Origin of the sequence: Rhodococcus sp. MH15, assembly GCF_019266045.1 — a bacterium.
Classification (GTDB): domain Bacteria; phylum Actinomycetota; class Actinomycetes; order Mycobacteriales; family Mycobacteriaceae; genus Rhodococcus_F; species Rhodococcus_F qingshengii.
Window position 1 is genome coordinate 574,059 of the sequence record NZ_LPNP01000061.1, and the last position, 57,671, is coordinate 631,729.

Annotated in this window: 48 protein-coding genes and 1 tRNA gene (2 of these 49 cut by a window edge); 24 read left to right on the forward strand and 25 right to left on the reverse strand. The window is 62.7% G+C overall.

What is annotated here, in order from left to right:
• The 12 genes from nuoI to ATN37_RS10690 all read left to right on the forward strand — a co-directional run.
• Positions 1–92 carry the 3' portion of an NADH-quinone oxidoreductase subunit NuoI gene (gene nuoI / locus ATN37_RS10635; protein WP_003942192.1) on the forward strand. 466 nt of this gene lie to the left of the window's left edge, so 92 of the gene's 558 nt are visible here — the last part of the coding sequence; the start codon falls outside the window, past its left edge; it ends in the stop codon at positions 90–92.
• The gene (locus ATN37_RS10640) at positions 89–886 is read left to right on the forward strand and encodes an NADH-quinone oxidoreductase subunit J (protein ID WP_218695093.1); all 798 of its coding nucleotides are present in this window, start codon (positions 89–91) and stop codon (positions 884–886) included. The genes nuoI and ATN37_RS10640 overlap by 4 nt, the downstream gene beginning before the upstream one ends.
• Complete coding sequence (nuoK, locus tag ATN37_RS10645) at positions 883–1,182, forward strand: NADH-quinone oxidoreductase subunit NuoK (protein ID WP_003942238.1); 300 nt, start codon at positions 883–885, stop codon at positions 1,180–1,182. The genes ATN37_RS10640 and nuoK overlap by 4 nt, the downstream gene beginning before the upstream one ends.
• Before the next feature lies 1 nt (position 1,183).
• The gene (gene nuoL, locus ATN37_RS10650; protein ID WP_218695094.1) at positions 1,184–3,076 is read left to right on the forward strand and encodes an NADH-quinone oxidoreductase subunit L; all 1,893 of its coding nucleotides are present in this window, start codon (positions 1,184–1,186) and stop codon (positions 3,074–3,076) included.
• Positions 3,070–4,674, forward strand: coding sequence for an NADH-quinone oxidoreductase subunit M (locus ATN37_RS10655; protein ID WP_064688790.1), 1,605 nt, complete (start codon positions 3,070–3,072; stop codon positions 4,672–4,674). The genes nuoL and ATN37_RS10655 overlap by 7 nt, the downstream gene beginning before the upstream one ends.
• Entirely contained in the window at positions 4,671–6,266 is a 1,596-nt protein-coding gene (gene nuoN / locus ATN37_RS10660; RefSeq protein WP_064688789.1) for an NADH-quinone oxidoreductase subunit NuoN, read from the forward strand. The genes ATN37_RS10655 and nuoN overlap by 4 nt, the downstream gene beginning before the upstream one ends.
• A 4-nt stretch (positions 6,267–6,270) precedes the next feature.
• Complete coding sequence (locus ATN37_RS10665; RefSeq protein ID WP_054781270.1) at positions 6,271–6,954, forward strand: lysoplasmalogenase; 684 nt, start codon at positions 6,271–6,273, stop codon at positions 6,952–6,954.
• A gap of 30 nt (positions 6,955–6,984) precedes the next feature.
• Complete coding sequence (locus ATN37_RS10670) at positions 6,985–7,569, forward strand: RNA polymerase sigma factor (protein ID WP_003942139.1); 585 nt, start codon at positions 6,985–6,987, stop codon at positions 7,567–7,569.
• Positions 7,566–8,282 (forward strand): hypothetical protein, encoded by a 717-nt coding sequence (locus ATN37_RS10675; protein ID WP_218695095.1) that lies wholly within the window; start codon positions 7,566–7,568, stop codon positions 8,280–8,282. Before ATN37_RS10670 ends, ATN37_RS10675 begins: the two co-directional genes overlap by 4 nt.
• 20 nt (positions 8,283–8,302) lie before the next feature.
• Positions 8,303–8,929 carry a trans-aconitate 2-methyltransferase gene (locus ATN37_RS10680; protein WP_003942244.1) on the forward strand — a complete coding sequence of 209 codons (627 nt, stop codon included), beginning with the start codon at positions 8,303–8,305 and terminating at the stop codon, positions 8,927–8,929.
• 104 nt (positions 8,930–9,033) lie between these two features.
• Positions 9,034–9,104 (forward strand) — tRNA-Cys (locus tag ATN37_RS10685).
• A gap of 929 nt (positions 9,105–10,033) precedes the next feature.
• The gene (locus ATN37_RS10690; RefSeq protein WP_047271426.1) at positions 10,034–11,482 is read left to right on the forward strand and encodes an MFS transporter; all 1,449 of its coding nucleotides are present in this window, start codon (positions 10,034–10,036) and stop codon (positions 11,480–11,482) included.
• Here ATN37_RS10690 and ATN37_RS10695 read toward each other — a convergent pair.
• The 9 genes from ATN37_RS10695 to ATN37_RS10735 all read right to left on the reverse strand — a co-directional run bounded on the left by ATN37_RS10695 (position 11,431) and on the right by ATN37_RS10735 (position 31,202).
• Positions 11,431–12,276, reverse strand: a complete 846-nt coding sequence (locus tag ATN37_RS10695) for a siderophore-interacting protein (protein ID WP_030535573.1) — start codon at positions 12,274–12,276, stop codon at positions 11,431–11,433. The two genes, ATN37_RS10690 and ATN37_RS10695, sit on opposite strands and share 52 nt — an antisense overlap.
• The gene (gene entS, locus ATN37_RS10700) at positions 12,273–13,574 is read right to left on the reverse strand and encodes an enterobactin transporter EntS (protein ID WP_047271422.1); all 1,302 of its coding nucleotides are present in this window, start codon (positions 13,572–13,574) and stop codon (positions 12,273–12,275) included. Before entS ends, ATN37_RS10695 begins: the two co-directional genes overlap by 4 nt.
• The gene (locus ATN37_RS10705; protein ID WP_003942170.1) at positions 13,571–14,584 is read right to left on the reverse strand and encodes a Fe2+-enterobactin ABC transporter substrate-binding protein; all 1,014 of its coding nucleotides are present in this window, start codon (positions 14,582–14,584) and stop codon (positions 13,571–13,573) included. Before ATN37_RS10705 ends, entS begins: the two co-directional genes overlap by 4 nt.
• A 40-nt stretch (positions 14,585–14,624) precedes the next feature.
• The gene (locus ATN37_RS10710) at positions 14,625–27,086 is read right to left on the reverse strand and encodes a non-ribosomal peptide synthetase (protein WP_308125203.1); all 12,462 of its coding nucleotides are present in this window, start codon (positions 27,084–27,086) and stop codon (positions 14,625–14,627) included.
• A gap of 207 nt (positions 27,087–27,293) precedes the next feature.
• Positions 27,294–27,746, reverse strand: coding sequence for a flavodoxin family protein (locus tag ATN37_RS10715; protein WP_003942217.1), 453 nt, complete (start codon positions 27,744–27,746; stop codon positions 27,294–27,296).
• Between the two features lie 47 nt (positions 27,747–27,793).
• Positions 27,794–28,441: an isochorismatase family protein gene (locus tag ATN37_RS10720; protein ID WP_003942132.1), complete on the reverse strand. Its 648-nt coding sequence runs from the start codon at positions 28,439–28,441 to the stop codon at positions 27,794–27,796.
• A 36-nt stretch (positions 28,442–28,477) separates the two neighbouring features.
• On the reverse strand, positions 28,478–30,142 hold the full coding sequence (locus tag ATN37_RS10725; RefSeq protein WP_218695097.1) for a (2,3-dihydroxybenzoyl)adenylate synthase: 1,665 nt from the start codon (positions 30,140–30,142) through the stop codon (positions 28,478–28,480).
• A gap of 41 nt (positions 30,143–30,183) precedes the next feature.
• Positions 30,184–30,984: a 2,3-dihydro-2,3-dihydroxybenzoate dehydrogenase gene (locus ATN37_RS10730; RefSeq protein WP_003942103.1), complete on the reverse strand. Its 801-nt coding sequence runs from the start codon at positions 30,982–30,984 to the stop codon at positions 30,184–30,186.
• Positions 30,972–31,202 carry a phosphopantetheine-binding protein gene (locus ATN37_RS10735; protein ID WP_003942230.1) on the reverse strand — a complete coding sequence of 77 codons (231 nt, stop codon included), beginning with the start codon at positions 31,200–31,202 and terminating at the stop codon, positions 30,972–30,974. Before ATN37_RS10735 ends, ATN37_RS10730 begins: the two co-directional genes overlap by 13 nt.
• Positions 31,203–31,401: 199 nt before the next feature.
• Here ATN37_RS10735 and ATN37_RS10740 point away from each other — a divergent pair, with 199 nt between their 5' ends.
• Positions 31,402–32,559: an isochorismate synthase MenF gene (locus ATN37_RS10740; protein ID WP_218695098.1), complete on the forward strand. Its 1,158-nt coding sequence runs from the start codon at positions 31,402–31,404 to the stop codon at positions 32,557–32,559.
• Between the two features lie 7 nt (positions 32,560–32,566).
• Here ATN37_RS10740 and ATN37_RS10745 read toward each other — a convergent pair whose 3' ends face one another.
• A complete protein-coding gene (locus ATN37_RS10745) occupies positions 32,567–32,965 on the reverse strand; it encodes a DUF1801 domain-containing protein (RefSeq protein WP_209921170.1) in 399 nt (132 codons plus the stop codon).
• 200 nt (positions 32,966–33,165) lie between these two features.
• Here ATN37_RS10745 and ATN37_RS32490 point away from each other — a divergent pair, with 200 nt between their 5' ends.
• From ATN37_RS32490 to ATN37_RS10755, 3 genes are all read left to right on the forward strand, one after another.
• Positions 33,166–33,456: a hypothetical protein gene (locus ATN37_RS32490; protein ID WP_256933202.1), complete on the forward strand. Its 291-nt coding sequence runs from the start codon at positions 33,166–33,168 to the stop codon at positions 33,454–33,456.
• Positions 33,457–33,593: 137 nt separating this feature from the next.
• Positions 33,594–34,025: a hypothetical protein gene (locus tag ATN37_RS32495; RefSeq protein ID WP_256933203.1), complete on the forward strand. Its 432-nt coding sequence runs from the start codon at positions 33,594–33,596 to the stop codon at positions 34,023–34,025.
• 48 nt (positions 34,026–34,073) lie between these two features.
• Positions 34,074–34,730, forward strand: coding sequence for a DUF3105 domain-containing protein (locus ATN37_RS10755; RefSeq protein ID WP_003942235.1), 657 nt, complete (start codon positions 34,074–34,076; stop codon positions 34,728–34,730).
• A gap of 34 nt (positions 34,731–34,764) precedes the next feature.
• Here ATN37_RS10755 and ATN37_RS10760 read toward each other — a convergent pair whose 3' ends face one another.
• Positions 34,765–35,229: a hypothetical protein gene (locus tag ATN37_RS10760; RefSeq protein WP_003942246.1), complete on the reverse strand. Its 465-nt coding sequence runs from the start codon at positions 35,227–35,229 to the stop codon at positions 34,765–34,767.
• Positions 35,226–35,981 (reverse strand): 4-hydroxy-tetrahydrodipicolinate reductase, encoded by a 756-nt coding sequence (gene dapB / locus ATN37_RS10765; RefSeq protein WP_007735114.1) that lies wholly within the window; start codon positions 35,979–35,981, stop codon positions 35,226–35,228. The genes ATN37_RS10760 and dapB overlap by 4 nt, the downstream gene beginning before the upstream one ends.
• A 111-nt stretch (positions 35,982–36,092) precedes the next feature.
• On the opposite strand from dapB, the gene ATN37_RS10770 reads away from it, so the two are divergent.
• Complete coding sequence (locus ATN37_RS10770; protein WP_218695099.1) at positions 36,093–38,132, forward strand: ATP-binding cassette domain-containing protein; 2,040 nt, start codon at positions 36,093–36,095, stop codon at positions 38,130–38,132.
• Positions 38,129–38,863 carry an energy-coupling factor transporter transmembrane protein EcfT gene (locus ATN37_RS10775; protein ID WP_042450697.1) on the forward strand — a complete coding sequence of 245 codons (735 nt, stop codon included), beginning with the start codon at positions 38,129–38,131 and terminating at the stop codon, positions 38,861–38,863. The genes ATN37_RS10770 and ATN37_RS10775 overlap by 4 nt, the downstream gene beginning before the upstream one ends.
• On the opposite strand, the gene ATN37_RS10780 is transcribed toward ATN37_RS10775, so the two are convergent.
• Complete coding sequence (locus tag ATN37_RS10780; protein ID WP_007735111.1) at positions 38,829–39,485, reverse strand: TetR/AcrR family transcriptional regulator; 657 nt, start codon at positions 39,483–39,485, stop codon at positions 38,829–38,831. The genes ATN37_RS10775 and ATN37_RS10780 overlap by 35 nt on opposite strands.
• Positions 39,486–39,710: 225 nt before the next feature.
• On the opposite strand from ATN37_RS10780, the gene ATN37_RS10785 reads away from it, so the two are divergent.
• Both ATN37_RS10785 and ATN37_RS10790 read left to right on the forward strand, forming a co-directional pair.
• Entirely contained in the window at positions 39,711–40,658 is a 948-nt protein-coding gene (locus ATN37_RS10785) for a metal-dependent hydrolase (RefSeq protein ID WP_030535581.1), read from the forward strand.
• Positions 40,658–41,818 carry a hypothetical protein gene (locus ATN37_RS10790; RefSeq protein WP_058038677.1) on the forward strand — a complete coding sequence of 387 codons (1,161 nt, stop codon included), beginning with the start codon at positions 40,658–40,660 and terminating at the stop codon, positions 41,816–41,818. Before ATN37_RS10785 ends, ATN37_RS10790 begins: the two co-directional genes overlap by 1 nt.
• Positions 41,819–41,863: 45 nt before the next feature.
• Here the strand turns inward: ATN37_RS10790 and ATN37_RS10795 are convergent, their stop codons facing one another.
• A complete protein-coding gene (locus ATN37_RS10795) occupies positions 41,864–42,913 on the reverse strand; it encodes a biotin/lipoate A/B protein ligase family protein (RefSeq protein ID WP_003942269.1) in 1,050 nt (349 codons plus the stop codon).
• Positions 42,914–43,189: 276 nt separating this feature from the next.
• On the opposite strand from ATN37_RS10795, the gene ATN37_RS10800 reads away from it, so the two are divergent.
• Complete coding sequence (locus tag ATN37_RS10800; RefSeq protein ID WP_165638325.1) at positions 43,190–43,345, forward strand: hypothetical protein; 156 nt, start codon at positions 43,190–43,192, stop codon at positions 43,343–43,345.
• A 19-nt stretch (positions 43,346–43,364) separates the two neighbouring features.
• Here the strand turns inward: ATN37_RS10800 and ATN37_RS10805 are convergent, their stop codons facing one another.
• The 3 genes from ATN37_RS10805 to ATN37_RS10815 all read right to left on the reverse strand — a co-directional run bounded on the left by ATN37_RS10805 (position 43,365) and on the right by ATN37_RS10815 (position 45,992).
• The gene (locus ATN37_RS10805) at positions 43,365–44,180 is read right to left on the reverse strand and encodes a MerR family transcriptional regulator (RefSeq protein WP_308125204.1); all 816 of its coding nucleotides are present in this window, start codon (positions 44,178–44,180) and stop codon (positions 43,365–43,367) included.
• A 52-nt stretch (positions 44,181–44,232) separates the two neighbouring features.
• Positions 44,233–44,739, reverse strand: a complete 507-nt coding sequence (locus ATN37_RS10810) for a glycosyltransferase (RefSeq protein WP_081557766.1) — start codon at positions 44,737–44,739, stop codon at positions 44,233–44,235.
• 71 nt (positions 44,740–44,810) lie between these two features.
• Positions 44,811–45,992, reverse strand: coding sequence for a GDSL-type esterase/lipase family protein (locus ATN37_RS10815; RefSeq protein ID WP_218695101.1), 1,182 nt, complete (start codon positions 45,990–45,992; stop codon positions 44,811–44,813).
• A gap of 108 nt (positions 45,993–46,100) precedes the next feature.
• Here ATN37_RS10815 and ATN37_RS10820 point away from each other — a divergent pair, with 108 nt between their 5' ends.
• The gene (locus tag ATN37_RS10820) at positions 46,101–46,676 is read left to right on the forward strand and encodes a TetR/AcrR family transcriptional regulator (RefSeq protein WP_030535586.1); all 576 of its coding nucleotides are present in this window, start codon (positions 46,101–46,103) and stop codon (positions 46,674–46,676) included.
• Between the two features lie 174 nt (positions 46,677–46,850).
• On the opposite strand, the gene ATN37_RS10825 is transcribed toward ATN37_RS10820, so the two are convergent.
• The 5 genes from ATN37_RS10825 to ATN37_RS10845 all read right to left on the reverse strand — a co-directional run bounded on the left by ATN37_RS10825 (position 46,851) and on the right by ATN37_RS10845 (position 51,415).
• A complete protein-coding gene (locus tag ATN37_RS10825) occupies positions 46,851–47,765 on the reverse strand; it encodes a tyrosine-protein phosphatase (protein WP_007735104.1) in 915 nt (304 codons plus the stop codon).
• 107 nt (positions 47,766–47,872) lie between these two features.
• Positions 47,873–48,028, reverse strand: coding sequence for a hypothetical protein (locus ATN37_RS10830; protein ID WP_155419219.1), 156 nt, complete (start codon positions 48,026–48,028; stop codon positions 47,873–47,875).
• Positions 48,029–48,078: 50 nt separating this feature from the next.
• Complete coding sequence (locus ATN37_RS10835; protein ID WP_063316540.1) at positions 48,079–49,668, reverse strand: amidohydrolase; 1,590 nt, start codon at positions 49,666–49,668, stop codon at positions 48,079–48,081.
• On the reverse strand, positions 49,665–51,161 hold the full coding sequence (locus ATN37_RS10840; protein WP_003942149.1) for a sodium:solute symporter: 1,497 nt from the start codon (positions 51,159–51,161) through the stop codon (positions 49,665–49,667). The genes ATN37_RS10835 and ATN37_RS10840 overlap by 4 nt, the downstream gene beginning before the upstream one ends.
• Entirely contained in the window at positions 51,158–51,415 is a 258-nt protein-coding gene (locus tag ATN37_RS10845; RefSeq protein WP_003942271.1) for a DUF3311 domain-containing protein, read from the reverse strand. The genes ATN37_RS10840 and ATN37_RS10845 overlap by 4 nt, the downstream gene beginning before the upstream one ends.
• A 196-nt stretch (positions 51,416–51,611) precedes the next feature.
• Between ATN37_RS10845 and ATN37_RS10850 the strand changes: the two genes are divergently transcribed.
• A complete protein-coding gene (locus ATN37_RS10850; protein ID WP_063316732.1) occupies positions 51,612–52,775 on the forward strand; it encodes a CdaR family transcriptional regulator in 1,164 nt (387 codons plus the stop codon).
• Between the two features lie 51 nt (positions 52,776–52,826).
• On the opposite strand, the gene ATN37_RS10855 is transcribed toward ATN37_RS10850, so the two are convergent.
• Entirely contained in the window at positions 52,827–53,747 is a 921-nt protein-coding gene (locus ATN37_RS10855) for an alpha/beta hydrolase (protein ID WP_030535590.1), read from the reverse strand.
• Between the two features lie 176 nt (positions 53,748–53,923).
• Between ATN37_RS10855 and ATN37_RS10860 the strand changes: the two genes are divergently transcribed.
• The gene (locus ATN37_RS10860) at positions 53,924–55,387 is read left to right on the forward strand and encodes a glycoside hydrolase family 5 protein (RefSeq protein WP_064073673.1); all 1,464 of its coding nucleotides are present in this window, start codon (positions 53,924–53,926) and stop codon (positions 55,385–55,387) included.
• A 51-nt stretch (positions 55,388–55,438) separates the two neighbouring features.
• On the opposite strand, the gene ATN37_RS10865 is transcribed toward ATN37_RS10860, so the two are convergent.
• Entirely contained in the window at positions 55,439–56,101 is a 663-nt protein-coding gene (locus tag ATN37_RS10865; protein ID WP_064073674.1) for a GAP family protein, read from the reverse strand.
• 313 nt (positions 56,102–56,414) lie between these two features.
• Positions 56,415–57,671, reverse strand: the 3' portion of a protein-coding gene (locus tag ATN37_RS10870; RefSeq protein WP_218695103.1) for a hypothetical protein. It continues 171 nt past the right edge of the window; 1,257 of the gene's 1,428 nt are visible here — the last part of the coding sequence; its start codon lies beyond the right edge, outside the window; it ends in the stop codon at positions 56,415–56,417.

Below are 57,671 nucleotides of genomic sequence, written 5' to 3' on the forward strand. Positions count from 1 at the left end.
CAACTCAGGACGACTACTACCGCGGCGACATCACAGCAGCTCCCGAACAGGCAGTACCCGAGCAAGAGCCGAACCCGGAGACCGAGAAATGATCGCGGCGGTCACGACCACGATCCTGGCGGAGGGAACGATGACATCGACCTCCACCGGCGAGGCGGTGCAGTTCTGGATCCTCGGAACCCTTGCGGTGATCAGCGCTTTGGGCGTGGTCGCCGCCCCCAAGGCCGTCTACTCTGCGCTCTTCCTTGCAATGACGATGATCATCCTGGCCGTCTTCTACATCGTGCAGGGCGCACTGTTCCTGGGTGTCGTCCAGGTCGTCGTCTATACCGGCGCAGTGATGATGTTGTTCCTGTTCGTCCTGATGCTGGTCGGCGTGGATTCTTCGGACTCCTTGGTCGAAACGCTACGGGGACAACGCGTCAGCGCGATCGTGATCGGTGTCGGATTCGGGCTACTCCTTATCGGCGGCCTCGGAAATGCGTCGATCTCGGGGTTCACCGGATTCACCGGACTCGACCAGGGCAACATCGACGCTCTCGCCGATCTCATCTTCATCCGCTACGTCTGGGCCTTCGAACTGACCGGCGCACTGCTGATCACGGCGACACTTGGCGCAATGATGCTCGCGCATCGGGAGAAGATCGGAGCCACACTCAGCCAACGCGAACTCTCGCAGCAACGATTCGCGTACCTGGGCAGCGATGAGAGCAATCCCGACAAGGGCTCGGCCACTCCCCTCCCCAGTCCCGGCGTGTACGCACGTCACAACGCAGTGGACATGCCGGCACTGTTGCCCGACGGAACGTTCTCGACGCTCTCCGTCAGCAGCGCACTCACTCCGCGTTCCCCGGATCCGAGTACCGGTGAGGAGTCTGCGCGATGAATCCCGAGAATTACCTGTATCTGTCGGTCCTGTTGTTCACCATCGGGGCTGCGGGAGTCCTCCTGCGACGCAACGCCATCGTGGTGTTCATGTGTATCGAATTGATGCTCAACGCCGCCAACCTGGCATTCGTGACCTTCGCGCGCATGCACGGCAATCTGGACGGCCAGATCTTCGCCTTCTTCACGATGGTGGTAGCTGCTGCCGAAGTAGTCGTCGGCTTGGCAATCATCATGATCATCTTCCGATCTCGGCGTTCTGTATCCGTCGACGACGCAGACCTGCTGAAGTACTGACATGTCAGGAGGAATCACGTCCGCCATCTGGTTGCTCCCCGCCCTGCCCTTGTGCGGCGCCGCTGTCCTGTTGCTGGCGGGTCGTCGCACGAACGCGTGGGGCCACCTGTTCGCCTGCGTCATGGCACTCGCGTCGTTTGTCGTCGCAGTGGTGTTTTTCATCGCCATGCTCGGCCGCGACACCGCCGACCGCACCGTCACCGAGCACCTGTTCAGTTGGGTCCCGGTCGACAGTCTTCAGGTCGAGTTCGGACTGCAGCTTGATCAACTGTCGATGTGTTTCGTCCTGCTCATCACCGGTGTAGGTTCGCTGATCCACATCTACTCGGTCGGCTACATGGCGCACGACCCCGAGCGTCGGAAGTTCTTCGCCTACCTCAATCTCTTCCTCGCTGCGATGCTGCTCCTCGTGCTCGCCGACAACTTCCTCGGGCTCTACGTCGGCTGGGAAGGCGTCGGTTTGGCGTCGTACCTCCTGATCGGCTTCTGGCAGCACAAGCCGTCGGCGGCGACCGCTGCCAAGAAGGCTTTTGTCGTCAATCGGGTGGGCGACATCGGATTGATGATCGCGATGATGTTGATGTTCACCACGTTCGGCTCGCTCTCGTTCAGCAGCGTCTTCGCCGACGCGTCTGGTGCAAGCGAAGGTGTCCTGACGGCGATCGGCCTGATGCTCCTCCTCGCTGCATGCGCGAAGTCCGCGCAGGTGCCACTGCAGTCGTGGCTCGGCGACGCGATGGAGGGCCCCACCCCCGTCTCGGCTCTGATTCACGCGGCCACGATGGTCACGGCCGGCGTCTATCTGATCGTGCGCTCCAATCCGATCTTCGATCTCGCACCCGACGCTCAACTCGTGGTTGTCATCGTCGGTGCCGTGACGCTCCTGTTCGGTGCGATCATCGGCTGCGCGAAAGACGACATCAAGAAAGCGCTCGCCGCATCGACCATGAGTCAGATCGGATACATGGTCCTGGCAGCGGGTCTCGGACCAGCTGGATACGCCTTCGCAATCCTTCATCTGATCACCCACGGATTCTTCAAGGCAGGCCTGTTCCTCGGCGCGGGTTCGGTGATGCACGCGATGAACGACGAAACCGACATGCGGCGCTACGGCGGGCTCCGAGCGTTCATGCCACTGACTTTTGTCACGTTCGGGCTCGGATACCTTGCCATCATCGGTGTTCCGCCGTTTGCCGGGTTCTTCTCCAAGGACAAGATCATCGAGGTTGCGATCGGCGAGGGCGGCATCAAGGGTGTTGTGCTGGGCATCGTCACGCTGTTGGGTGCGGCGCTCACTGCCTTCTACATGAGCCGCGTGATGCTGATGACCTTCTTCGGGAAGGCCCGCTGGGAGAACCAGAAACCTCACGAATCTCCGGCGGTGATGACGTCTCCGATGATCATCCTGGCGGTGGGGTCCGTCGGCGCCGGGATGCTCCTGACCATCGGGTCCAGCTTGCAGGACTGGCTCGAACCGGTTGTCGGCTCACATCACGTCGAACCGCCGATACCCGCATGGTCGATCACCGCGCTGGCGCTGCTCGCGGTCGCCGCCGGCGTCGCGATTGCGTATCGCGAGTACGCCACCCGGGAGATTCCACTTGTGGCACCTACTCCGGTTTCACCGTTGACCGTTGCGGCTCGCCGCGATCTGTACGGTGACGCCTTCAACGAGACGGTGTTCATGAAGCCCGGACAACAACTCACCAAGTCGTTGGAAGTGTTCGACACCAAGGGAATAGGCGGCGTCGTGGGCAGCTTTGCGGTGGTCGTCACCGGGCTGTCCGCGCTCACGCGGAAGCTACAGACCGGGTTTGTTCGCTCGTACGCGCTGGTGATGTTTGTCGGAGCAACACTCGTGGTCGCGACAATGATGGCGGTGACACTGTGGTGATCGAAGCGGCGGTGAGCGACTCTGTGACCAATACCGGCTTCCCCGCGCTGACGGTGCTCTGGTTGCTTCCGCTCATCGGAGCGGGTGTTGTCCTCGCTCTGCCGGCACGGTCGTACCAATTTGCGAAGTATCTCGCATTGGCTGTGTCCGTGGCAGTCCTGGTGGTCGCCGCCGTTCTCGGAGTTGCGTTCGACCGCGGCGGCGAACAATTTCAATTTGTCGAAAGCCACAGCTGGATACCGGCTTTCGGCACCAGCTACACACTCGGACTCGACGGGATCGCACTCGTTCTGGTTCTTCTCACCGCAGTGCTGGTGCCATTACTACTGATCGCGGGCTGGAACGACGTCCCGGCAGACCCGGCATCACCCAAGAGAATGCCGCACACCTATTTCGCGCTGATCCTTGTTGTCGAGTCCATGGTGATGATTTCGTTCAGCGCCTTGGACATTCTCTTGTTCTACATTTTCTTCGAGGCAATGCTGATACCGATGTATTTCCTCATCGGCGGGTTCGGCGGAGTGGGCAGATCTCGCGCAGCCGTGAAGTTTCTGCTCTACAACCTCCTCGGCGGACTGGTCATGCTCGCTGCAGTCATCGGCCTGTATGTGGTCACCACGCGCGACGAGAGTCCCTTCGCCAGCGGCACTTTCGACTTCCGGGCGATCGCCTCAGCGGCAAACAGCGGTGAACTCGGTGTTGGACCCGGGGTGCTCAACGCCTTGTTCCTCGGATTCATGTTCGCGTTCGCGGTGAAAGCACCGCTCTGGCCGCTGCACAGTTGGTTGCCGGACTCCGCGGTGGAATCGACTCCGTCGACGGCAGTGTTGATGATGGCGGTCGTGGACAAGGTGGGCACGTTCGCGATGATTCGCTACTGCCTGCAACTGTTCCCGGAGTCGTCGTCGACCTTTGCACCGTGGATCATCACGCTCGCCGTTATCGGGATCGTCTACGGCGCAATACTGGCGATCGCGCAAACAGACGTCATGAGACTGATCGCCTACACGTCGATTTCGCACTTCGGCTTCATCATTCTCGGAATCTTCGCGATGACCAGCCAGAGCCAAGCGGGTTCCGCGCTGTACATGGTCAATCACGGAGTCTCCACTGCGGCTCTGTTCTTGATTGCGGGATTCCTCGTCTCGCAGCGAGGTACTCGATCGATCGCGGCGTACGGCGGCGTCCAGAAAGTTGCACCCGTACTTGCCGGCACATTCCTCGTTGCGGGGTTGGCAACGCTGTCGCTGCCGGGTCTCGCGCCGTTCATCAGTGAGTTCCTGGTGCTGATCGGGACGTACTCGCGATACCACGTGGCCGCTATCGCGGCGACTGCCGCGCTTGTCCTGTCCGCGATCTACATACTCTGGCTCTACCAGCGCATGATGGGCGGACCTGTGAAGGAAGAGCAGGGAACGATCCGCGACCTCGCTCGACGCGAACTCGTGGTGGTCGCCCCTCTGATCGCACTCCTCGTGCTTCTCGGCATCTACCCCAAGCCTGCCTTGGACGTCATCACTCCTGCAGTGAGCCATACGGTCGTCGACGAGGCTCCGACCCCGCTCGTCGCCGACCACGAAGGAGGTGCCCACAAATGAGTTCCTTCAACGACGTGACCGTCCTCGGCTCAGCCGGCACGGCGTCACCCAGTGTCGAATACAGCTTGCTCTCGCCAATGTTGATCGTGTTCGGTGTTGCGGTTGTGGGCGTACTCATCGAGGCATTTGCACCCCGGCGTTTTCGATACCCCGTGCAACTCGTCCTCGGTGTCGCAGGCTTGGCGGCCGCATTCGTGGCAGTGCTTCTGCTCGCCGGCACGCGGTCGACGGCGATGATGGGTTCTGTAGCGGTCGACGGTCCGACCCTTTTCCTGCAGGCCACGATCCTTCTCGTGTCGATCCCCGCAGTACTGCTGATCGCCGAGCGAGGCTCGGGCAACACCGCCGAGGTGATCGCGCAACACGACGCGCTCGGCGGTTTCACCCCTCAAGCGTCGAGCGTCCCCGGAAGTGTTGCGGAGCAAGAAGCAGTGAAGGTGGGTATCGCCCAGACCGAGGTCTTTCCGCTCACCCTCTTCGCTGTCGGCGGCATGCTCCTCTTTCCCGCGTCCAACGATCTGCTGACGATGTTCGTTGCGCTCGAAGTGTTCTCACTGCCTCTGTATCTCCTGTGTGGTCTGGCACGCCGACGTCGCCTGCTCTCCCAGGAAGCTGCGCTCAAGTACTTTCTGCTCGGGGCATTTTCGTCGGCGTTCTTCGTTTTCGGAATCGCGTTGCTGTACGGCTATGCCGGGACGGTCACGCTCTCCGGTATCGCCGACGCAGCACGCAGCGGGTCGGGTACCGACGCCTTCCTGTGGCTCGGGACAGCACTCGTGGCCGTGGGATTACTGTTCAAAGTCGGTGCCGTGCCGTTCCATTCGTGGATTCCCGACGTCTATCAAGGGGCGCCGACGCCGATCACCAGCTTCATGGCTACTGCGACCAAGATCGCCGCATTCGGTGCCATCCTTCGTGTCTTCTATGTGGCTCTGCCCAACGAGTACGTGAACTGGCGTCCACTGATGTGGGCGGTCGCGGTTCTCACGATGGTTGTCGGATCGATCGTCGCTGTGACGCAAACCGACATGAAGCGGATGCTCGCGTATTCGGCCATCGCGCACACCGGATTCATTCTGACCGCTGTGGTTGCGGATTCGGATGCCGGCCTGGCCTCGGCGATGTTCTACCTTCTAGCCTACGGATTCAGCACCGTGGGCGCGTTCGCCGTCGTGAGTCTGGTTCGGGACGCAGACGGTGAGGTCGCGACGCTCTCGCGCTGGGCCGGGTTGGGCCGGCGCTCACCATTGGTCGGAGTTGTCTTTGCACTGTTCCTGCTGGCTTTCGCCGGGATCCCGTTGACCAGTGGGTTCATCGGAAAGTTCGCGGTGTTCAGCGCGGCAGCCGAGGGCGGGGCCGCACCTCTCGTGATCGTCGGCGTCCTGTGCAGCGCGATCGCCGCGTACTTCTACGTGCGAGTGATCGTGTTGATGTTCTTCACCGAATCGGCCGCAGACGCTCCGACCGTCGTGGTACCGAGTGCACTGACCAGCAGTGTGATCGGCCTCGGCGCCGGTGTCACGCTCATCCTCGGCATACTCCCCCAGCCGGCGCTCGACCTCGCCGAGCGTGCAGCGGACTTCCTACACTGAGCCGATGCGTGAATCTGATTGCGACGCCGGACTGCCGAGCACCATCCGGTCGCCATGGTTCGTGGGGTTTTCAGCGGTAGCGATTGTCCATCTGATCCTCAATGCCGCTGATGCTGCGCCCTGGGACGGGATCACCAAGGTCATGCTCGCTCCGATTCTGGCTGCCTGGGTTGTCGCCCGACGCGGACCTCGAATTGTTGCTGCTGCGCTGATTGCCTGTGCTTTCGGAGATTTGTTCCTGATCTGGGAAACCACGTTTGTCATCGGGATGGCAGCCTTCGCGATCGGTCACCTCTGCTTCATCCGATTCTTTCTCTCACACGGCGCGCTTCGGGAGATACGAAGGCGGCCATGGTTTCTGTGCGCTTACACCGTCGCTGGGATCGCTCTTGTGTCGTACACCTGGACCGGTCTCGAACCTGAACTTCGAATTGCCGTCCCCGTGTACGCCGCAATACTGGTGGGAACCGCATCAACCGCACTGACGTACAACTCGATCACCGGTATCGGCGGCGCGCTGTTCCTCACCTCTGACGCCCTCATCCTGCTCGGCCAGGCGAACAAGTGGCAGCCCGCCGCTGCGGGCATCTGGATCATGACGCTGTACATCCTCGCTCTGTTGCTTCTGACAGTGGGAGTTCTCGGCCGGAGTAAGACGCCAAACCGTCCATTAGCTCAGAGGCTGTAAGGATCAGCAACCAGCCGGACATCTCTTCATATGACCCCGAAATCCGAGGAACAACCGCCGCCGAGCGGCGAAGAGCGGTTCACCGCCCTGTGGGACGCCTACGCCGGTCGGGTGTTCGCGTATACCTGTCGCCACGTTGATCATCACAGCGCGCAGGAGGTTGTCTCCGAGACGTTCCTCGTTGCCTGGCGACGCTTGGACGAAGTGCCCGAGCAGGCACTTCCATGGCTGTTGGTGGTGGCTCGAAACACCGTGAACAACAACCGTCGCAGCGTTCGGCGCCTTGACGCGCTCACCGAGAAGATGGGACGCATCGAGCAGATTGCGGCATCGACGCCGGGCGCCGACGTCACTGTCACCGAACGCACGGAACTGCTCGAAGCACTGGCAACACTCACCGTCACCGAACGTGAAGCCCTGCTCCTGACTGCCTGGGACGGGTTGACCGCCACCGAAGCCGCGCGGGTCGCTGGGTGTTCGGTTCCGGCCATGCATGTTCGTCTCTTTCGCGCTCGGCGTCGATTGCGCGCCGGGTTGACTTCAGAGTCCGTCACCGTAATCCCGATGAACACCGCCCGACCTTGCGCTGCCGCCGAACACGGGAGTACCCCATGAGCAAAGATCTGCTGACCACGCTCGAGAAGCTGCGGCCGAGCGATACGGTTTCCGCCGAACTCTGGCCCGAGAACGCCCAAGATGCCGCACGAACCCGAATCATGGCTACCGAAAACAACATTGGGGCAACCAAAGCTCCACGCCGTCGCGTCGGTGCCATCGTTCTCGTCGCGGCGATCTGCGCAGCAGTGGTGGTGGGCTGCGCCGCTGCCACGGGGATGATGCCGAAAGCGTTCACCGACATGTACTCGGGTTGGCAGACGATGCCGGGAACCAACGGCGGAATAGATCCGTCCACCGCCGAGCGGGTCGGGTCCATTCCCGGACCTGACGGAACCTTGTTCAGCGTCTTTGTCGCCCACGGCGCCAATGGCTGGAGGTGCGTCGCCCCGGTTTTCGAGGCGTCAGCCGACATCGACAAGGTTGGTCCGTCGAAATTCATCGGCCTCGGACACGGCTGCAGATCAATTGACTTGTACGGCGCAGATTCATTCGGGGGCGGCGCCGGGTACGAGGCCGGTCCACACGAGGCGACCTACGACGCAGGAGCGGGAGGTGCTGTCCGAGCCGAACTTCACACCGCAGACGGCCAGATCTATCCGACAATTCTTGCCGAAGACCGCTTCTACGGATGGATTCCCCTGTCGCTCACGTCCCCTCGTCCAACCCTCGTCGGATATGCCGCAGACGGGACGGTCGTCGGCACCCGGTGAGCTGTCGGTACCCTCGAAAGATGACTGCACACGCCCCGAACGAGCGCATCCCCAGCCAGTGGGAAGAGATCACTGCAGCCGACTCGACGCATTCCACACGATATGTCGAGCGTTTCCGTTCCATGAGAGCGGACGGCAAGGACATTGTCGGGGAAGCACGTTTGATCGACGCGATGCTCGGACGCGGTGGCCGGGTTCTCGATGCAGGGTGCGGGCCTGGCCGACTCGGCGGTTATCTGCACGACGTCGGACATGTGGTTGTCGGAGTCGATGTCGACCCGGTTCTCATCGCTGCCGCAGAAGAAGACCACCCCGGACCGACGTGGCTTGTCGGCGATCTCGCCGAACTCGATCTGCCGGCCCGCGGTGTCGAGGCAGATTTCGACGTCATCGTGTCGGCAGGCAACGTGGTGGCGTTTCTCGCGCCGTCCACCAGGCAAGCAGTATTGTCAGGATTTGCTCGTCATCTCGCTCCGAGCGGCCGAGTGGTCATCGGATTCGGTGCCGGCCGTGGCTACGAGTTCCCCGAGTTTCTAGCCGACGCGACCGCGAGTGGCCTCGAGGCTGATCTGCTGCTCTCCACGTGGGATCTTCGCCCGTTCAAGGAGGATTCCGAATTCCTGGTCGCGGTGTTCTCCCGCGCCTGACCCGGCACTTCCCCCGCAGTCCCTGCGATCCGTCACACGGCGATCAACTCACCCTGATCACAATGGTGGCGACTGTTGTTCACTACGAACATAATTGGATCAATGCGGGTGTGGCCGAGCGGCAAGGCAGCGGTCTGCAAAACCGTCCACGCAGGTTCGACTCCTGCCATCCGCTCCCCTTGAGATTCCGCCTTTCGTTACGGAGCAACCACGGTATCGCCGCCGGGCTTTCGTGACATAGCTTCCGCTCGAGCCGAACCATTGCCCTGGAAACATCGCACCACCAAGATGTTTGGCATGTCCCCGGAGCACTACGGTTCCGTACGTGTCGCCGAACGTCCCGGCCGATGCGGGAACTGCGCGCACCCCGCCCCTTCGCTGGAGCGTGGGTGGATCGAGCGCTGCCTCAGGTTCGCTCCGCAGCCCGCTCGGTGTGCAGAAATCCTGGTGATGGACCACTACACCGGAGCGATGGAATTCTGCCGGTGCCGACATCCGTTCCACGGGTCCTGATCGCGCCGGATCCTCGAGATCCGCTGTCGAGCCGAGTCCCTCGGCGCCCCGGCTCGACAGCGAAATCACACCTGAATCAGCTCAGCGAGCTCAGCAGCGGCTCGAGAAGCTTGCAGAGCTCGAAGATTCCGATGATCGTTGAAATAGAACCCATGATGATCCTCCGTGATTCGTGAACTTTCCGTGACGTCGCGTCACAGGCAGAAAGCTAACAAACCCGGCATTCAAACGGGGACCTTGGATGTGTCCGGCAGATGAACTCCCTGCTCGGAGAAGCATTTTGGTGACCAGCGTCATGCTCATCGAGAAATGAGCCCCATCGTCACATCGCCTGACACCAACCGACGGTAGCAGCAAAAGTCTGCCCGTTGCGATCTGGCGATACATGGCACCATTTCCACCCCATCCGACTCTTGCTTTGTGCGCTGAATCCGATTACATTTCTCCACAATAACGGTACGCGTAACGAAATAAAGAGACGGTCTACTTCACAGCCCGATATATCCAGTGCCACAACCCTTCCGAGCTCTTGGAGGGGCGGCGTTTCGTCGCGTCCATAAGCTCCTCACTCCCCGATCGAAAGAGAGCACGATGACCACAGAGAGCGTCTCCGGCAATCAGCCGCGACCGGTAGCAACTATCGCAAGCCTGACCCTGCTGATCGCTGCCGTGGCCGCGCTCGAAAGCATCATCGTCCCCGCACTCCCCCTGATACAGAGAGACTTCGGAGTGACGGCCGACGTCGGAGCGCTCGCATCCGTCGCTCTGACGTTGAGCACTGTCCTCGTCACGCCGATGGCCGGGCGAATAGCCGACGTGTACGGCGCCCGCCCCACCTTGCTCGCGATCACGACAATCGTTGTCCTGGGCGGCAGCGTGTCCGCTCTCGCAACGATCTTCCCGCTGTTCGTCCTCGGCCAATTTCTCCAGGGATTCGGGCTCGGGTTGCTTCCCGTGAGCTTCGTGGTCCTACGACGCACTTTATCCTCGGACCGACTGAAGACGGCCACGGGTTTGCTCGGGGCTGTTGTAGTGGCCGGCGGCGCTCTGGGAGTCGTATTGTCCGGGCCCGTCGCGGAAAACGTCTCACGCACCGCGATGTATGCAGTTCCGACCGCGTTCGTTTTGCTCGGCGCAATTGCTTTTGCCGTGAGCACACCACGAGATCACATGTCGAACGTCGGCGGCCGACTCGATTGGCCGGGAGCGGGCGGATTGGCTCTGGGATTGTTGACGCTGACGGCGTGGCTGGCGAGCGCATCGAGCAACGGGTGGGGCGCACCGACGTCGATGCTGCTGCTTCTCGCTTCCGCTGCCGTGTTCGCGATCTGGGCCAGGTATCAGAGCCGGACAACGGAGCCGATGGTCGACCTGACGATGATGCGGCATCGTTCGATGTGGAGCGCCGTGGTCGTCGGCGTGGTTTTCGGGTTCACCTACGGCGCTGTTGTCTATCTACTTCCGCAACAACTCGCCGTGCCGGCAGAGAGCGGATTCGGCCGCGGTGCGTCGACCAGCGCCATCGGCTTCCTGCTGTGCGTCGGCTACGGCGCAGCGGTCATCGCGTCGGTGATCTCCGGAAAGCTCGCACAACGGGTCGGCACGAAAGCCATTGCGGTAGCGGGAGTTGCCTTCCTCGGCCTGAGCGGCGCCGTCGGCGTCTTTGCAACAACGATGTGGCAGATCGTTGTGGTGCTGATCCTTGCGGGTACCGGCGTTGCCGCCGCGTCGACGGCAGTGTTCGTCATCTCCGCCGACAGCGCACCGGCAGACCGCGTAGGTGTCACGACGGCAATAGTCACGATCGCCAGATCGCTGGGTTCTGCTGTGGGAACCCAAATTGCCGCCGGGATCATCGCGAGCGCGACTTCATCCGGCGGCCTTCCCCAGCACTCGGCATTCGCCACGGCTTTCGGAGTGGCGGCAATCGTTGCGATTGTCGGACTCGTTGTCGCGGTGACGATGCCGAAACCGGCGTCAACCGATGTTCAGTGGTCGTCGTCGTCCTCGTCGAAGTCTGCGACTCCGCGCTTCCAGTAGCCCGTGATCAGGTAGTCGCCCGAACTCAGGCCGAGTTCGTCGCGCACGAATCTGCGAATCGGCTTGAGACTGGTGGCCTCACCGGAGATCCAGGCGTAGAGGCGCTCACCTTCGGGCACGGTGACCGTCCGTACTGCCTGCTCGAGCAGATCCGAGTGACCGGCTGGGACGTCACCGCGGTGCAGCCATCGCACCTCGACGCCTTCCGGAACAGTGAGTTCGATTTCCTGTGAAGGGTCGGTGATCTCGACGAACACCCACCCGGCGGCAGCAGCGGGCATCATCTCGAGCCAACGAGCAATGGCAGGAAGGGCGGTGATGTCACCGGCCAGCAGATAGCGGTCGTAGGTCCACGGAACCACGACGCCACCGGGCGGACCTGCCACGTGCACCCGAGTGCCGACGGTCGCCGCCTGAGCCCAATCAGAGGCGTACCCACCTTCGTGGAGCGCGAAGTCGAGGTCCAGCTCCCCCGCCTCGGCGTCGTATCGACGGACGGTGTACTCACGCGAGATCGGCAATGGACGAGGCCACTTCAGGCTGAATCCGTCGCGTTCGGGTAGACGTAAAGTTCCGTCTGCATCCGGGTAGACCAGGCGAACATGCTCGTCGGGAGCGTGCGATTCGAAGCCCGCCAACTCCGGTCCACCCAAGGTCAGACGCAACAGTCCGGTCCCGACCATTTCGCTGCGAACAACTTCGAGTTCGCGAATACCGATGGGGTACGGCACTTTTGCGCCGGTGGTCCCCGCCAGAACTTCGGCGATGGTCGCGAGGTGGTCTCCTCGGTTCATGAACTACCTTCCTTTTCCGGCGGAGCATTCCCCACCGGCACAGTGTTTTCGGAGAGATCGACTTCGTTGATCTCCGAAGTTACCCGGCGCACCGAACCCAATGCTGCCAGGAGAACCAGGCCCAGTGTCACACCGGCTAGCCCCAAGACCAGTAGCGCGGCGCCAGGCTCGAGCCACTGCCCGAGGAACCCGGCTGCCATCGAACCGATCGCCGTACCCGTGACGGCTTGCACCATCCACAGACTGGACACGCGTCCGCGCAATTCGTCCGGCGTGTTCTGTTGAAGGACTGCAAATCTCAGAATGTCGTTGAGTGCGCGGCCGAGGCCGAATCCGGCCAGGCCCAGGAACGCGACAATCGCTGCTCCCGACGCACCCACTACCACCAGGCCGAGAGGCATCAGCGCAACAGAGATCAACATCGCGGCGCCGTTGCGGTGGACTCGTCCGGTCCAACCGCTGGTGAGGGAACCGACCACAGCGCCGACAGCGGGGGCGCCGTAGAGCAGACCGAGCATGGTGGGTCCGCCGCCGAGAACCTGGTCGACGAAGGCAGGCAGCAACACCATCGGCCCGCTGACGAACATGACCAACAGACCGCTGATCAGGATGCCGCGAATGACTGTGTGCGTGCCGGCGAATTTCACGCCGGTCACCAGCGCGCGCATCGGGCTTTCGTGATTCGTGCCCGGTGCAGGGGAAGGGCCGATGGCTTGGAACAACGTGACAGTTGCTGCGGTGGCCACCGCAGCAACAAAGTATGTCGCGGGAATGCCGCCGGAGGCGATGATCACGCCGGCGATTGCCGGCGAGATCATCGTCCCGATGTCGGTGGTCAGCGCTACCAAAGCGCCGGCCGCAGCCATCTTGTTGCGCGGCAACAACGTCGGCATCAAAGCCATCAAGGCCGAGCTGCTGACACCGCCGGCCAAGCCGTCGACAGCTGCCGCGACGTAGATGACCCACATCGACGGGTGTGGCAAGAGCGCATTGCACCCGAGAATGACAAAGCCGAGACCCGCAGCACTGCGGGCCAACTGGATGGTGCGTCGCCGATCGTAACGGTCAGCGAGCACGCCGCCGAACAGGCTGCCGAAGAACATGGCGATGGCCATCGCCGTGGACACTCCGGCAACCTGCAAGGTCGAGCCGGTGAGCTGGTACGTCTGCGCGGGGACGGCTACGACGAGCAGTCCGATCCCGAGCAGCGAGATCAATCGCGCGGAAAAGGCGTACCTGAAGGGACGGCTGGTCCGCAAGGGTGAAACATCGATCACCAGCCCACCGAATCGAGTCATGCGAAGGTCTGGCCGATCAGGTCGAGGGTAGCCATTGCGCCGTCGTAGTCAGGACGGTAGCTGCTGGCGGGGAGCTCGAACGTCGTGCCTGCCTTGAAGGACGGCAACTGCGAGTAAAGCGGATCGGTGGCAAGTTCGGCCATCGGGCGACCGGACACCGGAATCACAAAGGCGACAGGAGCATCGGCGACCTGCGAGAGCAGTTCCGGGCTGACCTCGAACGAGTCACCCGAGCCGAAGAGCTGCGGGTTGCCGGCCTTGGCCATGACGTCGTCGGCCTTGAAACCGAGCTCGGCGAGCATCGCGGGCAGCGCGGCCGTCGGCGGAACGAGGTACGGCTTGTTGCTCGAGACCGAGAGGAAGTAGACGACGTTGCCCTCGGGAACCTTGATCTTGCCCTTGACCTCTTTGACCTTGTCCTCGTATGCGCTCATCAGCGCCGGAACCTGGTCGGAACGGCCCGCCGCGTCGGCGACGATTTCGAGCTGCTTGTCCCACGCGGCGACCGTCTTGGGGACCAAGACGGTGGGTGCGATAGCAGTGAGCTGATCGTAGAGTTCCTCGGACTGAACAGAGGTGATTCCCTGGCCACCGCCGATGATCAGGTCGGGCTCAGCCGCCGCGACGGCTTCGATGTTGAGCTGCTCGCCGGCCGGCAATTCCTTGGTGCCCTGCGCCTTTGCGGCGTCCGCCCAAGCCGGCGGGAATCCACCGTCGAGGTTCGTGACACCGAGGACGCGGGTATCGGTGGCAACCACCGGTGCGTCCAGGGCGTACAGGTATCCGGCGAGACCGCCGCTCAGAACCACGATGCGCTCCGCCGACGCGGGCACGGTGACCGAGCCCTTCTCGGTCTCGATCACGCGGGTCGTGGGCTCTGCAGCCTTGGTCGGTTCGTCGTTCGAATCGCTACTGCAACCGATCATCGCCACGAGTGCGACGATCAGCAACCCTGCGATGGCGACGAATCGTCGCCAACTCCGTATCGCGAGGGGCGGTGTGGACTTCATCATTGAGCTCCCATTGTGTTTCAACTGTGTGGTTTTCGAACTATGTGGCCGTGCGTTTCGACAAATGGCTGTCGAGCAGCGGGGCAATTGCCGCCCACCCGGCTGGGGTCACCAATCCGGCGTGGTCGTACGGCAGATGGTGTACTGCCATGTCCCGGTCCCCGCGGACTCTGCGCCAGCGATCGGCCAGCAGCTGTCCGGACGCCTCGGCGTCGGCGGTGATCAGAGTAACCGGTCCGTCGTAGGTTGTGTCGGTCGAGCGGGCCACGAGCAAACGAGTGGCATCAAAACCCGCCCGAACAGCCTCGACCAGTCCCGGTGCCTGAGTGAGGATCTCGGGTGGCAGGGCGGCGGCCAGATCTCGGTCGTCGGCATCGTCGCGACCGCGATCGTCACGATCTCCCAGTGGATGAGTATCGATCAGACCGGCGAACTCCACTGTCTCGCCGATATCGACCAGCTGAGCCGCCATCGCGGCAACGACGTTGCCACCGAACGAGTAGCCGAGCAGGTGGTACGGCCCGCTCGGTTGCACGCCGCGAATCGTGTCGACGTACATCGCTGCCAGTTGGTCCACGTTCGTCGGTTCGAGTGGCTCACCGGCAACTGTGGGCAGTTGCAGGCCGAACAGTGGACGGTCGGCCTCGAGAACACCGGTCAAAGGCGCAAAGGGCCAAGCGAATCCACCGGCCGGATGCACGCAGAACAGTGGCTCTCCGCTGCCGTCGGCTCGCAGTGTCAGGAGGCGATCGCGACTCAGATCGATTTCGGACGCCGACTCGTCAAGGTGCGCTGCGAGCTCGGCGACTGTCGGACGGGCCATCAGCGTTGCCACACCGACGCTCACCGACAGGTCGTGCTCCATCTCCCCCACCAGTCGCATTGCTCGAAGCGAGTCGCCGCCGAGATCGAAGAAACTCTCTTCGGGATCGACTGCCTCGACGCCGAGTACCCGCGCAAAGACCTGGCACAGTTGCCTTTCCATCTCGGTTCGCGGTGCTCGGGCCGCTACTCGGGCGGGGGGTGCCGGCAACGCACCGCGGTCCAGTTTTCCGTTGGGCGTCAGCGGAATCGAATCCACGACGACGATGTCCGACGGAACCAGGTGTGCCGGTACGCGTTCCCGCAACGCAGCTCGCAGATCGACTGGATCACCGCCGGGTTCTTCGATGACGTAGCCGACCAGTCGCGGCGGCGCACCGCCTTCGCTACGGACTGACGCTGCCGCTCTCAACACTCCCGGCAACGACGCCAGCGCGGATTCGACTTCACCCAATTCGATCCGAATGCCTCGGATCTTGACCTGATGGTCTGCGCGACCCAGATATTCGAGTTCGCCGTCGCGGCGACGCAGTACAACGTCACCCGTGCGGTACATGCGCTTGCCGACGGAGTAGGGATCAGCAACGAACACAGCGGAGGTCAACGCGGTCCGGTGAAGGTAACCCATCGCCGTTCCGTCTCCGGACATGTACAGCTCGCCCGCCGCTCCGATCGGTACCTCCCGCAGACCCGAATCGAGTACCCGCGCAGACGCGTTCAGAATCGGACGACCCAAGCAGGGTGTCTCGCTCCCCTGAACCGGGGATCCCATCGCGTTGATCGTGAACTCCGTCGGCCCGTAAAGGTCGTACCCGTCGACACCGTCCTGATCGCGCAATCGCGACCACAACTCGGCAGGTACAGCTTCTCCGCCGAGCATCACCAACACCGGCGTCCGCTCACCGTCGAGGAGACCGGCGGCCATCAGTTCCCTGGCATACGAGGGGGTTACATTCACGACGTCGATACCGACTTCGCGGTAATGCTTCACCAGAGACGCGGGGTCCAGTCGCGCCTGCTCGTCGATCACGTGAACTTCGTGCCCCGCGAGCAACCAGAACAGTTCCTCCCACGACATGTCGAACGAGAACGAGACTGTATGCGCGATGCGCAGACGTCGGCCACCCACACTGTTTTCGGTCGGAGTGAATATCTCGGCCTTGTGATTGTGATACATCGTCGTCAACCCGCGGTGACCCACCACGACGCCCTTGGGTTTTCCGGTACTGCCCGAGGTGTAGATGACGTAGGCAGGCTGGTCCGGTGAGGTCGGCCCGCAGACCGCAGCCTCGTCGACAACTGGTGCCGAAGACTGCCCGTCGAGTACCCCGGCCACGTCCGGGTCGTCGAGTACCAGACATGCCTGTCCATCGGGAACTACGAGGTCACGCGTCTGAGTCGTGGTGACTACCAGCGCCGCATCGCTGTCGAGGATGAGTTCGCGCAGGCGTGCCGGCGGGTGAGCCAGATCCAAGGGAAGGTAGGCCGCTCCGGTTCTCATGACGGCGAAGATTGCGACGACGTGATCGGCAGTACGCGGAAGTGCGAGCGCGACAACACGGGTCGGTCCCCCGCCTGGTACCGACTGCCCCAGCGCCGACGCGAGTATCCGTGCCAGTCTGTCCACCCGAGAGTTCATCTCGGCTGCGCTCAGTGTGACGTCTCCGAAGACCAGCGCCGTCTCGTCCGGAGTTGCCGCTGCCCTTTCGCGCAGTAGTGCGTCCACGCTACCGCCGGCCTGGTCCGGCCGTGGCATCACGACGTGCTCCGAAGCGAATTCCGCGGGGGTGCGCGAAAGCGGAACCGCCGTGTCCGCCACCGTGGCGGTATCGGAATTCGCCATCACTTCGAGAATCGTGATGGTGCGGGACAGGATGTCCTGAGCCACGTCGTGCGGAATCAGGTCAGGACGGTTTTCGAGTGTGAGCGCCATCGCCGCGTCCCCGACACCCGGATCCACGTCGAGCGTGAGCGCATAGTGCGTGCCGTCCACCGCATCGAACCCGACGATTCCACTGCGACCGAACGTGTCTCGACGTGCCTGTTCGTCGCGAGGGGTGTTGCGGAAAACGTAGAGCGTGTCGAAGAGCGTGGCGAACCCTGCACTTCGCTGCACGTCGCCGAGCCCGAGATGGTGATGCCCCAGCAGCGAACCTTGTTCACGGAACAGGCGTCCGAGCAACGCCGAGATCTCCTCGCCTGGCCGGACCCGGACACGCACGGGAATGGTGTTGAGCGCCAAGCCCACCATGCGGTCGGCGCCCTCGACCTCGGGTGAACGTCCCGAAACCGTCGATCCGAAGACCACGTCGTCACGCCCCGTCACGGCGCGCAATGCCAGGCCCCACGCCGCAGAGACGACGGTGGACAGCGTCACTCCGCTACGTCTGGCCAGCTCGCGTACGTGCTCGGTGATGCTCTGTTCGAGCTGAACCCGGGTGAACACCGGCAACGGAGCGCGCCCGCCTGATCCCGTACCACCCACGAGTGTGGGTTGCTCGAGATCCGCGAGGTAGTCCTTCCAGGACGAGATGGCGTCCGTGCGATCCGCTTCGGCGATCCATCGCAGGTGATCACGGAAGTCCGCAGGCTTGTCGAGCGCGCCGTCGAGTCCAACCGGGTCCGTGCCGTGTGTGCGAGCAAACTCGTAGAGCGCAAACAACTCCGCGTACATCAAGGTCTGCGACCAACCGTCGGTCAGCAGGTGGTGCTGAGTGAAGACGAGGTGCGCTCCCCCACCTGGCAACCAGACCAACACCATTCGAATGAGTGGCGGCGCACTCAAGTCGAACAGCCTGCCGAATTCAGCCTCGTCGACGGCGCGGACCTCGATATCCAAGTCCTCGGGTGCGACTGCGCTCAGATCGATTTCGCGGAAAGGCATTTCGGCTGCCCTGGGCACGAACTGCACCGGAGCGTCGAAACCGGCGTGTGTGAAGCCGGCCCGCAGGTTCGGATAGCGCCGCAAGAGCGCATCCCCCGCTGCTCGGATTGAGCGAACGTCGACGGCGGCATCGGCGGAGAACTCGAATCGCGGCTGCATGTGATAGACATCCGTGCCGCCGGCGCCGTCGAGAACCGACTGGAAGTACATGCCTTCCTGCAAGGGACCGAGTGGCAGCACGTCCTGCCAGCCCGGGCTCAGCGACTCGAGCCGTGCCCGACGATCCGCATCGACGGCCACGAGCGGGCTCTGCACGCGATCCGGCGCGGTGTCGGGCAATGCCTTCCGGTCCACCTTCCCGTTGAGGGTGAGTGGTAGTGCTTCGAGCACCGTGATGGTCTGCGGCACCATGTGTTCGGGTAGGAGCCGCGCAATCTCCTTGCGCACCAGTACCGAATCGAGCGTGGTTGCACCTTCGGGAACCACATATCCGTGCAGACTTCCGGTACCCGCCGCATCGACGCGAACGGTGGCTGCCGCGCGGAACACACCTGCCACCGATCCGAGCGCGCCTTCGACCTCGCCGAGCTCGATGCGGAAACCACGAACCTTCACCTGATCGTCAGCACGACGAAGGAAGTGCAAAACCCCTCGCCGGCGTCGGACCAGATCGCCGGTGCGGTAGAGGCGTGCCCCCGGCAGAGAAGGATCGGCGACGAACCGAGCGACGGTCAGATCGGGGCGGTTCAGGTATCCGCGGACCACCTGCGCACCGCCCAGATACAGCTCGCCCGCAACGCCTTCCGGAACCTCACGCAGGTCGTCGTCGAGGATTCGCACGTGCACATCGGTCCAGGGCTGACCGATAGTGACTCGGTCGCCGGTCGTGATGACCGAAGATGTCGCCCACACCGTGGCCTCGGTGGGTCCATAGACATTCCGGACCGAAGCAGCGTTGGCCACCAGATCGTCGGCCAGATCCTGCGGGAGGGCTTCCCCTCCCACCAGGGCTCGCACCATGGCGAGTCCGACTGCGTTCTCGTGTTCGGTGACCACTCGCCACAGCGCCGGCGTTGCCTGCATCACTGTCGCATCGCTTGCGATGATCAACGCCGACAACGCATCCGGGTCGCGAACCGTCCTGCGGTCTGCGATCACGACAGTCGCGCCCGCCGCGAGCGGGCACAGCAACTCGAGTGCCGCGATGTCGAACGACACCGTTGTCACCGCGACGATGCGATCGCCCGGCCTGATCCAGCAATCCTCGAGTACCGTGTCCGCGAAGGCTGCGAGGTTGCCCGTCGAGACCATCACGCCCTTGGGGCGACCCGTCGAACCGGAGGTGTGGATCATGTAGGCGAGGTGATCACCCGCCGCGGGCGGCGGAGGAAGCACGACACCCGAGTTGGTGAACTCACCGTCCACGAAGACACTCGTGGCGACCGTCAACGGAAGTTGCCCGGCGCTGTCGATACTGGTCAGGACACACACCGGAGCCGCGTCCTCGATCATGAACTCGAGCCGCTCAGTCGGGTAATCGACGTCGAGTGGCAGGTACGCAGCGCCGATGCGCAGTACCGCGAGCAGTCCGGCCACCAGATCCGCATTTCGATCCAGCGCGACGGCGACTACCTTCTCGGGTCCGGCGCCGACCGCGAGAAGTTCGCGGGCCAGCTCGTCGACGCGCGCCGACAGTTCCCCGTAGGTAATTCCGACCTCGCCGGAGATCACCGCGATGTCGTCGGGGTGGCGGCTGACGTGTCGAGCGAACAACTGCGAGATCCCCGACGGCGGCGTCGCGCGTCGGCCCGGGTCGCGATCCGGCTTGTTTTCCGCCAGTCGCAGATCCGCGACGACAGTGCTGATTTCGTGACCGAGGACCGCGATCACACCGTCGAGCAATGCGTCCGCAGTCGCGGCGTCGAACAGCCCGGCATCAACCGTCAATCGAAGTTCTGTTGCGGTTCGGACGAATTCGAGGTCGACGCTCTTTCCGGGCGAGTGACCGACACGGGCAGCGAACAGGCTGCTCGTCGGACGCCCGAGTAGATCGGCGATTCGGTCGAGGCTGACATCGGAATGCGCAAGTGCCTCGGTGACAGCGTTTTCGACTCGCCGAACGACATCGGCAATTCTCGGCCGACCGGACAGGTCGACCCGAATCAGGGTGTCAGTCCCTTCCGAGACCAGTCCGACCGCAAGGTCCCGACCACCGCCGAAGCTGTTCAGCGTCGCCGCCACGGCAGCCAACAGCACCGCGTCGAATCCTGGTTCGTCACCGAACCGGGCATCGCGTAGCTGACGGAGGTAGGTGTGCGGGCGGTACTCTTCGCCGCGCGGGCGGTCATACGGAAGGTCCGTTTCGAGGGGCAGGTCCGCGAGCGTGCGAACCCAGTACCGCTCGTGATCAGGATTTCCCGCCACCGCCGGGGCGCGGAACGTCGCCACGGTCACGACGGGTCGATCGACGCCAACGACCGAATCCGGCGAGAACTTCGTCCGATCGACGCGTGCGGCCACGGCAAGACCGAGGGGGGTCGGGGTGTCGAAGACATCCGAGACGACGACGCGAATTCCCAGCTTGCGCAGGCTTCCCACCAACCGCATCGCAGTGAGCGAGTGACCGCCGAGAGTGAAGAAATTGTCACCTGGATCGACGTCGGGAATCTCCAACACCGTTGCGACACAGGCGCACACTGCATCCACGACCGCGGGATCGACATCGATCGCAGGATCGGGCGCGGCCACCTTTTTCGTGACAGCGACATTTTTCGCGGCAGACACCGCAACGGCAACGGACGCTGCCTGTCGGACTACCGTGAGCACCGCGGATGCGGGAGCTGTCGGTTCGGTCAGCAACCCACGCAGGATCTCCGCGAGCCGTGTGACCATTCGCTGCGCCGTGGCGTCGGAGACAACTGCCGGATCGTGGTACAGAACCAGATCCAGACCGGTGCTCGGCGGCGCCATCAACGTCATCGGATAGTGTGTGACCCCGCGGTTGGTGAATCCCTCGACCCGCAGTGTGTGCGATGCAGGCTGTCCCGCACCGGAGTTCGGGAAGTTCTCGAACACCAGGAGCGTGTCGAACAGTTGCCCGATTCCGGCGATGCGTTCGATCTCGGCCAAACTGGTGTGTTCGACGTCCACGATGTCGAATTGGGCGTTCTGCAGACCGACGAACTGATCGAGCAAAGGCCGGTGCGCGACGATGTCGAGGCGGGCCGGAATCGTGTTGCTGAACAACCCGACCATTCCCTCCACCCCCGAGAGTTCGGCAGGTCGGCCGGACACCGTGGCCCCGAACACGACGTCCCACTGTCCTGTCGCTTCGGCGAGCGCTGCTGCCCACGCACCCTGAACCAGGGTGTTGACCGTCAGCGCTCGCGCACGGCCGAGTTCGATCAGCGCTTCGGCGTCCGATGTCGCGAGAGGAACCTCGAGCGCGACGGGCACACTTCGCGGCGCTCCGGCATCGGCAACGAGAGTCGGCGCGGTGAGCCCACGCAAACGCTCGCTCCACGCTGCGCGGGCAGAGTCCTGATCACGGCCGGCGATCCATGCCAAGTAGTCGCGATACGGCGTCGGCGCAGGGAGGCGGCTGTCGCCGTCGTGGTAGACGTTCATCAGCTCGCGCAGGACGATCGGAGTCGACCAACCGTCGGTGAGCAGGTGGTGCGCGTTGAGGACCAAACGGTGCACCCCGCCGGGCAGCCGAACCAGTAGTGCACGCAGCAGAGGCGGTGTACTGACGTCGAAGACATGCTTGGCGGCCTCGTCCTCGAGCTGATCTGCAGAGCGGAATGCAGTGTCAGCTGGAACGGAGGTCAGATCGACCGAACGCCACTCGACTTTTGCGCCGCGCGGAATGATCTGAACGGGCCGTTCGAACTGCTCGTAGTGAAAAGCTGCGCGAAGGTTCGGGTGCCTGTCGATCACGGTCTCGAACGCGTCGGCCAACTTCGCCTCGTCCAGTGGCCCGGAGAGGTCGAAGCGTGCAGTGAGCGTGTAGACGTCTGCGACTCCGTCACGGACCGCATGGAACAGGAGACCTTCTTGTAGCGGCGAGAGCGGAAGGACGTCGGCAAGCGGTCCGTGGACGGCTTCGAGTTCGTTGATCCCTGCCTGATCGACCACCGCGCCCTGGCCGAAGATCGTCGCCGAGCAATCGGAAGGCGTCAAACCACCCTCGAAGAGCGCGGCATGCGCGGTCAGGGCAGCGAGCGCACGTTCCCAATGCTCTTGCAGCTCGACGATCGTCGCGCCGTCGAGCACTGAACCCGCCGCAGTCCATTCGACTGCCAGCGTCGTCGAGTCGTCCTCTCGGACAAATGCGTTGAGCGCCAGCACTTCCGACATAACCTTCGTCGCCGGCTCGATGACCGCGAATGGATCCTGCTCCGGCAATCGCCATCCGGTTCCGGGCAAGGACGGGAAGCGGCCCAGATAGTTGAGCAGCAGTTCGGGTGTAGCGCACGCGGAAAGGTCAGGTGCGGTGTCGGGATCCAGATGCCGCAGAACTCCATAGCCGACTCCGCCTCCGGGTACGGCGCGTTTTGCCTCCTTCACCGCACGAAGGAGATGCCCCGCAGCTGCTCCGCCGCTCAGTGCGTCGGCAAGATCGTCTGCGGTGAGCAGTGCATCGGTGGGAACCCGGACGGGGAACTCACTGGTGAACCACCCGATGGTTCCGGCGAAGTCGGTGTCGCTGGTGAGCGCGTCGCGGCCATGACCTTCGACGGTAACTGTCTGCGCGGGCAGCCCGATGAGGCCGCGGCCGTGCTGCCATGAGCGCAAGGCAAGCATCAAACCCGAGAGAAGCACTTCGTCGGCCTTGGCTCGATACGCCGCCGGAAGCGTGGTCAACAGCGCGTCGGTGACGGCCGGGGGCGCAATGGTTGTCGTGCGAGAGGCGGTTGCGGTCACGTCGATCTTCGGGTCGAGACGACGACTGCCGATCGGCTCGTCGTCCGCCTGTACCGACGCGGACTTCCAGTACTCGAGCTCTGACGCCCTGCTGCCAGAGGCCCCGAATTCCGCGAGCAACCCTGCGTATCGACGCCACGAACTTCCGCCTGCAGCCAACCGGGCCGACCTACGCTCGCGCGCTGCATCGGTAGCTTCGTGGAGGTCTGGAAGCAGAATTCGCCAGGACACACCGTCGACGATCAAATGGTGAGCCACGACGATCAATTGGTCGGGTCGACCGGCCTCGGTATTGACCAGTACGACTCGCAGGAGTTCACCGGCGCGTGGGTCGAGACTCGCCGCCGACGCCTCCGCGAGCTCTCTGATCCGGGACGGCTCGGAGGTGTCGGACACCTCGCGAACGAGTCCCTCGCTGCGCACTGCACCGGCGTCCCGGACGATCAATTCGGCAGTGCCGCTGTCGTTGTCACGGCGCAGGAGCAGGCGTAGAGCGTCATGGTGATCGAGGATCGTCTGCACGCCGGACTGCAGGTCACCCAGTGAAAGGCTGTCGTCGATGCGCACTGCGGTCCATTGCGCGTAGCCCGCGATTGCCTCGTCTGTCGGATTCTTGTCGATCAGTGCTCGAACGATCGGCGGGGCGATCACGGTGCCGGTCGCCACGTCCGCAACCGAGGCTACGGCGTCGGCGTCATCGGCAATCTCACGCGCCGCAGCGGCGATGGTTCCCAGATCTCGCTGTGCCAGTAGTTCTTTGGGAGCAACGATCAGACCACGCACCCGCAGTCGACTGCTGACACTGATTGCCGTGATGCTGTCACCACCGAGGCCGAAGAAATCCTCGTCCACGCCGACGCGTTCGCGGCCGAGCACCTCGGCCACCACGTCACAGAGGATTTCCTCGTGTGGTGTGGATGCAGCGCGACCTTCCGATTCGGCAGCCGGGGCAGGTAGTGCCGCACGATCGAGCTTTCCGTTCACCGTGACGGGCAGTTCGTCCAGAACGACGATTGCGGCGGGAACGAGATGATCCGGTACGCGACCGGCGAGGTCACGGCGCAATTCTTCCTGCGGCGGAAGCGTCGCGCCGGCGGCGGCTACAACGTAGCCGACGAGGCTGGGCCGTCCCCCATCCGTACGGATCAGCGCGGCAGCGGCGCCGATTCCGGGTACCGATCCGAGAACAGCCTCGACCTCGCTCAACTCGACTCGATGTCCGCGAATCTTCACCTGCTTGTCGCTGCGACCGATGAAGTCGTAGCCCCGCCCCGGCACCCACCGCGCCACGTCCCCGGCGCGGTACATCAGATCTCCCGGAGCCCCGAAAGGATCTGCGACAAAACGCTCGGAGGTCGCGCCGGCGCGGCCGAGGTAGCCCCTGGCCAATTGCGGTCCGGCCAGGTAGAGCTCACCTCGTTCACCGTCGGCGACCGGCTCGAGCGCGCTGTCGAGCAGGTACGCACGGGTACCCGCGAGGGGGTACCCGATACGCGGTCCGGCACCTTCGACCGTGGTCGCGATCGCGTCGACCGTCGTTTCGGTGGGGCCGTACAGGTTTCGAGCCGGAACACCGGATTCGATGATCGCGTCCCACAGTGCGGGCGGTGCCGCCTCGCCACCCACGACGAGGAGCTGCAACCGATGCGTACGCAGCAACCCGTTGTCCACCATCGCTGCCGCCATCGACGGCGTCGTGTCGACCACGTCGACGCGATCTCGCTCGAACGCCGCGACCAGAGCAACCGCGTCCTTCTGCAGTTCCTCGTCGTATACGTGCACACGATGACCACACAGCAGCCACAACAGTTGATCGAGAGACGCATCGAAGGCGAACGACGCTGTGTGCGCGGTGTGCAGTTGGCGGTTCCCGACGCGCTCGGCGGTGTCCCGGTAGATGGTGGCGCGATGGTGGTGAAGCAGGTGCGCCAATCCACCGCCTCTGACCAGCACACCCTTGGGCTTGCCTGTCGATCCCGAGGTGTAGATGACATACGCCAGGTGATCACCATGCCGTGCTGTCGCCAGTTCACCGAGTTCGAGTGGAAGCTCGGAATTAGCACGGAGTTCTTCGCGGACTGCGTCGGAATCGATGACGAGGGGGTCGGGCCGAAAACCTCCGACGAGTTGCTCGGCCAGAGTGGAAGTGGTGATCACGACCTTCGGCTGCGCATCGTCGATCAGATCTCGCAACCGCTCGGCCGGGTGCTGCGGATCCAGGGCCACGTACGCTGCGCCCGCGTTCAATGTCGCGAGCAGAGCCACCACCATCTCGGAAGTACGCGGAAGCGCAAGTCCGACAATGTCGTCCGGGCCGACATCGCGGGCCCGAAGCAACCGGGCGAGCTTGTGGACGCGGCCACCGAGTTCTTCGCCTGTCACTGTTTCGTCACCGCACACGAGGACTGTGTCATCCGCGTGCTCGACGACGATGCGGTCGAACACGTCGGGAACGAGTTCGACCGAGCCGGGCAGCGGTGCAGTTTCGCGGCCGGCGAGAATCCGCGCGGCTTCGGCCGCAGGCATCATCTCCACCTGACCGACGGCAGGATCTCCCTCCCCGACCATCGCGTTGACGATGCTGACGAAACCGGCGAGGCGACGCTGAACCGATTCCCGAGTATTGGTACGCGCGTCCACTTCGAATCCGAGTAGAACTTCGCCGTCCGCAATGGGCGTCACCGTCAAACCCAGGTCCTCCGGCGGTCCCCCGGCGACGTTACGCAGTACACCCACAGCGCCGGCGAAATCGAGGGCGAAGTCGAAAGCCTTGAGATTGATTCCGATCCCGTGAAGCAGTGCGCCGGTGCCGGCGACGCCCAGGTCCCGAGCAAGATTCTCACCGCGGTAGCGCTGGTGTGCGCGCAGGCTTTTCATCGTGGCGGCCACCTGCTTGCTCAGGTCACCGAGTCGATCGTGGCTGCGAATCGTCAACCGGAGAGGCAGAACGTTGACTGCCATGGCCGGCGTCTTGAGTGCCGTGCGGCCTACGCGCGCCATGAGTGGCATCGCGATGACAACATCCGTCTCGCCGAGCAGTCGGTGGAGAAACGCGCCGTAGCAGGCGATCAGTGCCTCGGCCCACGTTGTTCCCGTCGCGTCTGCCACCTCTTTGAGGCAGCTGAGGGCGTCGGCGGTAATGACCTCGCGAACCTGGATCGTTCGTTCCGCCGGACCGGTGACCTGCTGGCCGCGTCCGTCCAACGCGGGCAACGGCGTCAGGACATCACGCCAGTAGTCACGATCTTCCGCGAACTGCTCGCCAGCCCGGTACGCCTCGTCCTCGCTGACCAGATCTGTCATAGAACCGAATCGCGTTGGCGCGACCTCGGTTCCCTTCTTCGCGGCCGTGTAGTGCGCGGCGACTCGGCGCGAAATCATTGCTGCGCTGTATCCGTCGACGATCAGGTGGTGATAGAGCTGAATGCACCAGATCTCGCGATCGGAGAGCCTGATCAGCGAGTAGGTGTACAGCGGACGCTCCACCATCAGGCGGCAGTACTCGGACGCCCGGCTGCGCTCGGCGTCGACCAGTGCGTGCGCCACGGCTACGGGATCGCGCTCGTCACGGACGTCGGTGATCGGGATGATGCCAACCGGCTCGTCGGAGATGTACTGACGCGGGCCGTCCGCCGTCTCGATCATCCGCAGCCGCATGGTTTCGGCTTCACCGATCGTCGCCGTGATGGCGGCTGTCAGCAGTTCGGTGTCGATCGGTTCGTCGCCCGAGATTTCGAGCACCTCACCGACGAGGTAGCTCCGAGATTCGGGATCAAGCCTCTGTGCGTTCCAAATCCCGAGTTGAGCTCCTGTGAGAGCAAACGTAGCTTCGCTCGCCGCTCCGGAGTTCGAACCTGGAAGAACGCTCACACTGATCCCCTCGTCTGTGGACACACGTCACCCAAGGGTGACCTAACGTCGTTTTGGGTAGCCTAAACTAAATGTCAATGAATCGGGGAATCCGCCTCGCCGGTGACCCGAGAACCGACGGCTCCCGACGCGTCAATCAGAGGACACGCGCTTCTACAACCGCTTGCGGGACAGTCTCTTTCGTGAATCGAAACGAGAAAGTGAAGGCTAGTCCATCAGCGTTGCCGCGACGGTTCCGCCCAGTTCATAACAACCATCGCGGACAGATTTGTCCACGCTCACAGTCACTTCGAGCGGATCCGCCACCGCGACCAATCCGAGCCCGGTGGCGAGTTTGCGCACCGAGGACACTGCACCGGCAGTGTCGTTGTTACCGTGAACCCACAGGCCGTACGGTCGATCCGAAACCGCGCCGAGGCATTGGTAGTACGTGGTGTCGAAGAAGTATTTCAGCGCGCCCGACATGTAACCGAAATTGGCGGTGGTTCCGAAAAGATAGCCGTCAGCAGCGAGGACGTCGGGCACCGTCGCCGCCAACGCCGGCATCACCTTCACCTCGACGCCCTCGATCTCGGGATCGCGAGCCCCGGCCAGGACTGCATCCAACAATTCGTGGGTTGTCGGCGAGGGCGAGTGGTGAACCACCAACAGAGTCTTCACACATCTGACAATACGGCGACGGGTGGCGCACCCGTCGCCGTTCACGCCTACGCCGAAACGGTTTCCGCGCTCATCGCCTTGACCAGGTCGTCGGTTCGGGTGACCGAGGCGCAGCGCCCGGCCGCGTACTCGAGCGCACCGACATGCTCGTCCAGGGAGAAGTCGGCTACCGCGTCGCCCACGAAGAAGATCTGCACGTCTTGCATGAACCCGTCCAAAGCGGTAGTCAGGCAACCGATGTGGGCATAGATTCCGGTGATGATCAGCTGGTCACGCCCACTCTCGCGCAGCCGCTCACGCAGATCCGTCTTGATGAAGGCGCTGTAGCGCCATTTTGTGAGCATCACGTCGTCCGAATGCGGAGCCAACTCGGCGATCACGTCGGTGTGAGCGGGATCTGCCTTCAGACCCGGTCCCCAGAAATCCGACAGCAACGCACGCTCCTCGGGATCCTGATCACCGGGTTGCGCGGTGTAGACGATCGGGATTCCGGCAGCTCGCGCCGACGAACGAAGCCGGTCGATGTTCGGAACCACGGTTTGGAGCGGGTCGACGCTTCGGTCGTACGCGTTCACGAAATATTCCTGCATGTCGTGCAGAAGCAACACCGCTCGGGAAGGATCGAGAGTCCAGTCGACCCGATTTTGCGGAAACTCGGTGGGCATCTCGTATCGCACTGCTGTGGGTAGCGCCATGATGAATCTCCTCGAAAATGTGGGGGTGGGAACCGATCAACTCGACAGAGTCTGTGCGGCAATCGATTCGCTGAGAACACGGCGCAAGGCCGCCTTGCTGGTCTTTCCGACGCCGGTGACGGGGAACTCGGTCACGAACTCCACTCGATCCGGAACCTTGTACGCCGCAACGCCTCGGCCTCGTATGTATCGCTTGATCTCGCCGACGGTCGGGGCATCTCCGGAAATCACCAGAACAGCACAGGTTCGTTCGCCCAGGTACTCGTCGGGAACGGCGACGACGGCCGCATCGTGGACAGCCGGATGCGAGAGCAGGTGGTTCTCGATCTCCTCGGCCGCAACCTTCTCACCGCCGCGGTTGATCTGGTCTTTTGCGCGCCCCTCGACTATCAGATGTCCTGAATCGGTGACGCTGACCAGATCGCCGGTGCGATAGAAACCTTCGGCGTCGAAGACCTCGGCATTGTGCGCATCCGCCCGGTAATAGCCACGGATCGTATACGGACCCCGAGTCAGTAAGTGCCCCGTGGTTCCGGGCGCGACGAGCGCGCCTTCGTCGTCGACCACACGAACCTCGTCGTCGGGTGAAATGGGCCGGCCCTGAGTGCTGACGATCAATTCTTGCGTGTCGTCGAGGCGGGTGTAGTTGACCAGCCCCTCGGCCATCCCGAACACCTGCTGGAGGGTGCAGCCCAGCTCCGTGGGTACGCGTGCAGCGGCTTCGGCGCTGAACTTCGCTCCGCCGACGCCGAGAACCCGCAAGCTCGACAGATCGTGATCTGCCTTACTGGGGGCGGCCATCCAGGCCAACGCGATCGGTGGGACCAAGGAAGCGTGCGTGACTCGCTCTGATTCGATCAGACCGAAAGCTGTGGAGGGCATGGTGTCCGGCGCCAGAACCACGGAGCCGCCGGCGTGGAGAACACCCAGGATGCCCGGCGAACTCATCGGAAAATTATGCGCTGCAGGGAGAACCACCAACATGCGCGTCGAGTCGTCGACGCCGCAGATCGGGTTGGACGCTCGCACCGAGTAGAGGTAGTCGGCGTGCGTTCGCGGAATCAGCTTCGGAACACCGGTCGTGCCACCGGAAAGCTGAAGAAAGGCGACCGACAACGGATCGACGTCGGCAAGAACGGGAACCTCGTATCCGCGCAGCGAATCGAAACCGACAAACTCTTCGGGGTCACCGGCCACGATCACAACAGGCGGAGTCTCGAGGCCTTCGTTCACCTCACGCGCCAGCGCGCGGTAGTCGAACCCGCCATGACGGTCAGCGACGATATAGGCAGCGACATCAGCGAACTGGCAGAAGTATCCGATTTCGGTTCGGCGATGCGCCGGCAACCCGAATACCGGCAGGGCGCCGAGCTTCAACACACCGAACAATGCTTCGACGTATTCCACGATGTTCGGCAGCTGCAGAAGCACCCGGTCACCGGCGCGAACACCCAAGCCGGACAGGCCTCCGGCCACGGCCGAGCTGCGACGATCGAGGTCGGAATATGTCAGCCGTGTCTGTGTGCCAGAGGCACCGCTGCCGACCACCGCTTCGTTGTCGGGATGCCGTGCGGCCGCGGCCGTGACGAATCCGGCCAGCGTCTCGTCAGTCCAATAGCCTCGTTCCCGATAATACGTCACCAAATCGGGTGGATACTGTGCGACGGGTGCCAAGGGCTCGCGAGCGATCCTCGAGGTCATGCAAGTGACTCCTGTTCGAAAGTACTGTCAGCAAATACGTCTCACGCTTTGAGCGTCGCTCCACCGTCGACGTACAGCGCCTGCATGGTGATGTGGGCCGCCCGGTCGGACAGCAGGAAGTGCACCGAGTCCGCGATATCGTCTGCGGTGGCCAGTTTTCCGAGCGGAATACCCAGGCGATAGCTCGCCAGATTGCCTTCGATGACCGCGTCGGCACCCGAATCGTCGGAAGGGTCCGACCACAGTGACCGCTGCATCGCTGTGTCGGTGGATCCCGGAGCGACCACGTTGACACGAATGCCGTCAGTAGCCAGCTCCAGTCCAGCGGTTCGAACCAACATGGTGGCAGCAGCTTTGGACGAACCGTAAGCACCCATCCCGATACGTGGGACACCGGCCGCGTTCGACGAGACGACCACGATCGCCCCGGCCCGACGGCGACGCATTTCCAGTCCCACGCTTTGCAGCACGTTCAGCAATCCGAAGACGTTGACGCCGAATATCTTCCGCCACTGGTCCGGATCGGAGTCCAGCACCGATCCGGTGTCGAGAATTCCGGCGACGTGCGCGAGCGCGTCGATCCGGCCGAACGTGTCCATCGTCGAGGCCACTGCAGCGTCGACTGCCTGCCGATCGGTCACGTCCACGACGTGACTCTCGATATCGGCGCCTTCGACGATTGTTTCTGCCAATTCCGCAGTTACCCGCTTCAATTCGACGTCGTCGCGATCGAGCAACGCCAGCGAATACCCGTCGCGCGCAAGCGTACGGGCTACTGCGGCGCCGATCCCCGCCGCAGCACCGGTGACCACGGCGATTCGGCGCTCGCTCACTGCGGGCACAGGACCTGAACCCAGGCATTGATCGTGGGCTCTTCTGCCAACTCCGCGAAGTCGGCATCCGCGCCCGCTCCCCGCCACCGTTCGACGAGCGTCATCAAGCGAACCGAGTCAAGGCCTTCGTCACCCAGGTCCGCGTCGTCGCCGAGTTGTTCTGCCCTCATCGACAGAACCTCGGCGACGTCGCGCACGATCTGGTCACGGTCCACGGTGTTGCTCATCGGTCTCCTCGAGTAGTGGTCGACGCGCTCAGATCGAGCCAACCCAACCTCGTGTCGACCCCGTCCGCACGCCTTGACTTTAGGCCAGCCTAACCATAACGGTACGGAAGTACACAACCCGGACGGTCGCAACACAAATTCACCCAAACTAAGGCTAGCCTCAACATAACAAGCAATCTGTCGAACTGGAAGGGTGTCCATGTCAGCACTCGCCGAAGTCTCCGAATTCCCGTTGCGCAACAACCGGACTGACGATGAAACGGACTCCGTTTTCCTGCTCTCACGTAGGCAAACGTCGATCCGCACTTCGGGAGTAGTCGAAGAATTCGACTCGGCCTTCGACGCTGCCGAAGCCCTCAAGACCGGGCGCATCGACTCGGTCGTCGGCGCCCTGCCGTTCTCCCCGGAGACGCCGTCCGCCCTCACCGCGCCACTAAGTTTCACACGAGTCCGCGGTGATCTATATCACTCGAACATCCCGTCATTACCCACTTCGCGGGTAGCCGGATTCGAACCCAGCCCGCAGATCCACACCGACAGGGTCCGCGGAGCCATCGAACGACTTCGAGCAGGCGAACTCGACAAAGTTGTCCTCGCACGCTCCCTGACCATCGAGGCCGAGTCCACGATCTTCCCCGCCGCTCTGGCCGAGAAACTGATTGCACTCGATCACGCGCACAACGGTTTCTGCGTCGACCTGTCCCCCGCCGGAGGAAAGTACCGCGGGCGTTCGCTGGTCGGTTCGACGCCCGAGGTTCTGATCGAAAGGCGAGGCGGCGTCGTCACCTGCCACCCGCTGGCGGGCTCGATTGCACGCCATCCGAATTCGGATCAGGACGAGGCGAATGCCGAGCAACTCCGCGCGTCGACCAAAGATCTGGCCGAACACGCGTTTGTCGTCGACTCCATCAGCGCGACACTCGGACCACTGTGCACGTCCTTCAATGCACCCAGCGCACCGGAAATCCTTCGGACACCGCAACTGTGGCATCTCGGGACCAAGATCGAAGGTGTCCTGATCGACCCGAGCCTGACCTCGCTCGAACTCGCAATGGCGCTGCATCCGACTCCCGCTGTCTGCGGCACACCGACGGTCGCCGCACGCGAGCACATCACCGCAACCGAAGCCGATCGTGGGTTCTATGCCGGTGCCGTGGGCTGGTGCGACCGGACTGGAGACGGCGAGTGGATGGTTGCTATACGTTGCGCCGAGATCGCAGCAGACGGCCTCTCGGCGCGGGCCTACGCCGGCGGCGGCATCGTCGCTACTTCCGACCCGGAAATCGAATTGAGAGAGACCAGTACAAAATTCCGCACGCTACTCAGTGCGTTCGACCTCGCTGAACATCAGCTCTGACAGGGCGTCACTTCTTCGAGGTGTTCAGGGCAATCGCGGCGTGAACGAGTGCCTTGAACGCCTTTTCGTCGACGGCTTCGCCCTCGTGGAAATCGATCGCCCGTCGCGTATTGCCCTCGAGGCTGGAGTTGAAGAGTCCTGAAGCGTCGTCGAGTGATGCGCCTTTGGCAAAGGTCACCTTCACTGCGCTCTTGTAAGTCTCACCGGTACAGATCATTCCGGCGTGGTACCACACGGGAACACCTCGCCACTTCCATTCCTCCACCACATCCGGATCCACTTCTTTGATCAGAGTTCGTATCCGGGCGAGCATCTCGCCCCGCCAGTCTCCGAGTTCCTCGATTCGCTTGTCGATCAACCGAGACGGGGAATCTGCGCCTTGCTTGTCGGACTCACTCTTCGCCATCGCTTCGTCACTTCCTGCTCGTCGCCGCCGATCTCCGGTGAGTCGAGTATCCCCTCCTGCACGCGGATTCACTCGGTGAATCACTGACGCATCACGGCGTCTCGGCAGATGCGATTTCTTGCAGTTTCGGTCAAAGTGAGACGGACGTCCAGTATTCTCTGGGTACTAAGTCCCGATTCTTCGGCCTGGAGGACTGCATCGTGATCTGGAATCGACCGCTCACCCACTCAGTCGCTTGGGCTGCCGGATCGGTTGTTCTCGCCGCCGCGATTGTCGGCGTTCACACCGTTCCTGCGGCGGCGCAACAGGCCCGCGTCTTCGACGTACTGTGCACACCCACCGATGCAGGCCTTTCCGAGCTGTCCGGACTCACCGTCACCGCGGCCGGGATGTACGCAATCGGCGACAGCGGCTCCGACGATCGGGTCGCCGAACTCGATTCGAACTGCCACGTGCAGCGCTGGATCAGCTACGAACGTCGGTCGGGCTGATCGACCTCGATCCGGCTTCAGGTGCGGCGACCTCCTACCCCCTGGTCTATCCCGACGGCGCGCACGACGCCGAGACACTACTGATCCAGAGCGACGGGGTTCCCGTCATCGTCACCAAGGACTACCTAGGTGCAAGCGTGGTCTACACAACCGCTGAGCGACAGCAGGTTCAGGATCTGAGTACGGGCTCGCCGACCATGTTGGCCAAAGTAGGTCAGCTCAGATTTACTCCCACCCTCACACCCGGTGGGCCCGTCCCCCACGCCGGCACGATGGCTGTCACCGGCGGCGCCGTGAGCAAGGACGGCACGGTGGTAGCGCTCCGCACGTATACCGACGCTTACCTGTACGCAGCTCCCGACGGCGATATCGTGAAAGCGTTGAACACCAACCCGATTCGCGTCCCCCTTCCCGACGAGCCACAAGGTGAGGCGATCGCGTTCGACGCTGCCGGTGATCTGATCAGTGGCTCCGAGGCATACCGAGGGCCATTACCACCAATCCGAATTCTTCGCGGCGCCAGCGACATCGCACTGTCGGGCGGAGCGAGCGGCTCTCTCGGGTCGTAGTCGATTCGCGTCCCCGGGAAAGCGGACAGGCGCCGCTATCATGGCCGAGTGAACAAACAACTTCGAGCGACAGTGGTGGTCTCGGCAGTTCTCGCACTGGCTTCGTGTGCGAATTCCCTCGAAGGATCACCGCGCCCGGATGCGTTTGTTCCGAGCATCGACAACCCGGATCCGTCCGAAGCCATCGACGGAGTTGTCACGGTCGACTACCCAGCAGCCCAACACGTACGCCCGAACGAACGCGTGGCGTACACATATTCACCGCCCTTCGGAGGCCGTCATGACTCGGTCTGGGCAAACTGCACCGGAGTTGTTTATCCACAAGCGATTCGGACCGAGAATGCGGTCCATTCTCTCGAGCACGGGGCCGTGTGGATCACGTACAACCCCGACCTCGTCTCGAGCGAGGATCAGGCTCGCTTGGCACAGCGAGTCGAGGGCATGAGCTACACGTTGATGTCGCCGTATCCGACCCTGGATTCGCCGATCTCGCTGCAGTCGTGGGGCCGTCAGCTCAAGCTCGACAACGCCGCGGACGCGCGCATCGATCAGTTCGTCTCGGCTCTGCGCGTCAACCCGAACACGTATCCCGAAGTGGGCGCGACCTGTTCGGTGCCGGTGACGAGCTTCGACCCGAACAACCCGCCGCCATTCGACCCCACCACTCCGGATCCGTCATCTCCCACAACCGTTCCGGAGCGGTAGCGTCTCAGCAGGCCCCGCTTCGCGGCGTAGACACCTACTTGCCTCGTGAACGGCGTTCCAGTTCGACTGCCCGTCGCATGGTTTCCCGAGCCCGGCTTCGGTCACCGGCATAGTCGTAGGCGCGAGCGAGTCGGAAGTTCTGCTTCCAGTTGTCCGGGTCTGCTTCCCAGTCGACCTTGATCTGGGCGAACAACTCGTCGGCGGCCGCTCGCTCGATCCGGCCCGAAGGCAATTTCGGAAGCGCAGACGCATCGACAGCGAGGCCCTCGTCGTGAATCTGCTGCGCGAGGCGCTGGTGCGTGAAGCCGGCACGGAGCGTGGCGATGACGAGCCACAGCCCCAGGAACGGCAGGATCAGCACGCCGATCCCGAGACCGATCGCGGCGCCGCCACCGTCCTGGATGAGCTGGATTCCGCGCTGGCCGAGCAGCACGAAGTACACCGCGAGCGCGATGCAAATCGCGACGATCAGTGCGACGGTGCGGGTGGTCTTGTTCATAGATCGAGAAAGGAATCGATACCGACCGTCAGACCCGGACGCGAGCCGATCTGGCGGACACCGAGCAGAACGCCCGGCGCGAACGAATTCCGGTCGATCGAGTCGTGGCGAATGGTCAGTGTCTCGCCCTGAGTTCCGAGAATCACTTCCTGATGCGCGACCAGTCCGGCCATCCGCACGGAGTGAACCCGGACGCCGTCGACGTCGGCTCCGCGCGCACCCTCGAGCTCGGTCGTGGTGGCGTCAGGGCTGCGTCCGACGCCTGCTTCCGCGCGAGCCTCGGCGATCATGGCGGCCGTTCGGTATGCGGTGCCCGAGGGAGCATCTGCCTTGTTGGGGTGATGGAGTTCGATGACCTCGACGGAATCGAAGAAGCGCGCCGCGGCAGCCGAGAAGCGCATCAACAGCACAGCACCGATGGCGAAGTTCGGGGCGATCAGAACACCCGTTGCCGGCTGGGCGTCGAGCCAGGACTGAACAGTCGCAAGCCTGGACTCGTCGAAACCGGTGGTGCCGATCACTGCATGAATTCCGTTGGCCACGAGGAATTCCAGATTTCCCATGACGACGTCGGGGTGCGTGAAATCGACCACTACCTGAGTGCGGGTGTCGACAAACGTCTCGATGCGATCACCGGTGTCGACCTGAGCGACGAGTTCCAGATCGGGAGCAGCTTCCACTGCCTCGCAGATCGCTCGACCGACCTTGCCCTTGGCTCCCAGAACCCCGACCCTGATGGGTGCTGCACTCACGTCTTCCACGCTCCGTCCGATGCATTGTTTGAGGTGAAGCCTACGCAATCACCCCGATGCGCTCACCATCAGTCGGGCGGGAGTTATGTCACCACTGGCACACTGGACGTAGTGAGCAACCGTCCGCAAGTCCGCGAAACCGGCAACCTTCGACCACTCGAGTTGGCAACGGGTGCCGTCATGGCCGGATTCACGGTCGCGTTGTCCGTCATTGCCACGGTCATCCCCATGGCCAGCGCCCTCAACCTCGTGGCCGCCGTTCCGATGGGAATTGTTGCCCAGCGCTTCCGAGTCCGCGCCGTGACGACGGCCGGTATCTCGGCCACGGCAGTCGCCTTTGTCGCGGCGGGTTCGGGATCTGCGGCGGCGGTCGCATTGAGCGCTCTCCTCGGCGGAATCATCGGTACGGTCAAGCGGCGCGGTCTCGGCTTCGTCTCCGCATTGCTGTCGTCATTGGTCATCGGGCCCGCGCTGGCGTTGTTCTCCATAGTCCTGTTGCTTGTTCTCGCTCCGCTGCGCACCTTGTTGTTGACCTCGCTCGAGAACACCGCGTTGGGCGTGGCCGAGATCTTGAAGCGTGCCCCCACACTGGTCGGCGCAGCCGAATGGATCGAGAACAGCATCGGCTCGATCATCGACTACTGGTGGTTGTGGATCGGCGTGTCCATCATCTCCGGAATCGTCCTCAGTACCGTCGTCTCCTATTTCGTCCTCGGCGCCGTCCTCGACCGATTGGCTGCACTCCCTTCGGCCGACCCGCTCCAGACAGCACCCGACGACCGTCCGATCGATCCTCTGCCGGTCACTTTCGATCACGTGGGCTTCACCTATCCGGGTGCAACGACACCGGCCCTCGTCGACGTCAACTTCACCGTGCGACGAGGAGAGTTCGTCACCATCGTCGGCCACAACGGCTCGGGCAAGTCCACACTCACCCGGTTGCTCGCCGGTCGCGCGCCGACTGTCGGGACGCTGACGAGACCCGGGTCCGCCGGTCTCGGCCGACACGGCGGAACCGCCGTCGTCCTCCAACGACCCGAAAGCCAGATCCTCGGAACCCGCGTCGCGGACGACGTCGTCTGGGGGCTCCCCCCCGAGTCGCATCCCGACGTCGATGCACTGCTGGCCGAGGTGGGACTCGCGGGCATGGGTATGCGTGAGACCTCCGGGCTGTCCGGTGGCGAGATGCAACGTCTGGCTGTTGCAGCCGCGCTGGCGCGGCGCCCCGCTCTGCTGATCGCGGACGAAGCCACCGCGATGGTCGATCAGGCCGGCCGGGAGGAATTGGTCTCGCTCCTTGCCGAACTTCCGCGACGCCACCCGATGGCCGTGGTACTGGTCACCCATCACCACGCCGACACCCGCAACGCAGATCGGGTGATTCAACTACAACGCGGACGGCAGATCGATCACCAACCCGGTTGGATGACGTCGACGTTCGGGGGTCCGCCGTCTGCGCCGTGGCCGGTCAGCACTCGAGCTGTCCTCCAACTCACCGATGTCACCCACACGTACAACGACCGGACTCCGTGGTCGCGGCGCGCACTGTCGGACGTAAATCTCACAATCGGCGACGGCGACGGGCTGCTGGTTCTGGGCGGCAACGGTTCCGGTAAATCGACTCTGGCCTGGATCATGGCGGGCTTGATCGCACCGAGCAAGGGAACCGCAGTCTTCGACGGCAAACCCGTCTCACGCCAACTCGGCACCGTCGGTCTCACGTTCCAGCATTCGCGACTGCAGCTGCAACGCCGAACCGTCGCCGAAGACATCGAGGCCGCCGGAGGTCCGGAGATCGGATCGGTGCAAGTCTCGTGGGCGCTCGACGCCGTCGGACTCGACCGTCACATCGCCGGCCGCAGCATCGACGAGTTGAGCGGCGGACAGATGCGACGCGTCGTCCTGGCCGGTCTCCTCGTGCGCCAACCGCGGGTACTCATCCTCGACGAACCGTTGGCCGGTCTCGATCCACCCGGTCGACACGAAATCCTGAACGTACTCAGGTGGATTCGTCGGAACGGAACCGCAGTAGTCGTCATCTCCCACGATGTCGACGGCATGGACGCCGTGTGCAGCAGAACAATTCGACTGTCGGAGGGTCGCATCCTCGACCCTGCCGCCAGCAGCGCCTTGGAAGGATCGACGACGTGACAACACTTCTGCGCGAAGTCCCGACTTCATCGCCGATCCACCGATTGTGGGCCGGAACGAAGATCGTTGCCGTCGTTCTCGTCAGCATCGTGGTCGTGACCGCTCCGTCCTGGCCGGCGATCGGCGTCGTACTCGGATTGTTGTTGCTGACCGCGGTGATCGGACGCATCCCCCCGACTGCAGTTCCGCGACCTCCGTGGTGGTTGTGGGCGCTGATCCTGCTCGGCGCGTTGATCAATCTTCCGATCGGCCTCGACGCAGTCTTCATCTACCTGCAAGCTGTGACGTTCGGTCTTGTATTGCTCTGCGTCTCACTGATGTTGGCATGGACCACGTCGATGAGCGATGTGGCGCCGGCACTGGCAACGCTCGGTAGACCGCTGCGATTCCTCAAGATCCCGGTCGACGAGTGGGCGATCGCGACGGCCCTCTGCATTCGTTCACTTCCGCTCTTGATCGACGAGATGCTCACCCTGGTGGCGGCGCGACGACTACGCCCGAAAGCTGTGGTGAACAGCGCTGCCGACAATTCGATAGTCGATCTGATCACCACGACCATGTCGGTGGCAATTCGGCGCTCTGCCGAGATGGGTGAAGCGATCTCCGCTCGCGGGGGCACCGGTTTGATCGCGGCGTACCCCAAGCGCCCTCAGCTCGCCGACCTGTTCGCGCTGATCGTCGTCATCGCCGCGTGCGTCAGCGCGGTTGTTTTGACTCTGGTTCTGCGCTGATCGGATCACCGCTGACAGAATTTCCCTGGGCGATGATCGCAGAACCCATCCAGCGCCGTAGGTATCGCCGCAGTTCCTCGTCGCTCCGCTTCGGGTCGCCGGGCGCGAGGAAAAACGACTGCATCGTCCGCAGGACGTATTCGACCAGTTCCTGAAGTGATGCGTCGTCGTATCCGAAACGCACCCAGTCCACGTCGAAGCGGGTGATCATCGCCATTCCGAAGGCCTGCGCCTCCTGAGAGGTCAGACCTTCGGGATGAAGACTCGAATTCGTGCTGGTGAGCAGAATGCCGAGATGCGGCGTTCGGTGGACCTGGGTCAGGGTGTAGACGACACCCTCGGTCATCGCCTCGACGGGATCTTCGATGCCGCTCACGTGTGTGGTGAGCCGATCGAGGTAGCCGTCGACCGACGCGATTGCAGCTGCCCGCATCAGAGCGTCAGCGCTGGGGAAGTATCGATACACGGTCTGCCGGATCACGCCCAGTGACTCGGCGACGTCGCCGATGCTGATTTCCGAACTCGTCCGTCCGATCAACTCGACCGCGGCCTCGACAATGCGACGAGACGCATCTTCGTCACTGTCCGGTGGATTGCCGCCCCACCCACGCCTTCGTGCCACTGCCCACTTCCTCGCTCGAACGAGGCTCGAACCATGTCTTTGCGCTCGAAGTCCAAGAGCCACAGGCTAACACAGGCAGGTTTTGCATCTGCGCCCCTCGAATTCACTCCCCTCGCCGAAAGTGAACATACAACTGCACACCAATATGTATGATTACCGCCACACGTGGCTTCGAGTGCCAGAGCGGCCACCTGACCAGCCCCTCCGAAAGACGAGGTTCGACAAGTGACCAACCTTCAACCCCGAAAAATGGACTTCGGATTCGAGGATCAGGACGTTCCCTTCCTGTGGAACCCGGAGAATCCGGCCTGGTCGAGCATGTCCAACGCGGTCTCGTTCCTGGCCATCGGTTTCGAGAAGATGATCGTGAAGATGATCATGCAGACCAAGTCGCGGATCAGCGATCCTGAAGTGGCCGAGGAAGCCGTGGCGTTCATGCGTCAGGAAGGCCATCACTCGACCGCGCACCGCCAGCATGTGAAGGCTCTGATCAGGCGCTACCCCGGACTACAGAACACGCTCGACGCTGTGATCGGTGAATTCGATCTACTGACCGAGGCGACCTCGCTGAACTACCGGCTTGCATACACCGCGGACCTGGAGGCGACCTTCACTCCGGTGTTCAAGCTGATGCTCGACAACGAGGCGACCTTGTTCCGCCCGGGAGACGACCGCGTCGCGTCGCTGTTCATCTGGCACTTCGTCGAGGAGGTCGAGCATCGCAGCTCGGCTCTGATCATCTTCAATTCCGTAGTCGGAAGCGAGCTTTACCGGATGCGGATGGCACCGTCGATCTTCGCGCACGTGATGAAGGTGATTCGTATCGCCTGCGCAGGCTTCAACCAGCACGTTCCGCTCTCCGAGCGGCAAGTCGACTCACTGTCGATGTTCGCCACCCACCGCACCAAGCAGAAGATTCTGACGTCGTTCGCTCCGTATCTGACCAAGGGCACGATGCCTCGCGCCTTCGATCACCTTCAACTCGGAGAACAACTCGTTGCACTCGGCGGTGTCTTCCGCAGCCAGATGCCCAATCACAACCCGGACCACGAGAAACTCCCCGCACTCGCCGACCAGTGGTTCAAGCGTTACGACGACGGCTACGACTGCACACGCTGGTACACCGCCGAATCTCAGGCACAAGCCGAGTCGATCACGTCAGGGGCCAACTGATGGCAGAACACTGCTCCCCCACGTTTTCCCAGCTCGCAACAGAACTCGGTTTCTCCTGTCAGGAAGCAGGTGGACTCGTCGAGTTCCGTAACCCGGCGGCGCTGGAGAACTGGACCCTGCCCGTCCTCGAATGGACCATCATCGTCGGCTCGGTGCTCGCACTGGTCCTGGCGATCGTGCGGTTGCGCCGCAACGGCGACCCCACCAATCTGGTTCTCTGGTTCGGCGCCACCGCCTACCTGTTCATCATCGAGCCTCCGCTGTACTTCCCGGCGGCGTTCGGCATCGAAGAACAAGTGGACACGATGTTCGCGCACAACGTGTTCACCGTCGACTTCATGTGGGGTCGACTGCCGCTGTACATCGTTGCCATCTATCCACTGATGGCGACGTTGGCCTTCGAAATAGTCAGAATGCTCGGCGTTTTCCGCAGATACGGTCCACTACTGGGCGCTGTCTGCGTCGGCTTCGTCCACCATGCGTTCTACGAAATCTTCGACCACCTGGGGCCCCAGTTGCGGTGGTGGGAGTGGTCGACGTCGAACCCGATCAACCAACCCATGTTCAACGCGGTTCCACTTCCCAGCGTGGTCGTCTTCGCCGCGCTGTGGCCGATGTCGTTGGCATTCTGCGTCCAGTACTTCGTCGGACGGCACGTCGATGCCGGCAAGCACTTCTCCGGACTTCAATTGGTATGGCGCACCATCGTGATCGGCCTGCTGGCCTCGCTGGGTACGTTCATTCTCCCGCTCCCGGCGACGGTCTTCGGTATGGGAAGCGACACTGTCCGCGGGTTCCTCTACGCCGCTGAACTTGCAGTCCTCACAGTGGTCGCGATCGTGGTTCTCGTCCGCCAATGGACGCACCTGCGCTCGGCAGAATCGAACACTCCTGCACACACCAACAGGTTCGTGCAGATCTACAGCGTGGTGTACCTGGTTGTCATGGCCGTCCTGTGGGCGAGTGCGCTTCCCGACTTCTTCGACGCGGTCGACGGTTCCACCAGCGCTGGAGATCCCATCGGGAACCTCTGGTACACAGTGGCGTGCTTCGTCATCGCAATCCTGTGCGTGAGCGCAACTTTCACCATTCCGAAGCGGAACTCCGGGACGGCCGACGCCGAGCTCCTCGGGGCAAACTCAGCGACTCCGGCTACCTAGGCGACCGGGACGAGACCGCTCGGGTCTCGTCCCGGTTTCTCGGTTTCACGGGACGCGGTGAGTCCACTCTTCGGTTCTGAACTTCGTGTCCACCAGCTTGCGCGCCTGCTCCAACTCCGAGTCCGTGTAATCGCTGTCGTGGGTGTCGTATTGACCTCGAAAGTGCTGCGCAAACGACTCCAGGATTGCTGCACGCGTCATTCCGGTCTGCGAACGCAGCGGATCGACGCGCTTGGCCGCACTCTTGGTTCCCTTGTCCGACATCTTCTCTCGTCCGATTCGCAACACCTGCGTCATCTTCTCAGCGTCGATGTCGTAGGCCATGGTCACGTGATGGAGCACAGTGCCGGACGCGAATCGCTTCTGAGCGGCGCCGGCGATCTTGCCCTTGTCCGAGGCGATATCGTTGAGCGGCACATACCGAGCGTTGATACCGACCTCGGCAAGCGCTCCCATGACCCACTGATCGAGAAACGCGTAGGACTGCTCGAAACTCAAACCCTCGACCAATGACGCCGGTACTGCCAACGAGTACGTGATGCAGTTGCCCGGTTCCATGAACATCGCGCCGCCACCGGAGATTCGGCGCACCACCCCGATGCCGTACCGCGCAGCCGCCTCGGAGTCGACCTCGTTACGCACGGACTGGAACGATCCGATCACGACCAAGGGCGAGTCCCAGTCCCAGAAACGCAATGTCGGCGGACGCTCACCCGATGCGACCTCACGCGCGATGACCTCGTCCAGCGCGACGTGCATCGCGGGATCGAGAACCACCGGCGGGATGAGGTCGAAGGTGTGATCCGCCCAGCTCGTGGCGTGGCCGAGTGCGCGCCGGATCGCGATGCCGACCGACTGCGGCGTGAAGCCGATCATCGAGACGGACTCGTCGAGCGCAGTGGAGATGGCATGCGCCAACTGTTCTGCATCCGAGTCGGCGGGCATTCCGCGCAACGCCGCGTTGATGTCGTCGAGCGCGCTGTCGGGCTCGAGGAAGAAGTCCCCCGAGACTGCGACTTCGGACAGCCGACCGTCCGCCACCTCGACGTCGACCGCGACCAGTTTTCCACCAGGAACCTTGTACTCTCCACGCATCCGTCCAGCCTATCCCTGCGGGATTCTCTGCGGTGAGCGCCGTCGAAGATCACACCCCGCGCGCAGTGCGCATCTGTTCGGAAGGCAGGGCGATCAAGTAACCACACCTGTAAGTCGCTGCGGGGCTGCACAATCGCGCGGACGGGACCGCACGTGTCGACCCCTGGCAATTTGGCCGAGCAACGGCCCTGCTTCTGCCGACAGGCGAGATGATCTCTGTGGTGGGAGGATTGCCGCAACGAGCCAACTCCCTGGCGAGCCACAACGGAGGTAGACATGAAGGTCCCGGCGTTCCACTCGACGGTTCCTTCGGATCTCGACGTCTATCACGACAACGAAAGCTGCATTTTGGCCGCGCGCATCGCAGTGTCCCATCGTGCCCACGGAGTCGACGGCCGACCGTGGTGCACTGCGTGTGCGTCTTTGGACTGACGAGCGACCACCAGCTCACTCACACCCACGTCGCCGATTCGGGGGCAACCCCGTTGGCCCGAGCATTCGCATCGATGACAGCGCGGAGCCACACTGTCAGACCGGTCTCGACCTGCTCGTAGAACGCGGTGAATCCCGGATCGGCCACGTACATCCGTCCCAGACACACCTGCATCGAATGTGTGCAGTCGAAGTAAACCCCGATCGACGCTCGGTGCCGTTCTGCCAGCAAATTCGCCTCGGCGCTTCCCGGTTCGACACCGGATCGGCAGGCCAGCGCCAGATCTTCGTTGAGCGTCTCGACGCAGTCGGCGATCTTCTGCCAATCCTCAGCGGTCCTACCCGCCGACCGTTCCGCGTGCTGCGCCCACTGCGCGCTGTCACCCCAACGCTCGTGCGCCTCCGGCCCCCATGACGGCTGCCAGTGTCGGCCGAAGATCGACACCTGCTCGTGTGCCGGCAACAGCACACCCGACTTCCTGGCATCGATGATGCGATCCAAGGACTCGCCCAGTTCCTCCAAGTCGGCTATCCGTTGCCGCAACTCGGCGCGCTGCCCACGCAGCGTCTCGTCCACGTGGGCTGCGGGCGCATCGAGCAATATCCTGATCTCGTCGAGCGACAAACCCACGTCTCGGTAGACAAGCACCCGGCCGATGCGGCCGAGGTCCGCGTCGGTGTACAGCCGGTAGCCCCCGTCACTGCGCCCGGACGGACGCACCAAACCGATTGCGTCCCAATGATGGAGGGTACGTACGGTTATGCCTAGTCGTGATGCGGCAGCACCGACAGTGAGAGCACTGTCTGCCTCGTCTCCGAAGAGTTGGTCCGTCACGTGATCCAGTCTGACAGACGCGGTTCGGGAGGCCACAGCGTCAGACCTCGGTTCAGTCGACGGGTCCGTCAATTCCCATGCCTCGCAGATGCTCGGCCTCGGCACTGTTCGGGTCGTACGGACGAGCGGCCGTCATGATCACACGCGCGTTCTCCGGTGTCACGATCTCCAACTCCAGTGAATTCCACGGCTTCAGGTCTGGACCGCTGGTGCATCCGGGCCGCAATTCCTCACACGCCTTTGCTATCTGGTCGATCTGACTCAGCACACACGCAAAGCTCACGCTGATGGACGGTGGTGAATCTGCTCGCTCGCCGGGCACGAGCAGAACGTCTTGAAATGCCCAGCGCCGCAGATGCGTCAGTCGATCAGGCACCGAAAAGAGGTCGAAGAAACCGAGCCCACGGATCCAGAAGTCGGCAGATTCGGCCAGATCCGATGTCGGAACCGACACGAACATGGGCATTCCGTAGAGACCTCGGAACTGTTCCGGAGGCACGGCGTCTGTAGCGGGGACAGGGACGGGGCTGATGTCGAATGCCGGGTAAGTATCGGTCATGAAGTCATCGTGAGCCCTCACGCTACGTCAGGGTCAAATCGTGTGAAATCCGATCGAACCAGATTGCGCGATCACACCGTGCGTGCGAATGCGCCGTCGTCTGCGAATACCCGTTGGGCAAAGCGTTCGCCGATGAGACGGTGCGTCGCAGCGTCCGGATGGAGCTGATCGGGAAGCGGCAACTCTTCGTTCTCGGCCGCACCATAGAGATCGCACCCGTCGACGTAATGCAGATTGGGATCAGCCGCCGATCGCTGGGTTACGATGCGCGCCAACTCTTCCCGAATAGAGCGCAGCGTCAGCTTTCCGGCTGCACGCTCGGCAGGATCGCCGGTAGCAACGAATCGCATTTCGCCTCTGGCAAGCGCGTCGAAATCGAATGCACCAGGTCCAGGCGTGTCTTCGTGAATCGGGCAATAGACAGGCGAGACGACCAGCAGTGGAGCCACTGGATGGCCGTCGCGGACCGTGTCGAGGAAGCCGTGCATTGCCGACGTGAAGGCCCGCAGGCGCATCACGTCGGAGTTGACCAGATTGATGCCCATCTTGATGCTGATGAGGTCGGCAGGAGTGTCTCGCATAGCGCGGGCGACGTACTGGTCCAGCAGAGCGCTGCCGCTGAACCCGAGGTTGATCAGATCCACGCCGCCGAGGGAGGCTGCGAGAGCAGGCCAAGTGCGGGAGGGACTTTCAGCGCCGGAGCCTTGACTGATCGAGCTTCCGTGATGGAGCCACACATCACGCTTCGTGCCGACTGCGAGTTCGAGCGGGGCGTCGGTTCGCAATGCGACAAGTTCGGTGGTTTCGTTGTGCGGCAACCAGATCTCGACGGTCTTGGATCGCGCGGGCAAGTCCGCGAAGCGGATGGTGCTGACGGGTCCGGATTGTCTCTGAGCGGTACCGGTCGCCATGTCGATCGTCACCGTGTTGCCACCCTCAGCGATTGCGTGCCCGGTTGGTTCGCCGTCGACGATCAGGTCGTACACCCCTTGCGGCCTCGGCGGAGCACCGATGTAGATCATTTTCGTGGGCAGAGTGTCGAGTTCGATGGCCGTAGCGCTGGTTCGGAACACCAGCCGCACTCCGGACGGTTGTGATTGCGCCATTGCCATCTGCCCGTCAGCGAATTGCGTGCGAGCTCTGGCAGGCAGACGGTGTGTCAGCACACCGCGTTCGGTCCGCTCGAGCTCGAGGGCTCCGCGCACGATGTCCTCGGAAATTACGGTAATAATCCAGCTGCTCTGGCTGTTCATCTCATTCACCTGTAGATAAGTTGCGAAGGTTTTAACTACAGCACACAGTAATTTGCCTATACTATTTAGGCAAGCGGTTTCACTTCTCGACGAACAGGACCAACGGACATGCCTCGCGCAGGACTGACACCCGAACGCCTCGCCGTGGCGGGCGCCGAATTGGCCGACGAGGTGGGCTTCGAGCAGGTGACCGTATCGGCGGTCGCCAGAGCGTTCGACGTCAAGGTCGCAAGCCTGTACTCGCACGTGAAAAGTTCGAACGACCTCAAAACCAGAATCGCGCTGCTTGCCTTGGAAGAGATGGCCGACCAGGCTGCCGACGCCGTGGCCGGTCGGTCCGGCCGCGACGCCTTGACCGCCTTCGCGAACGTGTACCGCAACTACGCGAGGTCACACCCTGGTCGGTACGCCGCGTCACAGATGCGCCTCACCCCGGAGGCCGCGGCCGCGAGCGCGGGTTTCAGACACTCGCAGATGATGCGATCGATTCTGCGCGGGTACAACCTCACCGATCTCGATCAGACCCACGCAGTTCGGTTGCTCGGCAGCGTTTTTCATGGGTACGCCAGCCTCGAGCTGGGTGGATCGTTCAGCCACAGTGCACCGGACAGCGCCGAAAGCTGGGCAAGAATCCTCGAGGCTCTCGATTCGATGCTGACCAATTGGCCAGCGTCGAGTCCATGACCAGTCGTGATTCTTGCGCGCCAAGTTCTTGCGCCACTTGGTGATCGCACACGGCCAAGAAACCTCGGGCCCACCCCAGGAGCGGCGCCACACAATCGCGCGCTCCCGCAACCACAGGTCGCACTGGGACAGAAGAAGGTCCGAGTAGGCAAGAAGCCGGGCGTGGAGCTCCGCTTAGAGGAGAAGCTTGGCGCGCAGAGAGTCGACAGTGCCCTGGTCGACGCCGAGGCCCTCCCGTACGTAAGTATCCATACCGCCGTAGAGCCGGTCCACCTGTGCATACGCCGCATCGAGCCACGACAGGTCCACCGCGTCGTCCCGGCCCAGGTACGTGTTCGACGCCATGAAATCGGCACTGATGAACTCACGCGGGACACCCAGAATGGTCAGCAGGATCGCGGTACCCCAACCGGTGCGGTCCTTCCCTGCACTGCAGTGGTAGACGGTTGCGCCGTCGGAGTTGTTCGCGATCGCAGTCAGCAGGTCACGGAAGGCGACATCGGAACCACGGTAGTTGACCATGAACGGGTAGCCGATGCTCTGGCCGATGTTCGAGGTTCCCTTGACTGCGCCGTCGATCAACGCGCGACCGAGGGTCAGGGGAACGAACTCGTGGAACGCGATGCCGTGTTCGATACTGACGACGTCGGCGACCTGGTAGGTGACCCCGGCGGGGATCCGATCGGGATCCTCCGCACGTTCGGAGGCGTTGCGCAGGTCGACGTCGAGGGTCAGGTTCGCGGCGGTGAGTTTTGCCAGATCAGTCTCATTGAGCGAGCTGAGCTTGTTGGAACGGAACACCAGGCCTGTCCGGACGGTCCTGCCGTCGGTAGTCCGATACCCGCCGATATCGCGGAAGTTCCGCGCCTCGTCGAGCCTGATCTCGGCCGCGGACGGCGGTGGGATCTCCGGCAGCGGCGGTTGCTCCCCGGACGATCCGAACTGACTCGAACCCAATTGCAGGTCGCCGCTCGAAGCGGAGGCGAGTGTGGGGCCTGTCAGGGCCGCACCCATAGCGACCAGCGCAGCGAGGGCGATTCCGAAAGGGCGCGCCCCTCGGCGGCGCGTGTAGACAGTTGTCACCTTCATCCTCTCATTCGCTGTGCGGGATACCCCGCGCCCCGCAAACTCCCGTGCGAGATTACAAGGGTGGCACGCTCCTCGTCCCGACTTTGCTCCAGAAACCGGACATGTGTTCAGGTGCCCGGCCAGCCGCCATCCTGCAGGAAGAAACTCTTGCCCGTCACTGCGTCGCCATCGACCACGCCGGGCCCGATCGAACGACAGACCGCGGCCGCGGCGGCAGCCGTAACTGCACAGCGCCGAACAACTTCACTGTCGAGCAACTGCACGAATCTCCACCTCGAGCTGGTATCCGTTGGGACGAAATCAATCTCATGCGCTACCGGCCGTCGACCATGACCAGTGCAGGCTGAGGAATGTCGGACGAAGCGTCTGCGAGAGCAGCAAGAGTGCCGTCGAGCGCGACAAGGTCCGCACGACGACCCGGCGCCAAGATCCCCACCCGTCCTTCGTCATGGACCAAGTACGCACTGTCCACAGTCATGGCCTGCACTGCACGCTGCACTCCGATCCGTTGGTGGGCGCCAAGCACGGCACCGCCCATGGTCAGCCGATTCACAGCAGTCCTAATCGTCTGGAGGGGATCCATCGGCGTTATCGGGCAATCCGAGTGCAGCCCGAATTTCAAGCCGATGTCATCGGCGCACGCCAGCGGGTCCAGGTTGCCGGCTCTCTCAGGACCGAGGAAACGGTCACGGTGACGATCGCCCCAATGAAAAACATGGTTGACGAAAAAGCTCACCCCGATCTCGGCATCACGTATCGCCTCGAGATCCGCAGGCCCACTCACCTGGCAGTGCTCGATACGGTGCCGCGCTCGACGTCCGTCACTGCGGTGCGCACTGCGCAGCGCCGCGATGGCGGCGGCTACAGCCGCATCGCCGTTGGCGTGCACCGCGACCTGACCTCCCTCGCGGTGCACCTGGAGAACCATGTCGTCGAGTTGCTCCTGCGGATAGAGCAGATCACCGTGATGGTTCGGGCTGCAGGTATACGGAGTTCGCAAGGCTGCAGACAATCCTTGAATGGACCCATCCGCCCAGAATTTGGCGCCGGCCAGGCGGAAGCGTGACCCTGGGGCCGGTGCAGCCGTGAAAGCGATGTTCCTTTCCTCCAGTTCTGCGATCGCGAGATCACCCCGAAGGAAGCCAACCGTGTGCACGGGCATCTCGCCCATGGTGTCCAGGGCACGATAGGCGGCCAACTCCTGCATGCCCGCCGACAGGCCGACCCCTAGATCGTGGACGGTCGTGATTCCTCGCGAACGCGCCAGTGTCAAGCTACGCAGCAACGCGGTCTGCACCTCTGCCTGTGTCAGGTCTGGTATCGCGCCACTCAACCGTGCCACGGCGTCGATTTCCCAGGCCATCCCTGTGAGCCTCCCGTCCGCCCCACGCGGAAACTGCGAGTCCCCGGGATCCACCGTCGATTCGTCGATGCCTGCAGTTGCAAGCGCAACAGTGTTTGCCACCGCAAAGTGCCCCGAGATATGCAGAACGATGATCGGGCGGTCGGTGCAGACTGCGTCGAGGTCATCGCGTGTGAGATGGCGACCTTCTCGAAGTTGTGTGTCGTCGTACCCCCATCCACGTATCCAGCCGTGAGTGGGAGTGGAGTTCCGCAGAGCCCCTTGGATATCCGTGATCGAGGCGCACGGTGGCGTCCGGCAATCGGCCCATCCGTCAGTCAAGCCGGAGTAGGTCGGGTGAATGTGCGACTCGATCAGCCCCGGGATCACAGTAGCGCCGGCGAGATCGAGCCGACGAGTTTCCGGTCCGGCGTACTCCCCCATGTCCTTTCGACTTCCGGTGGCGACAACCAGGCCTCCATCGAGGACGAGCGCCTCAACCTGGGGTGACGCTGCGTCTTGGGTGAGGATTGCATCTGCGGTGAGTAGTGTCCGAGTCATCGGATATCCGCCTTCGCGGTCGGGACTGCGGGGCAAGGCACTGGTGCCGATCGATTTTCTGCACGGAGGCCCGAAACCGCTTCGACAGGAGGCCACATCACCCGGGTGGCGGACACGAACAACACGTTCAGAACAAGGGCTGCGGCACCGATGTTCATGCCTTTGTCCGCCAACCACATCGATACCGTGCCGTGTGTGTCGAGGTACAGCCAGAGCACCAGCACGTCGCCGAGCACCACGCCCATCGCGAGCGCTGCCGGTCGCAGCTTCCATCCGAAGATCATCGTCGCGAACACCACCACGGCCTGGGTCACCCCGTAATACGCGGTATTCACCAGCGTCAGCAGCAATTGGGGTGCGGCGAGGGTGAGGATCAGCGAGAGGCCGAGGTAGGCGACTATGACCCCGCGCACCCACACTCTCTGACGTGATTCGGGTATTCCAGGAACGATGTTTCGCGAGACGATCGAGCCGATTCCCAGCGCCGAGCCACACAGAACAACGATCGCGCACAGTGCCGCACCACCCGCCACCACTCCGGTCAGCCAGTCCGGGAGCACGAGGCGGGACAGTTGCAGGAGGACCTCATTGGACTCTGCGCCCTCGAGCTTGTTGGGCAGCAATGAAATTGCGCCGAAGGCAGCAGCGACGAGGAAGGGATACATGAGCATGTACAGCGGGTTGAATCGGGCGACTCGCTTGAGGGTTGCCTCGGACTTCGCCGATAGCACCGCTTGCACGATGAAGGGGAAAACGAAAAAACCGAGTGACTGGAATACAATTGTGGTGAGAACGAAGGTCAGCGACGAACCGGTGACGGTGGATTGCGAGGCCTGCCCGGCCCCATGGGATGCCGCATCGGCAAAGAGCTTCGTGATACCGCCCGATTTGGCCGTGGCGGCCAGTCCGATCAGGATCGCTCCCAACAGCAGAGCTGCGTCCTTGACGTAAGACACGAACGCCGGTGCACGCACACCCGAAAGCAGGAGGAAGAGCAGAGCAAGCGCAGCGCCGACGAAAACCGCCACCGTCGGGTTGATGGTGATGCCAAGTCCGCTCAGTGCGACCTGGAGGCCGGCAAGCTGCAACTGCCCCCAGGGAATGAGGAAGACTACCGAGGCAATCGCGATTGTCAGTTCCAACCCGCGCGACCGAAAGTGCCGCCCTGCCACATCGGGCAGCGTCATCGCGTTATACCGCTTGCCTGCCCGCCAGAGATAGGGCGCAAAGAAGTATCCGATCGGGTAGGCAAGCAAGATGTATCCGATGAACCAGACGCCGTAGCTTGCCCCGTGGGCGTACACACCCCCGGGAAATCCAATGAGCGTGCCGATGCTGTAGGCCTCACCTGCTCCCAGGATGAAAACCAGCACGGGACCGAAAGACCGCCCGCCCACGAGGTAGTCGGAGATCTCTTTTTTGCTTCCACGGCGTGAAAGCACTCCGGCGCCGAGCGCGAGGAGTAGCACGAGCGTAAATGTTGCAGCGATCATGTCGGATCCCCGATCTCGGTCTTGGCCTGAGCCAGTTCGTTTCGTTCCGCTTCCTCGAAGTCCTTGCGGTCAAAGAACTTCCATGCCATGTGGAGACACAACGAGGTCAGCGGCATCCACAGGAAAAGCCACGCGAACAAAATGGGAAATCCGAGAACAGTCAGTTCGGATCCGGAGAGCGCAACTATCCCGCCCAGCACCCCGACGAACGGAACTCCGATTGCGAGCAAGGCACTCTTCGCCTCGTTGGACATGATTGTGGCTCCTTAGCCGTTGATCGATCCGGAGCAGATGAGGCGAGGGGCGTTTTGCCGTCGAATCGTCGTCCGGTCTAGCGTTGAGTGTGCCTCCCGTCACTATGGCGGGACCATGGGTGAACCCCGGAATCCACGACGCTCGTTCGTGAAATTCACGGGACGCAAGACCAAGCACGCACAAAGGAGTAACCCCGTGGACGTAACCGACGTCGAAGAAGACACGATCCGACGGTTGTGTCGCGAGGTTTCCGACGAGCTCGAAGCGCTCACCGAGCGCGCGGTACAACAGATTCGCAGCGAACTCCCGGCCTACTCCGCGGTACCAGTGGCCGAGCAAGGCAACTACATCCGCAAACAGTTGTCCGCAATGCTGTGTGCCGTCGCCGAGAACGAAACGATCACCACAGAAGACACCGACCGAAACCGCGAACTCGGGCGCCGTCGCGCGATGCAAGGGCTCCCCCTCTCCGATGTCATCGAGACCTATCACATTGCATCTCGTGAGCTCTGGGACACGATGGTCCAGCGGTCCACGAAACCAACACACGAGCTGCTGCAAGCAGGCGGCAAACTTTGGGACCTCGTTCACGCCGCGACGAGCGCAGTCGCAGTCGGACACTCCGAGGCAACGCGCAGCGAGCAGGCCATCCGCGCCGGCGTTCGATACCGATTCTTCGAAACACTGCACAGTGCAACGGATATGGAACTGAGCAACGCCCGAGAGCTGGCACAAACCCTCGGATTCGATACACAGAAATCGTTCCAAGCACTGTCGGCCGTCGAGGACGAATGGTCAGAAGCACAAGTGGAACACCTGCAACGAACCCTGGATTCCGTGCATGTTGTCGCGCATTGCAGTCGACATGGCTCCCGAGTAATCGTGATGTGTCAGGGCGAACCAACCGAAGTCATCCACGCAATCATGCGAGATCATCCACGAACGTCACTAGGTATCGGGATGCCCCGGGTCGGGCTCGTCGGCGCAGCTCAAAGCATCACCGACGCCGAGCGCACATTGCAGTTGGCGACAGCGCCGGGCACGACGGTCAGTTTTGCCGACGAATGGCTCATCGCCACTCTTGCCACCCACCAGGACGAGCTGCTGCCGCTTCTACAGGCCGGGGCATCTGTGGCCGAAGAGCACTCACATCTGATGGACGCCGTCCGCGCCTTCGCGCGAAGCGGGTTCTCTGTCAGCGCCGCCGCCCGTGACATCCACCTACATGCGAACTCTGTCACCTATCGACTCGACCGCTGGCAGCATCTGACTGGATGGGATGCGCGAACCCTCGACGGCCTGATGAAATCCATGGTGAGCCTCGAATTGTTTCATCGTAAAACGCTCGCCAAGATCTGACACCGAACACAGTCCGCTTTTCCTCGGCACACTGAACCGCGCCCGTGCTTGTCACGCGGGGTCGGAGTCGAGTCGATTCCGAAGCCAAGCACCCATATCTAGCGCAGCACGCCGGGCAACAGGCGTTGGATGGTTTGTAAATCCATGCGGGACATCAGGATAGAGACGCAAGTCGACGTCGTTTCCGGCCGCCGACAGTCGCGCCACCATGGCAAGGTTCTCTGCCAGGACCACGTCTTCTGATCCAACGACAACGAGGGTCGGCGGCAGGCCGCTGAGGTCGCCGAATGTCGGAGAAATATCCGGAAGAGTGCGATCATCGACATGGCCGACGTAGGCTTCGATGAAGTATTCGTCGCTGATGGTGCGGCCCGCGGGAGTCTGGGCACTGACGTCGTACGTGCCCGCTTCCAGCACCGCACCCGAAAATGCCTTGGCCAGACCTCGATCACGAAGGCGCAGCAACGTCGTCGTCACCAAGGTTGCTCCCGCCGACATGCCACCGATGGCGAGCCTGGTCGTCCCGAACCGTTCGGCAGCGACCTCAAGCAGCCACAAGGCGACTGCCTCACAATCGTCCGGCGCTGCCGGCCAAGGGAATTCCGGTGCAAGCCGGTAATCGACGGTAACCACTACCACCCCGACCTCGTCGGCAAGTCTCATGCTTCGGGCGTCAGCGCTGGCCGCTGAACTCATGTAGAAACCCCCACCCGGAAGATACAGATAGACCCCGTTGACATCGCCGTCTTTCGGAGTGACTACGCGCACCGAAACGGATCGGCCCTCGATGTCGAGTGTGTGTTCAACAGCCCGGCTCGCCGTGGGATCAACCACCCTGGATGCTCGCACCACAAGCAGTTCCTGCAGGGAACTCGGACCGACACCGGCAGGCCGCGACGCATAGAACGCTCGCGTACTCGCCAAATCGTCACGAGGCATTTGTTCGATCAGATCAGTCAATGCAAGCTTCACCAGGGCTCCCTCGGGTCGAGACTTGTCGACAATGATGACACCTCCAGCAGGAGCACGTGTCCGACGTGTTCTCGGCAACGCGGGGCCGTGACAGGTATGAGCAAACCGCGCCGGAAAGAGGTCTTCTCACGCTAGCCTCGACTCGGAATTGGACGTTTGTCTAGAAAGGTCGATGGATGCGTGCGCTGTTGCTTGCCACCCTCGCAATCCTGGTCCTCCAGATTGCAACTCCGGCGGCGAACGCTGCACCACCGGATCCGGGCTGGACTCTCCCCCAACTGACCGTCGCAGATCGAACGATCAAGGACGTCGACGGACGAACGGTGTTGCTCCGCGGCGTGAACGCCAACGGTCTCAATGACTACGCAACCAACGGCACCGGTCTACCCACCGTTACGCCGCTGGGAAGAACGGACTTCGCGCAGATGGCAGCGCTGGGCTTCAACGTCGTCCGACTCAACGTCGCGTGGTCCCTCCTGGAACCGATCCGCGGTGCATTCGACACTGCGTACGTCGACCGCGTTCGAGTAGCGGTCGAGGATGCAAAAGACCACGGCATCTACACCGTTCTCGACATGCATCAGGATGCATGGGGCCCGTACGTCGGCACCCCGAGCGACCAGTCGTGCCCGTCATTCATGCGGCCGGGAGTCGGCTGGGACGGCGCACCCGAGTGGGCAACCCTGACCGGCGGATGGACAACCTGCAACATCGGTGGACTCAGGGAAGCCGCACCCGCGATCGCCCATGCCTTCCAGGCGTTCTACGACGACGAGCAAGGAATCCAGAGTCGCCTCGTCGCGACGTGGGCGCGGTTGGCTGCCGAGTTCAAAGACGAACCAGCTGTAGCCGGATACGACCTGTTGAACGAACCGAACCCCGGCCTGCGCGATCCATTCACGGCAGCTGATCAGATCGGGCAGTTCTACAAGCGGGCCACCCACGCCATCAGGCAGGCCGAAGCAGGAGGATTTCCACACCTCGTGTTCTTCGAGCCCAGCGCGATCTGGTCGGCTTTCGGCCTCGACGCGCTGCCCCCTCGCCATTACCTGACCGATCCTCTGGTGGTCTTCTCGCCCCATCTCTACAGCGAATCGATAACGGTCAGTAGCGAATTTCCCGGAATCGAAGACGGGTTCAAGATCGCCGACCGCGCTGCCGCCTGGTACGACGCCCCGTTGTGGACGGGTGAATGGGGTTGGTTCGGGGATGCCGGCGAGCAGAGAGCAGACGTCGACCGCTTCGTCGATGCCACCGACAGGTACCGGATGGGCGGCGCGTGGTGGTCGTGGACACAAGCGTGCGGTGACCCCCACCCGGTTCGCGACGGCAATACCCACCAGCCGCAGGGAAATCTGAATCGCATCGACTGCCCGTCCGGTGAATCACTCGGGCTCGTAGAGGGATTCGCCGCGCCACTCTCGCGAGCGTATCCGCGGGCAGCGCCCGGCACGCTGACGGAGGTATCGCGTGACGGGTTTGACGGGAGCGGCACCGGACGGGTCGAGGCCTGGTACCCCGGCACCGACCGGCCACAGCTCGAGACCACGAATCTCTCCGACGTCCGACTGTCCCCGATCGAGGGCGGATGGCAACTGATCGGTCACGCCGACGGCGACTACGCGGTCAAGCGCGCCTGATCGAACGATCATCCGGGAATCGCGCGTTCACACCACGCGAAAGAGCGGGTATCAGAAGATTCCGCCAATTCCCTTGCCGATCAGAACAACTCCGACGACCAAGATCAACACACTCATCACCGTGGTGTTGTTGTCCTGGAGCCAGACTTTGAGATTGGCCAATGGCTTTCGCAGGCGATCAGCAGCCACCAGGTATCCGATGACCGGGATCGCGACAGTTGAACTGGCGATGACCGTGAATACGAGAATCGAGGTGATCGCTCCGCTGGTCGCCAACGACGCCGAGCCGATCGACACTCCGGCCGCGATGCACATGAGCAGGTTCTTCGGGTTGATCGCGGCGAGCGCGAATCCAAGGCCCAATCCCTTGGCCGCGGTCATCTCGTCGACGGCTTGCATCCACTTCGGTGTTTCGTGCTCGCCGCTGCGCCCCCGCCACTGCTTGACCCCGACGGCCAACAGAAGGACACCGAGAGCTAGTTTGATCCACGAAACCGTGGCGGACGGTCCGTCGTCTGACGTGCTGACGACACTGGACAAGATGACGAAAAGAACTGTAGCGATGAAGATTCCGAGTAACCAGCCCACCGCGAACCCGGCGCTGGTGCTACCCGCTCGCTTGGAGAGCAACATCAAGATAGTGGCGATGACGGCCACCGGCGACACGGCGACACCGACGGCCAATGGGAGAAGTTCTCCGACAACGGAACCCATGTCAAAACTCATTTCTGATTGCAGCAAGCAGGATAGGCGGTAGGCGAGAAAAGGCGCCCCTGTCCGCCACGGCGGACAACAGAGCACAGCTGATACCGCTGCGCGACAATGCTGACACTGCGAGCGCCTGCGTAGTTGATGCCTCATTCGAAAGGGATGAGTGCCTGAACCGCAGGCCTCGATTCCCCACCGAAGATCGCGAAAAGACTTGGCTAACGGTGTGTCGGCTGCGCTCGCAGCAGAGCGCAGCCGACATCATCGAGGAGGATCACCAGACACAATCTCGAGTAGTGACCTCACGCGTAAAGACGGGTTACTTCGCGCAGCCACTGCCCTCGAACGCGAGCTTGGACGTATATTGCCCGTCCGGCAAATACTCTCCCATCACGGCCTTCTCGTCGCCGGGCGTCTTGGTATCGTGTGCAGCGTGGCTGAAGTCCTTGGCCGGCAGCATGTTCCGCATGATCAAGAGGGAATCGTCGGGATGCCCTGCGCCGTCACCGGCCGGCGAGAGCGAAAGCCATGACACCCCACATTCCTTCGTAGCGTTTGCGGGTCGGTCTTCAGGGAGCGACGCGACAATCGTGTAGCGACCATCCGCATCAGTGGCCATCTGCTCGTCGAACAGACACGTCGCTACCTTCGTCGTTGCCAGCGATTCATTGCTGCACATCGACCAGAACCGCATGTCGACTGCGCTGTCGAGATTCTTTGCGCCGCCTGTAGTCTTCGGAGTCCTCGGCAACTCTCCCCGAAGTACTAGAACTTCGCCGAACCCACGGTTGACTTCGGCTGTGACGTAGCTGTTGTCGATGTTGGAGTACTGCCCGCCCACCCGCTGGGGTGTGCCATCGCATTTGCCGAGATAGGTACAGCCGAGCGTGAACTCGGCGCTGTAGTACGCCCGCCAGACTGGTGCCTGCTCGGAAGGGAATGTCGCAGGATTGCCCGGTTGGTCACGCAATGCCTTGTACGTGTCTAACGGCAGCGAAGCCGGCTTCAAGATTCCGTTGTCCGCACCGACCGCTGAACACAGATCCTGCCCCCGCAGCACTTGACCACCGGGAAGGTGCAGCTCTGGCTCAGGCAGTCCTACGCCGCCGGTGAGATCACGCCCAGTGTCCGGCAGGTAGATGCGATAAAGCAGGCTTATCCGGTCCTGACCTGGCACACCGGCATACAAGGTGTTGGGTTTCGGCTCAGCAGGTGAGGCCTCGTTGAGGACGGAAGCCGTGTACGACCTGGCACCTTCGTTCGCTCGATCGGCACCGGGAAGATAGGTATTGCGCGAGCCTGCGTCCGGAGCAGTCGAAATGTCATTGAGGACGGCGGTCGGCATCGCGGTTGCCGCGTTGTACGAGTTCAACGACTGATAGCGAGCATGCGCATACTGCCCTCGGATAACCAACTCGGCGTTCTCGGGGATTGTGAACTGCGCAGCCCAGTAAATCGCCGCAGTGTCAGGAAAGGCGTAGTTGAGCTGTGGGTCCGCGCGCTCGGGATTGATCGGCACGGACCAGAAGCAGGTCGACACCGGATGCTCGACGTCCGGTCCGCCGGATCCGAAATC

What these genes read in the sequence shown, in the direction of transcription:
- ATN37_RS10640 (WP_218695093.1), top strand. Translation starts at nt 89, where the DNA reads ATGATCGCGGCGGTCACGACCACGATCCTGGCGGAGGGAACGATGACA.
- nuoK (WP_003942238.1), top strand. Translation starts at nt 883, where the DNA reads ATGAATCCCGAGAATTACCTGTATCTGTCGGTCCTGTTGTTCACCATC.
- nuoL (WP_218695094.1), top strand. Translation starts at nt 1,184, where the DNA reads ATGTCAGGAGGAATCACGTCCGCCATCTGGTTGCTCCCCGCCCTGCCC.
- nuoN (WP_064688789.1), top strand. Translation starts at nt 4,671, where the DNA reads ATGAGTTCCTTCAACGACGTGACCGTCCTCGGCTCAGCCGGCACGGCG.
- ATN37_RS10665 (WP_054781270.1), top strand. Translation starts at nt 6,271, where the DNA reads ATGCGTGAATCTGATTGCGACGCCGGACTGCCGAGCACCATCCGGTCG.
- ATN37_RS10670 (WP_003942139.1), top strand. Translation starts at nt 6,985, where the DNA reads ATGACCCCGAAATCCGAGGAACAACCGCCGCCGAGCGGCGAAGAGCGG.
- ATN37_RS10675 (WP_218695095.1), top strand. Translation starts at nt 7,566, where the DNA reads ATGAGCAAAGATCTGCTGACCACGCTCGAGAAGCTGCGGCCGAGCGAT.
- ATN37_RS10680 (WP_003942244.1), top strand. Translation starts at nt 8,303, where the DNA reads ATGACTGCACACGCCCCGAACGAGCGCATCCCCAGCCAGTGGGAAGAG.
- ATN37_RS10690 (WP_047271426.1), top strand. Translation starts at nt 10,034, where the DNA reads ATGACCACAGAGAGCGTCTCCGGCAATCAGCCGCGACCGGTAGCAACT.
- ATN37_RS10695 (WP_030535573.1), bottom strand. Translation starts at nt 12,276, where the DNA reads ATGAACCGAGGAGACCACCTCGCGACCATCGCCGAAGTTCTGGCGGGG.
- entS (WP_047271422.1), bottom strand. Translation starts at nt 13,574, where the DNA reads ATGACTCGATTCGGTGGGCTGGTGATCGATGTTTCACCCTTGCGGACC.
- ATN37_RS10705 (WP_003942170.1), bottom strand. Translation starts at nt 14,584, where the DNA reads ATGAAGTCCACACCGCCCCTCGCGATACGGAGTTGGCGACGATTCGTC.
- ATN37_RS10720 (WP_003942132.1), bottom strand. Translation starts at nt 28,441, where the DNA reads ATGGCGCTACCCACAGCAGTGCGATACGAGATGCCCACCGAGTTTCCG.
- ATN37_RS10725 (WP_218695097.1), bottom strand. Translation starts at nt 30,142, where the DNA reads ATGACCTCGAGGATCGCTCGCGAGCCCTTGGCACCCGTCGCACAGTAT.
- ATN37_RS10735 (WP_003942230.1), bottom strand. Translation starts at nt 31,202, where the DNA reads ATGAGCAACACCGTGGACCGTGACCAGATCGTGCGCGACGTCGCCGAG.
- ATN37_RS10740 (WP_218695098.1), top strand. Translation starts at nt 31,402, where the DNA reads ATGTCAGCACTCGCCGAAGTCTCCGAATTCCCGTTGCGCAACAACCGG.
- ATN37_RS10745 (WP_209921170.1), bottom strand. Translation starts at nt 32,965, where the DNA reads ATGGCGAAGAGTGAGTCCGACAAGCAAGGCGCAGATTCCCCGTCTCGG.
- ATN37_RS10760 (WP_003942246.1), bottom strand. Translation starts at nt 35,229, where the DNA reads ATGAACAAGACCACCCGCACCGTCGCACTGATCGTCGCGATTTGCATC.
- ATN37_RS10790 (WP_058038677.1), top strand. Translation starts at nt 40,658, where the DNA reads ATGGCAGAACACTGCTCCCCCACGTTTTCCCAGCTCGCAACAGAACTC.
- ATN37_RS10795 (WP_003942269.1), bottom strand. Translation starts at nt 42,913, where the DNA reads ATGCGTGGAGAGTACAAGGTTCCTGGTGGAAAACTGGTCGCGGTCGAC.
- ATN37_RS10800 (WP_165638325.1), top strand. Translation starts at nt 43,190, where the DNA reads ATGAAGGTCCCGGCGTTCCACTCGACGGTTCCTTCGGATCTCGACGTC.
- ATN37_RS10810 (WP_081557766.1), bottom strand. Translation starts at nt 44,739, where the DNA reads ATGACCGATACTTACCCGGCATTCGACATCAGCCCCGTCCCTGTCCCC.
- ATN37_RS10815 (WP_218695101.1), bottom strand. Translation starts at nt 45,992, where the DNA reads ATGAACAGCCAGAGCAGCTGGATTATTACCGTAATTTCCGAGGACATC.
- ATN37_RS10820 (WP_030535586.1), top strand. Translation starts at nt 46,101, where the DNA reads ATGCCTCGCGCAGGACTGACACCCGAACGCCTCGCCGTGGCGGGCGCC.
- ATN37_RS10825 (WP_007735104.1), bottom strand. Translation starts at nt 47,765, where the DNA reads ATGAAGGTGACAACTGTCTACACGCGCCGCCGAGGGGCGCGCCCTTTC.
- ATN37_RS10835 (WP_063316540.1), bottom strand. Translation starts at nt 49,668, where the DNA reads ATGACTCGGACACTACTCACCGCAGATGCAATCCTCACCCAAGACGCA.
- ATN37_RS10840 (WP_003942149.1), bottom strand. Translation starts at nt 51,161, where the DNA reads ATGATCGCTGCAACATTTACGCTCGTGCTACTCCTCGCGCTCGGCGCC.
- ATN37_RS10845 (WP_003942271.1), bottom strand. Translation starts at nt 51,415, where the DNA reads ATGTCCAACGAGGCGAAGAGTGCCTTGCTCGCAATCGGAGTTCCGTTC.
- ATN37_RS10860 (WP_064073673.1), top strand. Translation starts at nt 53,924, where the DNA reads ATGCGTGCGCTGTTGCTTGCCACCCTCGCAATCCTGGTCCTCCAGATT.
- ATN37_RS10865 (WP_064073674.1), bottom strand. Translation starts at nt 56,101, where the DNA reads ATGGGTTCCGTTGTCGGAGAACTTCTCCCATTGGCCGTCGGTGTCGCC.